The organism is Euzebya sp. (assembly GCF_964222135.1).
Taxonomy (GTDB): domain Bacteria; phylum Actinomycetota; class Nitriliruptoria; order Euzebyales; family Euzebyaceae; genus Euzebya.
In genome coordinates this window covers 1-57,671 of sequence record NZ_CAXQBR010000067.1, presented here as the reverse complement: position 1 = coordinate 57,671, position 57,671 = coordinate 1, and the positions used below count along the sequence as shown (strand labels likewise).

At 73.9% G+C, this 57,671-nt stretch carries 38 protein-coding genes (1 of these 38 running past the window's edge); 18 read left to right on the top strand and 20 right to left on the bottom strand.

Annotated elements, in window-relative coordinates:
- Both ACEQ2X_RS14620 and ACEQ2X_RS14615 read left to right on the top strand, forming a co-directional pair.
- Positions 1–824, top strand: the 3' portion of a protein-coding gene (locus ACEQ2X_RS14620; protein WP_372530568.1) for an LLM class flavin-dependent oxidoreductase. It extends 250 nt beyond the left edge of the window; 824 of the gene's 1,074 nt are visible here — the last part of the coding sequence; its start codon lies beyond the left edge, outside the window; its stop codon occupies positions 822–824.
- Between the two features lie 220 nt (positions 825–1,044).
- Positions 1,045–5,877, top strand: a complete 4,833-nt coding sequence (locus tag ACEQ2X_RS14615; protein WP_370326560.1) for a cell wall-binding repeat-containing protein — start codon at positions 1,045–1,047, stop codon at positions 5,875–5,877.
- 61 nt (positions 5,878–5,938) lie between these two features.
- Here the strand turns inward: ACEQ2X_RS14615 and ACEQ2X_RS14610 are convergent, their stop codons facing one another.
- The gene (locus tag ACEQ2X_RS14610; RefSeq protein ID WP_370326559.1) at positions 5,939–9,439 is read right to left on the bottom strand and encodes a cell wall-binding repeat-containing protein; all 3,501 of its coding nucleotides are present in this window, start codon (positions 9,437–9,439) and stop codon (positions 5,939–5,941) included.
- 210 nt (positions 9,440–9,649) lie between these two features.
- On the opposite strand from ACEQ2X_RS14610, the gene ACEQ2X_RS14605 reads away from it, so the two are divergent.
- The 4 genes from ACEQ2X_RS14605 to ACEQ2X_RS14590 all read left to right on the top strand — a co-directional run bounded on the left by ACEQ2X_RS14605 (position 9,650) and on the right by ACEQ2X_RS14590 (position 11,200).
- On the top strand, positions 9,650–10,105 hold the full coding sequence (locus ACEQ2X_RS14605; protein WP_370326558.1) for a hypothetical protein: 456 nt from the start codon (positions 9,650–9,652) through the stop codon (positions 10,103–10,105).
- Complete coding sequence (locus tag ACEQ2X_RS14600) at positions 10,102–10,446, top strand: UPF0175 family protein (RefSeq protein WP_370326557.1); 345 nt, start codon at positions 10,102–10,104, stop codon at positions 10,444–10,446. The genes ACEQ2X_RS14605 and ACEQ2X_RS14600 overlap by 4 nt, the downstream gene beginning before the upstream one ends.
- Before the next feature lie 77 nt (positions 10,447–10,523).
- Positions 10,524–10,769, top strand: a complete 246-nt coding sequence (locus ACEQ2X_RS14595; RefSeq protein WP_370326556.1) for a hypothetical protein — start codon at positions 10,524–10,526, stop codon at positions 10,767–10,769.
- The gene (locus tag ACEQ2X_RS14590; protein ID WP_370326555.1) at positions 10,766–11,200 is read left to right on the top strand and encodes a TA system VapC family ribonuclease toxin; all 435 of its coding nucleotides are present in this window, start codon (positions 10,766–10,768) and stop codon (positions 11,198–11,200) included. Before ACEQ2X_RS14595 ends, ACEQ2X_RS14590 begins: the two co-directional genes overlap by 4 nt.
- 34 nt (positions 11,201–11,234) lie before the next feature.
- Here the strand turns inward: ACEQ2X_RS14590 and ACEQ2X_RS14585 are convergent, their stop codons facing one another.
- Together ACEQ2X_RS14585 and ACEQ2X_RS14580 are read right to left on the bottom strand one after the other, a co-directional pair.
- The gene (locus ACEQ2X_RS14585; RefSeq protein ID WP_370326554.1) at positions 11,235–14,045 is read right to left on the bottom strand and encodes a cell wall-binding repeat-containing protein; all 2,811 of its coding nucleotides are present in this window, start codon (positions 14,043–14,045) and stop codon (positions 11,235–11,237) included.
- A 43-nt stretch (positions 14,046–14,088) separates the two neighbouring features.
- On the bottom strand, positions 14,089–15,441 hold the full coding sequence (locus ACEQ2X_RS14580) for a flavin monoamine oxidase family protein (protein WP_370326553.1): 1,353 nt from the start codon (positions 15,439–15,441) through the stop codon (positions 14,089–14,091).
- A 75-nt stretch (positions 15,442–15,516) separates the two neighbouring features.
- On the opposite strand from ACEQ2X_RS14580, the gene ACEQ2X_RS14575 reads away from it, so the two are divergent.
- A complete protein-coding gene (locus tag ACEQ2X_RS14575; RefSeq protein ID WP_370326552.1) occupies positions 15,517–17,355 on the top strand; it encodes a DUF6398 domain-containing protein in 1,839 nt (612 codons plus the stop codon).
- A 3-nt stretch (positions 17,356–17,358) separates the two neighbouring features.
- Here ACEQ2X_RS14575 and ACEQ2X_RS14570 read toward each other — a convergent pair whose 3' ends face one another.
- Genes ACEQ2X_RS14570 through ACEQ2X_RS14560 form a run of 3 tightly spaced genes read right to left on the bottom strand, consistent with a single transcriptional unit; the run spans position 17,359 to position 20,645 of the window.
- The gene (locus ACEQ2X_RS14570; protein ID WP_370326551.1) at positions 17,359–17,880 is read right to left on the bottom strand and encodes a Uma2 family endonuclease; all 522 of its coding nucleotides are present in this window, start codon (positions 17,878–17,880) and stop codon (positions 17,359–17,361) included.
- Between the two features lie 22 nt (positions 17,881–17,902).
- The gene (locus ACEQ2X_RS14565; protein WP_370326550.1) at positions 17,903–19,135 is read right to left on the bottom strand and encodes a DUF1501 domain-containing protein; all 1,233 of its coding nucleotides are present in this window, start codon (positions 19,133–19,135) and stop codon (positions 17,903–17,905) included.
- A 31-nt stretch (positions 19,136–19,166) separates the two neighbouring features.
- Positions 19,167–20,645 carry a DUF1800 domain-containing protein gene (locus tag ACEQ2X_RS14560; protein WP_370326549.1) on the bottom strand — a complete coding sequence of 493 codons (1,479 nt, stop codon included), beginning with the start codon at positions 20,643–20,645 and terminating at the stop codon, positions 19,167–19,169.
- An 87-nt stretch (positions 20,646–20,732) separates the two neighbouring features.
- Here ACEQ2X_RS14560 and ACEQ2X_RS14555 point away from each other — a divergent pair, with 87 nt between their 5' ends.
- Complete coding sequence (locus tag ACEQ2X_RS14555; protein WP_370326548.1) at positions 20,733–21,503, top strand: DUF3891 family protein; 771 nt, start codon at positions 20,733–20,735, stop codon at positions 21,501–21,503.
- 23 nt (positions 21,504–21,526) lie between these two features.
- Here the strand turns inward: ACEQ2X_RS14555 and ACEQ2X_RS14550 are convergent, their stop codons facing one another.
- From ACEQ2X_RS14550 to ACEQ2X_RS14535, 4 genes are read right to left on the bottom strand one after another with little or no spacing between them, the layout of a single operon-like run.
- Complete coding sequence (locus ACEQ2X_RS14550) at positions 21,527–22,249, bottom strand: GntR family transcriptional regulator (protein ID WP_370326547.1); 723 nt, start codon at positions 22,247–22,249, stop codon at positions 21,527–21,529.
- Positions 22,250–22,251: 2 nt separating this feature from the next.
- Positions 22,252–23,682, bottom strand: coding sequence for an aldehyde dehydrogenase family protein (locus ACEQ2X_RS14545; protein WP_370326546.1), 1,431 nt, complete (start codon positions 23,680–23,682; stop codon positions 22,252–22,254).
- A 29-nt stretch (positions 23,683–23,711) separates the two neighbouring features.
- Entirely contained in the window at positions 23,712–24,908 is a 1,197-nt protein-coding gene (locus ACEQ2X_RS14540) for an FAD-dependent monooxygenase (RefSeq protein ID WP_370326545.1), read from the bottom strand.
- Positions 24,905–25,423 (bottom strand): pyridoxamine 5'-phosphate oxidase family protein, encoded by a 519-nt coding sequence (locus tag ACEQ2X_RS14535; RefSeq protein WP_370326544.1) that lies wholly within the window; start codon positions 25,421–25,423, stop codon positions 24,905–24,907. The genes ACEQ2X_RS14540 and ACEQ2X_RS14535 overlap by 4 nt, the downstream gene beginning before the upstream one ends.
- Before the next feature lie 157 nt (positions 25,424–25,580).
- On the opposite strand from ACEQ2X_RS14535, the gene ACEQ2X_RS14530 reads away from it, so the two are divergent.
- From ACEQ2X_RS14530 to ACEQ2X_RS14515, 4 genes are all read left to right on the top strand, one after another.
- Entirely contained in the window at positions 25,581–26,831 is a 1,251-nt protein-coding gene (locus tag ACEQ2X_RS14530; protein WP_370326543.1) for a CaiB/BaiF CoA transferase family protein, read from the top strand.
- Positions 26,788–27,159 carry a cupin domain-containing protein gene (locus ACEQ2X_RS14525; protein WP_370326542.1) on the top strand — a complete coding sequence of 124 codons (372 nt, stop codon included), beginning with the start codon at positions 26,788–26,790 and terminating at the stop codon, positions 27,157–27,159. The genes ACEQ2X_RS14530 and ACEQ2X_RS14525 overlap by 44 nt, the downstream gene beginning before the upstream one ends.
- A gap of 2 nt (positions 27,160–27,161) precedes the next feature.
- Positions 27,162–28,736 (top strand): thiamine pyrophosphate-binding protein, encoded by a 1,575-nt coding sequence (locus tag ACEQ2X_RS14520; protein WP_370326541.1) that lies wholly within the window; start codon positions 27,162–27,164, stop codon positions 28,734–28,736.
- Between the two features lie 140 nt (positions 28,737–28,876).
- Positions 28,877–35,326, top strand: coding sequence for a cell wall-binding repeat-containing protein (locus ACEQ2X_RS14515; RefSeq protein ID WP_370326540.1), 6,450 nt, complete (start codon positions 28,877–28,879; stop codon positions 35,324–35,326).
- Positions 35,327–35,401: 75 nt separating this feature from the next.
- Here ACEQ2X_RS14515 and ACEQ2X_RS14510 read toward each other — a convergent pair whose 3' ends face one another.
- The 3 genes from ACEQ2X_RS14510 to ACEQ2X_RS14500 form a co-directional block, all read right to left on the bottom strand.
- Positions 35,402–35,938 carry a hypothetical protein gene (locus tag ACEQ2X_RS14510; RefSeq protein ID WP_370326539.1) on the bottom strand — a complete coding sequence of 179 codons (537 nt, stop codon included), beginning with the start codon at positions 35,936–35,938 and terminating at the stop codon, positions 35,402–35,404.
- Between the two features lie 74 nt (positions 35,939–36,012).
- Positions 36,013–36,258: a hypothetical protein gene (locus tag ACEQ2X_RS14505; RefSeq protein ID WP_370326538.1), complete on the bottom strand. Its 246-nt coding sequence runs from the start codon at positions 36,256–36,258 to the stop codon at positions 36,013–36,015.
- 244 nt (positions 36,259–36,502) lie between these two features.
- Positions 36,503–37,840 (bottom strand): cell wall-binding repeat-containing protein, encoded by a 1,338-nt coding sequence (locus ACEQ2X_RS14500; RefSeq protein ID WP_370326537.1) that lies wholly within the window; start codon positions 37,838–37,840, stop codon positions 36,503–36,505.
- Between the two features lie 312 nt (positions 37,841–38,152).
- Here ACEQ2X_RS14500 and ACEQ2X_RS14495 point away from each other — a divergent pair, with 312 nt between their 5' ends.
- On the top strand, positions 38,153–39,253 hold the full coding sequence (locus ACEQ2X_RS14495; protein ID WP_370326536.1) for an AI-2E family transporter: 1,101 nt from the start codon (positions 38,153–38,155) through the stop codon (positions 39,251–39,253).
- 22 nt (positions 39,254–39,275) lie between these two features.
- On the opposite strand, the gene ACEQ2X_RS14490 is transcribed toward ACEQ2X_RS14495, so the two are convergent.
- Entirely contained in the window at positions 39,276–39,908 is a 633-nt protein-coding gene (locus ACEQ2X_RS14490) for an HAD family hydrolase (protein ID WP_370326535.1), read from the bottom strand.
- Between the two features lie 95 nt (positions 39,909–40,003).
- Here ACEQ2X_RS14490 and ACEQ2X_RS14485 point away from each other — a divergent pair, with 95 nt between their 5' ends.
- The 3 genes from ACEQ2X_RS14485 (at position 40,004) to ACEQ2X_RS14475 (ending at position 42,245) form a co-directional block, all read left to right on the top strand.
- On the top strand, positions 40,004–40,420 hold the full coding sequence (locus ACEQ2X_RS14485; RefSeq protein WP_370326534.1) for a hypothetical protein: 417 nt from the start codon (positions 40,004–40,006) through the stop codon (positions 40,418–40,420).
- Complete coding sequence (locus ACEQ2X_RS14480; RefSeq protein WP_370326533.1) at positions 40,417–40,932, top strand: DUF421 domain-containing protein; 516 nt, start codon at positions 40,417–40,419, stop codon at positions 40,930–40,932. The genes ACEQ2X_RS14485 and ACEQ2X_RS14480 overlap by 4 nt, the downstream gene beginning before the upstream one ends.
- Positions 40,933–41,036: 104 nt before the next feature.
- On the top strand, positions 41,037–42,245 hold the full coding sequence (locus ACEQ2X_RS14475) for a S8 family serine peptidase (RefSeq protein ID WP_370326532.1): 1,209 nt from the start codon (positions 41,037–41,039) through the stop codon (positions 42,243–42,245).
- A 3-nt stretch (positions 42,246–42,248) separates the two neighbouring features.
- Here the strand turns inward: ACEQ2X_RS14475 and ACEQ2X_RS14470 are convergent, their stop codons facing one another.
- The 4 genes from ACEQ2X_RS14470 to cysD all read right to left on the bottom strand — a co-directional run bounded on the left by ACEQ2X_RS14470 (position 42,249) and on the right by cysD (position 49,028).
- Positions 42,249–43,631, bottom strand: coding sequence for a sugar transferase (locus ACEQ2X_RS14470; protein ID WP_370326531.1), 1,383 nt, complete (start codon positions 43,629–43,631; stop codon positions 42,249–42,251).
- Between the two features lie 356 nt (positions 43,632–43,987).
- Complete coding sequence (cysN, locus tag ACEQ2X_RS14465; RefSeq protein ID WP_370326530.1) at positions 43,988–45,913, bottom strand: sulfate adenylyltransferase subunit CysN; 1,926 nt, start codon at positions 45,911–45,913, stop codon at positions 43,988–43,990.
- Complete coding sequence (locus ACEQ2X_RS14460; protein ID WP_370326529.1) at positions 45,910–48,102, bottom strand: cell wall-binding repeat-containing protein; 2,193 nt, start codon at positions 48,100–48,102, stop codon at positions 45,910–45,912. Before ACEQ2X_RS14460 ends, cysN begins: the two co-directional genes overlap by 4 nt.
- Positions 48,103–48,104: 2 nt before the next feature.
- Positions 48,105–49,028 carry a sulfate adenylyltransferase subunit CysD gene (gene cysD / locus ACEQ2X_RS14455; RefSeq protein ID WP_370326528.1) on the bottom strand — a complete coding sequence of 308 codons (924 nt, stop codon included), beginning with the start codon at positions 49,026–49,028 and terminating at the stop codon, positions 48,105–48,107.
- A gap of 138 nt (positions 49,029–49,166) precedes the next feature.
- Between cysD and ACEQ2X_RS14450 the strand changes: the two genes are divergently transcribed.
- Together ACEQ2X_RS14450 and ACEQ2X_RS14445 are read left to right on the top strand one after the other, a co-directional pair.
- Positions 49,167–50,933 carry an SLC13 family permease gene (locus ACEQ2X_RS14450; protein WP_370326527.1) on the top strand — a complete coding sequence of 589 codons (1,767 nt, stop codon included), beginning with the start codon at positions 49,167–49,169 and terminating at the stop codon, positions 50,931–50,933.
- Between the two features lie 86 nt (positions 50,934–51,019).
- Complete coding sequence (locus ACEQ2X_RS14445) at positions 51,020–52,945, top strand: cell wall-binding repeat-containing protein (RefSeq protein ID WP_370326526.1); 1,926 nt, start codon at positions 51,020–51,022, stop codon at positions 52,943–52,945.
- A 506-nt stretch (positions 52,946–53,451) separates the two neighbouring features.
- On the opposite strand, the gene ACEQ2X_RS14440 is transcribed toward ACEQ2X_RS14445, so the two are convergent.
- Together ACEQ2X_RS14440 and ACEQ2X_RS14435 are read right to left on the bottom strand one after the other, a co-directional pair.
- Positions 53,452–55,938 carry an EAL domain-containing protein gene (locus ACEQ2X_RS14440; RefSeq protein WP_370326525.1) on the bottom strand — a complete coding sequence of 829 codons (2,487 nt, stop codon included), beginning with the start codon at positions 55,936–55,938 and terminating at the stop codon, positions 53,452–53,454.
- 27 nt (positions 55,939–55,965) lie between these two features.
- Positions 55,966–57,671, bottom strand: a 1,706-nt coding sequence (locus tag ACEQ2X_RS14435; RefSeq protein ID WP_370326524.1) for a S8 family serine peptidase, incomplete at its 5' end; no start/stop codon positions are given.

Sequence of the window (57,671 nt, the reverse complement as noted above, 5' to 3'; positions counted from 1 at the left end):
TCGACTCCATCTGGGTCAGCGAGCACCACTTCACCGACGACGGGTACCTCACCTCACCGCTCGTCGCGGCGGCAGCGATGGCCGGAGTCACCTCCCGCATCCGCATCGGGACCGGCGTGGTGCTCGCGCCGCTCCACCACCCCGTGCGCCTGGCCGAAGATGCGGCGACGGTCCAGCTGGTGTCGGGTGACCGGTTGCTGCTCGGCATGGCCATCGGCTACCGCCCGGAGGAGTTCCCGCCCTTCGGGGTCCGACGGCAGGATCGGGTGGGACGTCTCCACGCTGCCGTGGATGTCTGCCGCCGCCTCCACACGGGCCAGGAGGCGCGGGGGGCATGGTTCCGTCCGGTGCTGGACGTCCGCCCGCCGATGCTGCTGGGCGGCCATTCGCCGGCGGCCATCCGACGCGCGGTGTCGATCGGGGACGGCTACCTGACCGGTGGGGGAGACGTCGACCACGCGATCCGGCTGCTGGACGTCCTCGCCGTCGAACCCCACGACCGGGACGTGTTCCACGTCGGGATCCACCTGGCCGTGGTGCTCGAGGACGCCGGCGTGCCGACGGACGTGATCATGGCGGGCGCCGAGTACCAGCATCGGCGCTACACCGAGTGGATGGCACTGCCGGAGCGCCCGCCGGCGCTCGTCCGCGGCACCACCGATCAGGTCATCGAGTCGATCTCGCCGGTCGTCGACCGCCTGGGGTCCTACGCAAACGCCACCCTGCTGCTGCGCCTGATCGTGCCGGGTGTCCCCGCCGCAATGGCTGACCAGTTGGTCCACCACGCAGGTTCGACGCTGCTCCCGGCCATCAAGGGCCGCTGACCGCCGGCGACGACGCTGGGTGGCCCCTGGCCGGCGACGACCGGTCGGCGTCGCGTACGCCATCTGACCACCTCCGGTGGCCTGGGGGAGCCATTCACGGCCGTGCGCATGCTGGTCCGCTAATCCCGGGCGCCGCCGGGCCGATGGCTCCGAAGCCCTGATCGGATCGCCTGCCGGTCTTCTTCGTACCGTCGGCACGGATGCCGACAGGAGCCCTCCCTTGCCACGTCGCGCACCCGCAGCGCTGCTCTCGCTCGCGCTGCTGCTCACCCTGCTCAGCCTGCCCGCATCCGCCCAGACCGGGGGGTTGACGACGCTCACCAACGAGTCCTTCACCGGGACTGCGGTCCAGAACCCCGGGGACTGGACCGCCGGGGGATCGCCGAACCCGCCCTGCCTCACCGCCAGCAGCGACGCCGGGGCGAGTTCCATCGCCGCGTGCACCACCGGCACGGTGGACGTCGACGGCGCCGGGGCGCTGCGCCTGACCCGTGCGGTCAACAACGCCGCGGGCTACGTCCTCTACAACCACGCCCTGCCGACCAGCGGCGGTCTGGACATCACCTTCCAGCAGGCCCAGTACGGCGGCACCGGCGCGGACGGCATCAGCCTGTTCGTCGTCGACGGCGAGACCAAGTTGACCGCCCCGGGTGCGCTGGGCGGGTGGCTCGGCTACGGGGGCAGCCCGACCAGCCCGACCGACGGTGTGGCCAACGGCCTCTTCAACGTCGCGCTCGACGCCTGGGGCAACAACTCCAACCGCACCTTCGACGGCGGCAGCTGCGCGGTGCCGGCGCCGAACACGCGTGAGCTCGAGGGGCGCAACCACGTCGTGGTCCGCGGCCCAGGCAACGGCGAGGTCGGCTATTGCTTCCTCGACCACGCCCCCGCGCCGATCTACGCCGCTGCTCGCAACACCCGCTCGACTGCCGCGGTGACCGTCCGGATCCAGGTGGACCCCTCCACCGCTCCCCAGCGCGACATCCGCGTCTGGGTCGATGGGGACCTCGTCATCGAGACCCCGCAGCCGGCTCAGTACCGCGACGCCGACACCTTCAAGTTCGGCTTCGCCGCGTCCACCGGCGGGTCCAACAACGTCCATGAGGTCTGGGGCCTGGACGTCGAGAGCATCGTCGCCGTCGAGGCCCAGCCGTTCGTCACCGTCGAGACCGCCGACCGGCAGCCTCCGGTCGCCGGCGCGACCACCACGCTGATCCACCGCGCCGGCATCCGGGCCACCGGTGGGCCACAGGGCGCGCCGATCGTCGTGACCCACGACCTCCCCGTCGGCGTCACGCTCGCCGGGACGCCGTCTGCCGGAGCGAGCTGGAGCTGCCAGGGGACGACCGGCGACGCCACCGTCACGTGCACCACCACCCCCGACCCCGACAACCCCCTGCGGCCCGGCACCGAGCTGCCGGCCATCAGCATCCCGGTCGACCTGGACGGCTCCGTGCCCGTGGGGACCGACCTGGCCGACGGCCTGGTCATCGATGGCGACGGACCCCGCGGCGACGGCACCCCCGCCCTCTTCGCCCGCACCGTCGTCACCACCCGCGCCGACCTGGCGATCCACCAGGCCGCGCCCGCGTCGGTCCCGCTCTCGGGCATCGTCGACTACGGCCTGCAGGTCACCAACCACGGGCCCAGCACCGCCACCGACGTCGTCGTGACCGACGAGCTGCCGGCCGGTGTGACCGCCATCACCGCCCCGGGTTGCGACGTCACCGGCCAGGTCGTGACCTGCGCCGTGCCGAACCTGCCCGTCGGCGCCACCCATGACCTCGTGGCCTCCGCCACCGCCCCGGGCACGCCGGGGACCCTCCGGAACGCCGCCCGCGTCTCAGGGTCGGCGTTCGACCCCGTCCACGCCAACGACACCACCGCCGTCGCCGCCACCACCGTCGAGCCGCACGGCGACCTGGCCGTCACGATCGACGCCCCTGTCGTCGTGACCGCGACGCAGGACCTGGTCATCGACGTCACCGTGTCGAACGTGGGTGCGCAGACCGCTGTCGGCGGTCAGGTCGAGATCACCACCGGTGCGCTGGCGATCACCAGCGCCGGCGGGTGCACGCCGAGCGGCACCAGCGCCACGTGCCCGACCGGTGACCTGGCCGCCGGGCAGACCGCCACCTTCACCGTCGCCGCGTCCACACCCGACGCGACCACCCCCGCAGTCGTGCACGCGACCGCCAGCACGACCGGTGTAGACGTCGACGCCCGCAACGACCACGCACGCCGGGAGGTGCGGATCCAGCAGGCGCCCACCCTCACCGCGGTCGTGACCGCACCGGCCAGCGCGCCGCTGGGCGGCACGATCGACTACGAGATCGACGTGGAGAACGCGGGCACGGTCGTCGCCGAGGACGTCGTCATCAGCGACGACGTGCCCGCCGGTCTCAGCGACCCCACCACCACCTCCACGGGCTGCGCTGTCACCGGCGGCACTCATGTCGACTGCACCGTCGGCGACCTGGCCGCCGGCGCGGACGCCACTGCCGCGTGGACCGCCACCGCGCCCAGCACGCCCACGACGGTCGAGAACGACGCACAGGTCACCGCCGCCCTGGCCGGCTCCCAGCGGACCGCGCTGACCTCCACCGTCGTCAGCGCCCACGCCGACATGTCCGCAACCCTCGCCGCGCCCGGCGCGGTGTCGCTCGGCGCGGACGTCACCTACGTCGTCGGCGTCGAGAACCACGGCCCGAACACCGCGCCGCAGGCGTCGGTCGATCTGACCCTCCCCGCTGGGATGACCGACGTGGTCATCCCCACCGGGTGCACCCCGCATCTGGGCGCCATCCGCTGCGCCGTGGACGACCTCGTGGTCGGGGACGAGGCGACGTGGACGATCACCGCGGACGCCCCCTCCACCGAGGGTGATCTCACCGCCACCGCGGTCGCCGGCACCACCGCCGTCGACGTGGTGATCCACAACGACCCCAGCGCCCCGGCCACGACTGCGGTGCAGCGCCAGGCCGACCTCGCCGTCGCGGTCACGGGCCCTGCCCGCATGGCCCTCGACGGCAGCGCGATCTTCACCGCGACCGTCATCAACCACGGGCCGGACGACGCCACCACCACCGAGCTCCAAACCTCCGTCACCGGCGCGGCGGCCACGACCAGCAGCACCACCGGCTGCGCCGGCACGCCGCTGCGGTGCGACGTCGGCACCCTCGGTGTCGGCCAGACCGCCCAGGCCGTGCTGACCACGACCGCGCCGTCGACCCCGGGGTTCCTCGTCCACCAGGCCACCGCGTCGACGGCAGCGGTCGACCTGGTCGCCGATGACGACGTCGCCACGTGGACCTCCACGACCGGTGCCGTCGCCGACCTCGCCGTGAGCCTGACCGCACCCGCGGCCGTGGTCCGCGGCGGTCAGGTGGCGTTCACCGTCACCGTCCGGAACCTGGGTCCCCAGGACGCCGCTGACGTGGTGGTGTCCGGTCCGATCCCCGCCGGTCTCGCCGCCCCCACCGGCGCCGTGCCGTGCACGGTCGCAGGCGGGACGTTCACCTGTGCGGTGGGGACCGTCGCGGCCGGGGCGACCTGGACCGGCGGCCTGACCGCCACGGCGACGACGATCGGGACGCTGACCGCGTCCGCATCGGCGACCACCTCCATCCGGGATGCCGACGCGTCCAACGACACCAGCGGTCCCGTGACGACCGACGTCACCGCACCCCCGGTGGTCCCCGGACCTTCCGGAGGGCCGACGGCGCCACAGCCGTCCCCGACGCCGACGCCCGCACCTCCCGTGACGGCCCCGCCGGCGCCGCCGGGCGCCACCGATGAGGACTCCGACGTCTCCGAGGACGAGGACGACGACGCGACCGCCACGACCGGGCCCCTGCGCGGCACCGGCACCGGACGGGGTGGCGTCACCGTCGCCCACCTCCCCGACACCCCGACCTCGCCGGCCCCCGGCGCGGGGGAGGACGACTACTACGACGTGCGCACCAGCCCGGGCCACGGCTTCGACACCTTCGAGCTGCGCCTGGACGACCCCGACGCCACCGCCCTCTACTGGTGGGACGGCGAGGCGTGGCTCAAGCTCCAGGGCACGTCGGTCGACCCCGACACCGGCGAGCTGGTCGTGGTGATCACCGAGGACAGCAGGCCGTCCTTCGGAGATCTGGACGACCTCCAGCTCGCCGCGGGTGCGACCCCGGCCGATCGCATGGCCGGACAGACCCGGGTCGGCACCGCCGTCGCCGCCTCACGCGCGGCGTGGCCCGCGGAGGGCACCGCCGGTGCGGTGGTCCTGGCCCGCGACGACGTCTACGCCGACGCCCTCACGGGTGGTCCGTTGGCCGTCGCCGAATCCGCGCCCCTCCTGCTCACCGGCCGGACGGCGCTGTACCCGGAGATCGTCGAGGAGATCGGGCGGCTGCTGCCGGCCGGTGGCACCGTCTACCTGCTCGGCGGCACCGCGGCACTCGACGAGGGCGTCGCCACGGCCGTGGAGGCCCTCGGATACGTCGTCGTCCGCGTCGCCGGCACCGACCGCTACGCCACCGCGGTGGCGATCGCGGAGCACCTCGGGTCGCCGGAGGTCGTGTTCCAGGCCACCGGCACCGACTTCCCCGACGCGATGGCGGCGGGTCCCGCTGCCGCGGCCTCCGGCGGAGCGGTCCTGCTGACCGCCGGCGACCAGCAGTCCCCGGCCACGGCGGCGTACCTCGCCTCACACGGCGAGGCAACCCGCTACGCGGTCGGGGGCGCCGCGGCCGCGGCCGACCCGGGAGCCACACCGCTGGTCGGCGACGACCGCGTCGACACGGCGGCGCTCGTGGCCGAGGCGTTCTTCGACCAGCCCGGGCACGTGGGCGTGGCACCCGCGGGGGACTTCCCCGACGCGCTCGTCGCCGCCCCCGTCCTGGGCGCGCACGGCGACCCGCTGCTGCTCGTCAGCAGCGGCGACCTGCCCGCGCGCGTCCGCACCTACCTGACGGCCCGGTCGTGGACCATCGGCGGCGTCACCGTCTTCGGCGGCAGCGCTGCGCTGTCCGACGACGTGCTGACGACGCTGCAGCGCGCGTTGCCGTAGCGGCGGGTCGGACGGGCCCGGAACCGCTCCCGGGCCCGTCGGACTCGATCATGGCTCAGGGTCAGTCACGGACGATGTCGAGGGCTGCGGCGCACGCCGTCGCGTCCGCCACGCAGACCACGTCTGCGTCCGCCGTCACGGACCATCGCAGGAGGCGTTCGGTCGCCGATGGCAGGTCATCGCCGTTGGCGAGGACCACCGGGGCGTCCCACCGGGCTGACAGCGCCGCCGCGGTGAACCCGGCGGTCCAGGCGGAGGGCGACTGACCCTCGATCACGATGACCGCGTCCGCCTGCGAGCTGGGGGAGAACCCGCGCGCGGTGGCGATGGCGGTCGCGGTGTCGAACCGCGTGGCGCCCGCGATCCGCTCGACGCCCGCCACGGTGGCGGCGGCCGCCTGCTCGACGGCCCGCCCGAGCGCGCCCGTGCCGCCGATGATCCGAAGGGCGGTCAGCCCACCGAGGGCCTCTGCGGTCGTGGTGGACAACTGGTCCGACTGGCTCAGCAGGATCGGTGCGCCGTCGACCGCGGCCCAGGCCCCCAGGGCCAGCGCATCCGCGAACGCCTGCGTCGGATCGGTGGCGTCGGGCGAGGGGAACGCGCGGGCGACGAACCCCTCGCTCGAGCGTGACAGCCCCGCGATCTCCGCGGCGGTCTCGAGGCGCGTCGCCCCTGCGGTGCGGACGACGTCGAAGCCGGCATCGACCAGTGCGGTCGCGACGTCGGCGGCCACGGCGTCCTCCCCACCGAGGATCCGGACGGTCGTGACGTCCAGGCGTCGCAGCTCCGCTAGCACCGCGGGCTCCAGCGACGACGGGTCGGTCAGCAGCAGCGGCCGGTCGTCCTGGAGCGAACCGGAGGCCAGCGCGTCGGCGAACACCTGCTCACTGGCCAGGAGCGCCTCTGCCGGCCCGGCCTGGGCGAAGGCAGCGCCCGCGCTCGGGAACGCCAGCTCGCTGAAGGCGATGGAGGTCTCCGACCCGCCGCCCCCCGGATCACCGGCGTCCCCGTCGTCCAGGCGGAGGTTGATGAACAGCGGCTCCGGCTCGTCCGGTTCGTCGGGGTCCGGCGGCCCGTCGGGGTCCTCGGTCGGCGGTGTCCCTCCCCCTCCACCGATCGGGGCCGGCCGGAACGGCGTGACCGGGGCCGAGGGTGCGGACGCTGCGCCCTCGCCCTTCGCGTTCACCGCGGCGACGGTCACGGTGTGGGACGTGCCGTTGGTCAACCCCGTCATGGTGGCCGGGCTCGAGAGGGCGTCCACCTCCGCGACCACCCCCGTGCCGTCGTCGGCCCGCAGCACCCACCCGGTGATCGGCGCACCGCCGTCGTCGGCCGGCGGGGTCCAGGCCACCTGCGCACGTCCATCACCGGGGGTCGCCACCACCGCGGTGGGTGCGCCCGGGGCCGTGGCGGCCAGGGGCGTGGCCGGGCTGCTGTGGTCCGACGGCAGGACCTCACCGCTGGCAGTCAGCGCGGCCACCGTGACCGTGTGCGCTGCCGTCTCGTCCAGGTGGCGGACGTCCGCGGTGGTGACGTCGCCGACGTCGATGGTGTCGACGACCGCGCCGGCGACGTGGACGCGGATGCGGTAGCCCACGACCGGGCCGGGCTCCACCGGTGGCGGCGTCCACGCGACGGTCGCGCTCCCCGGCCCGGGGGTGGCGGTGACCCCGGTCGGTCGCAACGCGTCCAGCGCGGCGTGGGCGTCGACCAGCCCCGCACCGACCGAATGCGGACCACCGACCATCGGTGCCGCGGACATCCGCAGCAGATCAGCCACCTGCGCGGAGGACATGTCAGGTGCGGCGTCGCGGACCAGCGCCGCGACCGCGGCGGCGTGCGGGGCGGCTGCCGAGGTCCCGAAGAACCGGTAGCACCCCCCGCCGAGCGACCCGAAGTACGTCGTGCACGCCCCGTCGCTCGCCGTCAGGTCGGGCTTGACCAGCACGAGCGGAGTCGCCAGCGGTTCCGCGGGGACGCCGCCGTCGCGGACCGGTCCGAAGTGGTGGGTGACCGGCCCGCGGGAGCTGAACGCCTCTGCCTCGACGCCGTCGGCCACGTCGGTGGCGGCCACCGAGATCGTGTCCACCCCGCCGTTGTGCCCGACGATCGTCGGCCCCATGACGTCGGGTCCGCTGGTGCCGTCGTACTCGACGGCGACGATGCCGCTCCGGCCCATGTTGAGGTGGAGGCGTGGTTCTGCCCCGTCGCCGAAGCGGGCGACGACGATGAACATCGTCGCGCTGGCGGCGGTGGTGTTCTGGACCACGACCCGCTCGAAGGGCATCGTGGGGCTGCCGGCGAAGTTGTCCTGGATCGAGCGGCCGGCCAACGCGCCGAACTGGTCGAACACGAACAGGTCGAAGTCGGTCGCCAGACCGTCCCACGGCTCGGCCCACTGCAGGGTGAGGGACAGGCTCCGACCTGGTGCGACCGCGACCCCGAACGTGCTGTCACCGGCGACCGGGTCGGGGTTGAAGTCGTGGCAGGCGGTGTACGTGGCGGTGGTGAACGGGCAGGCCGCCGGACGGAGTGCCGGCGCCTCGTAGCTGCCCACCTCGCGCCCGTCGCTGAGCACCACGTTGCCGTTGCCGGCGGAGGACAGGTACACGGCGCCGTCGGCGACCACGTCGCTGACCGCCACGGCGATCGGGCCCTCCTGGAAGACCGGTTCGGCGAAGTAGGTCACGTCGTCGACGATCACGTCGGCACCCTCGGACCGCAGGGCACGGATGTGGTCGGCGAACTGCAGCTGGGTGCTGAACGCGGTGGCGAAGGCCAGGTCCGTGGCCGGTGCGAGGTCGTGGACGTGCTGGAGCATCGCCCGTCCCTCGTCGATCGTGCCGGTCGTCGGCCCCTCCGCCACGACGTCCACCGGTGCGGTGCGCCCGCACGGGTTGCCGGCCCCGGGCAGGTCGCCGCTGAGCACGTCGCGGGTCGCGTCGGTGAGCGCCAGCGCGGTGTCGAAGGAGTCGCTGAGCACCCCCACCTCGACGCCCCTGCCGTCGACCCCGAACGCGGTGCGGGCCGCGTCGGCGCGCAGCTGCTGGTCGGCCTCGCTGTCGATGCCGGTCGGGCACACGTCCTTGGGTTGAGCGGCCTGGTTGAGCTGGGGGGCCAGGGCCTCGCGCACGTGGGTGACGCCGTCGACGGCCGCCAGGTCCCGCAGGTCGGCGGGCGCGACCCAGGCCGACACGACCCCGAACCCCGCGGCCACGTGGGTGATCTCCGCGCCGGCGGCGAGGATCCCGTCCAGGGTGGCCGGGGACGTGTCGGTGACGCTGACCTCCACCACCAGCCGCCGACCGTCGGTGATCAGGTCGACGCCGGAGATGTCCGCCGTGGTGGTGACCCCGTCGGCGTTGAAGTTCGGCCGATCCTCACCGGCCGCGTACGCGGTCAGCACCTCGGTGAGGCCCGGCTCGGCGACGCGGTCGGGGACCTCGAACTGAGGCGGTTCGCCGGCGGGGGCGACCTGGGCCGCAGCCGGCATCGACGTCGACGCCGCCAGCACCACGAGCACCATCGCACCCCACACCGCTGCGGGACGTCTGACCGCCATGCACGCTCCTAGATGAACGCCGTCCACGACGGCCCGGTCCACTCGACGGCCGACATCCTCGTCCCGGACCCGCCGCGCGTGAATCCCTCCTCGGGCTAGTCACGGACGTGAGACGAGGCCAGGTCCGTCAGCCGATCATGCAGTACCACGCCTGCTGGTCGCCCCCGTCACCGAGCCGGGCGTGGACCGCTGGGACGTCTACCTGCCGTCATGCAGGTGGTCGTGGACTCCTCGACGCTGATCTCCCTCGCGTGGGCAGCCCAGCTGTCGCTCCTCGGCCGGCTGCCGATCGAGCCGGTCGTCATCCAGGCGGTCTACGACGAGGTCGTGGTCGCTGGCCGGGCGAGTGGGCATGCCGACGCGGTCGCGATCGAGCAGGCGCTGGTCGGGGTGGTGCCCCTCGCCGATCCCGACGGGGACTCGGTGGACGCCCGCGTGGTGGCGGCGGCCGCCGCGGTCGGCATCGTGGCCTGCAACGACGTGGTGATCGGACGGCGTGCTTCGAACCTCGGCGCGCGGTGGCTGCGGACGGCCGATCTGGTGGTCCTCGGTGTCCGGCTGGGGTCCTTCGACGCCGACGTGGGTCGTCGAGCGATCGCCGCGCTGGGATCCTCGGGTCGCATCACACCCGAGCTCGAGCGCGCGTACACCGAGGAGTTGGGATGAGTCGCAGCGTCCGGATCAACGCCACGATGGACGAGGAGCTGCTCCGGCGAATCGACGCGTTCGCCGCCGAGCGGCTGGAGGACCGCTCGACTGCGCTCCGCCAGCTCGCGGACTTCGCCCTGCGCGAGCTGCACCTGCGGGATGCCGTCGAGGCCTACCGGCAGGGACGGGTGTCGTTGCGCCAGTTCGCCACCAGCCTCGGGGTCGACGTCTGGAAGGCTCACGACCTGTTGCGCGCAGAGGGGGTGGCGGTGACCCAGGGCGTCCGGGACGAGTCCCGTGGCGCTCTGGACGAAGTGGTCGACGAGCTCACGAAGGAGGCTGACCGCACCGCGCGCTGAGCGGTCAGTGGGGTCACCGGGCAGTCTGGAGGCGGGCTGGACCCCATACATATGGGTCGCGAGATATGGTGGGCCATATGAAGACCACGGTCGAGATCGGGGACGCGCTGCTCGAGCGGGCGAAGGAGGTGGCGCACGACCACGGCGTGTCCCTGCGCCAACTCATCGAGGCCGGGTTGCGTCACGAGGTCGAGACCCGCTCGGCGCGGGGGGAGTTCCGCCTGCGCGATGCGAGCGTCGGGGGCAACGGGGTGCAGGCCGAGCTCGGGGATCAGGGCTGGCCCGGCGTGAGGGACGCCATCTACGAGGGCCGCGGCGCGTGATCGCGGTCGACACGAACGTGCTGGTCCACGCCCACCGGCGGGATGGCGAGCTCCACGAGCGGTGTGCTCGCGCGGTCCGCACCCTCGCCGAGGGCGTCGCGGCCTGGGCGCTCCCGTGGCCGGTGCTCCACGAGTTCCTCGCCGTCGTCACCCACCCGCGGATCTTCGATCCGCCGAGCCGACTCGACGAGGCTGTCGACCAGGTCGATGCATGGCTCGAGTCGCCCTCGGCGGTGGTGGTGGGCGAGACGCCCGAGCACTGGACCGCCCTCGTCGCGGTGCTGCAGGACGGCCAGGTCGCCGGACCCCGGATCCACGACGCCAGGATGACCGCGCTGTGCGTCAGCCAGGGCGTGCGGACCCTCTGGTCCTTCGATCGGGACTTCAGTCGCTGGACCGACCGCCTGGACGTGCGCCCACCACCTGAGTAGGACCCTGACGGCGTCGACCCGCACGGGGACGCGGTCACCCGCCGTCGTCCGGGACCGGGACGCCGAGCACCTCGGTGATCGTGCCCTCGGCGTGCAGCGACACCGCCGCGGTGCCGCCCACGACCGTCACCGTCCGGACCTCCGGGACGTGATGGCCGACGACCCGGACGGCGTCATCGACAGCACGGTGGCGTGCGTCGTCCGGGTCCTCGCCCGGGTCGGCGAGGAGCAGCACGCCGCGGGTCGCGCCCACCGCGGCGCTGGCGGCGAGCGCGTCGGGGAACGCGCCGGCAGTGGCCAGGTGCACCGTCACCGGGCTGGCCCCGTGGGCGATGGCCAGCTCGGCGACCTCCGCGGCGGTGGCGGTGGCCGTCTGCCCGCCGACGCGGACGACCGCCACCCCGGTCAGGTCCTCGAGCTCCGCGTCGATGGTCTCGTCGTCCGGGGAGGCCAGCCCCACCCGCACCACCGACCCGGTCGGGGCCAGCTCGGCGAGCGCCTCCGCGGTGACCGGCGGGACGCCGTCCGGACCGAGCAGCAGCAGCGGTGCGCCGGTCGCCGCCCCGTACGCCGAGCCGGCGACGGCGTCGGCCCACCCCTCGACCGCGACCCCCGAGCCTCCCGGTGCGACGACCACCCGCTCGAGGGGCGCCTCGACCTCCTCGGCATACCGCCCGGCGACGGCGGCCGCGGTGCCCGCCCGGTCGTCGCCGGCCAGCCGTTCGACCACCAGCCCCGCCGCGATGAGGTCGGCGCCGATCCGCTCGTCGAGCGCGGCCGTCCCACCGAGGAGCACCGCGGTCCGCGCACCGAGGCGGCTGATCTCCGCCGCGACCCGCGGGTCCAGGGTGGTGGGGGAGGTGAGGAGCACCGGGGCGTCCAGGACCGCTGCCAGCGGTCCGCCGGCCAGGGCATCGGGGAACCGGTCGGCGCGGGCGATCACGACGGTCTCCGCCGACGTGTGCACGGCCCCCGAGACCGCGACGGCCGTGGCGATCCGATCCTCACCGGCCACGCGCTGGACCGTCGCGGTGGTGCGGCGGGGAGGCCACATCACGGTGCCGTCGGCGCCGTCCAGGGCGGACACGTTGTCGCGGGGGATGGTGTGGTCGAACCGGACCTCGGCGATCAGGTCGCCGCCCACGCCGCCGTCGAGCTGCCCGGTCGGGGTCTGCACGCCCCCGACGGACCACAGGGACGGCCCCTCCCAGAGCACCTCGCCGTCGATCATCCGCACCGCGACCCCGCGCCCCGGCGGCTGCGGTGCCGCGGGGTCCAGCACGCGCTCGCCGACCGCGTCGAGCAGCCCGTCGCCGTCAAGGTCACCGACCGGGCGGAAGACCCCGTACTCATAGACGTCGCACCCCTCACGGCAGGGCTGGAAGTGGGAGGGGAGGGTGCTCACCACCGCACCGGTCCGGCCCGACCGGACGATCGAGTCCATGCGGACGTGCCCGCGGGCCTCCGCGGTCGGCTCCCCGACGGGTGTGCCCGCCGTCACCAGCACGTCGTGGCTGCCGTCCCCGTCCGCGTCGCCGGCGTCCGCGAGCCGGACGTCCCCGGCGCCATGGCCGTCGGGCAGGGCGGTGCCCTCGCCGAGCACCGACCCGGTCGCGCCGTCGACCCGGACGATCGACACCTCGCCGGCGGAGGGACCGGACGCCCGGACGAGCAGGTCGGCGCTCCCATCGTCCTCGAGCGGGGTGACGGCGATCACCCCGGGGTCGGAGGGGGCGTCACCGGGGCGGGTCCACCGCACCGCACCGTCCCGGCCGTCGACGGCGGTGATGGCGCTCGGGGTCGTGGGGTCCTGGCCGCGCGGGGAGGTGGTGATCAGCACGTCGGCAGTCCCGTCACCCGTGAGGTCGTCGCGGGCGTCGACCCTGGTGTGGTCGTGGCCGGTCGTGGTCGACCAGTGCGGCGACAGGTCGGGGAGGTCGCGCACCTCGAGGCGTCCCGGCGTCGGAAGGGGGGCGACGCACTCGTCGGGCTCCTCGCTGCGGGTGGTGCACACCGCGGTGGCGGTCCCGCCCCCGTCGAGGATCACCGCGAGCCCCTCACCGTCGCCGACGAGCTCGGTTCCGGCCAGGATCGACGGGCCCTCGGGCGCCGTGTGGGTGTGGACGACGGCGCCGGTGACGCCGTCGAGGACCTGGAGCTCGAGGGACCCGCTGGCCGTCGAGGTGACCGTGTCGGTGGTCGTCGGCCCCTCAACCTGCCGACGTCGGGACCAGCTGGTGGACTCCGTGCTCAGGGTGAGCAGCACATCGCGCCGGCCATCGCCCGTGACGTCCGGGAGCAGGTCGGGTTCGAGCACGCGGTTCACCTCGTGCCGCCGCACCCCGGTCGTACCCGGTCCGGCGGCGTCCTCCCCGACCGGAGGGCCCTCGAACAGGCTGCTCGCGTCGACGTCGCGCTGCCAGAGGACCGCACCCGTGTGGCCGTCGATCGCCCGGACGGAGGTGGTCCACGTGAGGGTGTGGCACCCCTCCCCGCAGGTCCCTGCGGTGCGGTCACCGCCGTCGGTCACGAGCAGGTCGCCCAGCCCGTCGCCGGTCAGGTCGCCCGCGGACTGGATGACCCCGCCGATCCCAGCGCCGGCCCACAGGACCTGCCCGTCGAGGCCGCGGGAGGCGACCAGGTGGCCGTCGACCGTGGTGCGGACCACGTCGTCGAGACCGTCCCCGGACAGGTCAGGTGAGATCACCGCCGCGCCCCGATCCGACCGCCCGCCCGAGGGAGGGACGGTCGTGGCCGGTCCGCCCTGATCCTGTGCGAGGCCCGGTGGGGCGCCGAGCGCCGCCACGGCGACCACGACCACCGCCACCACGAGCCGTCGCACCATCCCCTCCCCTCCACGTCCGGCTCCAGCATGCCGCAGAAGGAGGTCAGGGCGAGGGGAGGGTTCCGATGATCTCTGCCGCCGCGCGCTCGCCGGCGCGGACGGCACCCTCCATGTAGCCGTTCCAGACCGTGGCGGTCTCGGTGCCCGCCCAGTGGATCGGCCCGATCGGACGGCGCAGGGCGTGGCCGTGGTCGGTCCAGCCGCCGGGTGGCAGGTAGCCGGCGTAGCAGCCGCGGGTGAACTCCTCCTCCGCCCAGGCCTTGTCGACGTAGTCGATCGGGTCGGCTGCTCGCGGGCCGAACAGGCGGGTGAGGGCGGCGGTGACGACGGCGCGGCGCTCGGCCGGGCTGCGGCGGCCGTGGACCCTCGCCTGGCGGCCCTCGAGGAACCCGAGGAGCACGCCTGGGCGCCCGTCGGGCGGGGAGTTGTCGAACACCACCTTCACCGGCCCGTCGATGCTGGTGGCCTGGCCGCTGAGCCCGTCGTCGCGCCAGAACGGCTCGGGGTAGACGGCCATGCACTTGACGACGCTCCCCTGGGCGTAGCGCTGGGTCAGCCCGTCCCGGTCGCCGGGCAGTGCGGGTGCGTACACCAGCCGGCCGGCGAGGGTCGGGGGGATCGCGACGACGACCCGGCGGGCGCGGTGCGTGCCCCGGTCGGTCGTGACGGTCACCTCGTCGTCGGCGCGGTCGATCCGGCGGACAGGCTCGTCGAGGCGCACCCGGTCGCCGAGCCGATCGGCCAGGCGGACCGCGACCTGCTGGGAGCCGCCGACGAACCGGCGCTCCTGGGCGCCGCCGGCGGTGTCGGTGAGCAGCTCGAGCGACCCGGCGGAGGCGATGTAGGTGAGCAGGTGGAGGAAGCTCACGTCCGCGGGGTCGGCTGCCCACACGCCCTCGACGACGAGCTTGAGCAGCGCACGGCCGTCCCGGGTGGCGACGTTGCGGCGCAGCCAGGTCGCGACGGTCTGGGTGTCGTGCAGCCGCGCCCGCGGCGAGCGCCAGGGCGCGTCGACGTCGATCTGCTCGGCCAGCCGGTTCAGCCGCGCCATCGCGATCCCGACGTCGAGGACGGCCAGCGGGTTCGGGGTCCGCGGGATCGTCCCGCGGTAGCGCCGCAGCTGCCCGCGCGCCTCGAACAGGTGGGCGCCGGTGCCGTGGGTCTCGAACGTCGCGATCTCGAGCTCGTCGGCCAGCGCGGCCATCCGGGTCTGGGTGGGACCGATCCACTGGCCGCCCAGCTCGACGACCGCGCCGTCCCCGATGGGGTGGTCCAGGGTCCGCCCGCCGACGCGGTCCCGGGCCTCGAGGACCACGACATCGAGGCCGGCGGCGACCAGGGCACGGGCGGCAGCCACGCCCGACAGGCCGGCACCGATGACGATCACGTCGTGCACGAGCGCATCATCGCACCGCGCCGGTCACGGGAGCGTGGTGTGCACGACCACCGATCGTCCGCGACGATGCGGGCCATGGCGAAGAAGCGCGCAGGTAAGGACAAGTCCCGACGTGACAAGGCGAAGGCCCGCCGTCGCGCGGCGCAGCGCCCACGGCCTTCCCACCCCTCACCCGAGGGGATGCACGTCTTCGACGGCGGCATGGGGGACGAGCCGGACCTGTTCCTCCACGTGCGCGACGCGCTCGACGCCGGGCACCCGTCGGTGTTCCTCGAGATGGCCAGCGCGCTGATCCAGAGCCTGCGGCCGCGGGAGCGATCGCCGTGGGAGCCCGAGGACGGGCTCGACACCGCGGCCGACCCCCACGGCTGGCAGCTCGCGGACCTGATCGACTCGTTCATCCACACCCCGGTGGCTGAGACGACCGCCCTGCTGGCCGCGTTCGAGCAGCTGGGCGACGTCGACGAGGTCACCGCCCGCCGGGTCCGCCAGACCCTCCGTCGGCGCCCGCACCGGCTGCCCGCGTGGCTGGCCGGCTTGGGCGGTGCGGCGGTCGAGCGGGTCGTCGAGATGGGCGACGACCTCGGCGACGACGAGAACCTGATGCTCGGGCTCGTGGTGCCCGACGGTGACCCGACGACGCTGGTCGCGCTGATCGACCACACGATGGGGTCGGCGTTGAAGGACGCGTTCTGCGTGCCGCTGGCCCTCGATGACGCGGTCGCGGCGTTCCGCGACATCGCGGCCGGGGAGGCGACCCGCGACGTCCCGCCGCGCTTCACCGACATCGACCCCGCCGTCGGCCGGGCACGGCTGGAGGAGGGGTTGCGGATCGCCGACATGACCCTCGGCATGCCGCACACCGAGACCTGGCCGATGGTCCGCCCGCTGCTCGAGTGGGCGATCAGCCTGCTGCCCGCCGGAGGGGAGGTGCCCGAGCCGCGGGAGTGGTCGCAGGCCGAGGTCGCCGCGGTGGTCGACGGTGTGCTCGCCTCCTCCCACGTCGATGCGCTGCGGGACGACCCGGACACCGAGGCGCTGGTCGAGCTCCTCGTCGAGTACGCCGCCCACTACGCCGGCGATCCGCTGCGCTGGACGCCGGTGACCGTCGAGATCCTCCTGCTCGACTGGGTCCCCCGGAAGGTCATGGCCGACCGTGCCTACCTGGAGAAGGTGCCCGCCGTCGCCGAGGCCGTCGTCCGGTTCGCCCACTCCGAGCGCGGCCTGCCGGCCGCCGTCACCTCTCGGACCGTCACGTCGATCGGCACGTGCACCGCGGAGTTCCTCCAGGCCATCAGCGGCCCGCGCCGGATGGGCCCGATGGCGCTGCTCGAGCAGATGGGCGCGCTGGACCCGGACGAGGGGTGGACGGACCCCGACGAGGGCTGGGACGACTGGTCACCCGAGCAGTACCGGCGCGAGCGGTTGGAGGCCCAGGTCGGCGGCGCCGCCGCACTGGCGGCCCTCACCGACGAGCCCCTGCCGGACGAGCCCCTCGACGTCAGCGGGCTCGCGCCCGAGGACGCCGACCGTGCCCGCGCCGTCGCCGGCCTGACCGACGGCTGGTGCGACACCGCCTGGGACGTCGAGCTCCGCACCGCCTGCCGGAGGCTGATCACCGAGACCCAGCGGTCCAACCCCGCGACGCTGCGGCGCGGGCAGGTCCAGACGGCGGCGGCCGCCATCTGCTGGCTGATCGGCAACGCCAACGAGGCGTTCGCCCGCCACGACGTCCGGATCATGGACCTGCAGGCCCACCTCGGCGTCAAGGCCAGCCCGCGCGAGCGGGCGCTGACGATCCTCGACACCCTCGACATCCCGATCGACTACACCGGCTACCACCTGGACTCGCCCGCGTTCCTCACCAGCGCGCAACGCCGCTGGATCATCCGCCAGCGCGACGAGCTGGCGTGAGGCTCACCCTGCGGGCGGCCAGTCGATCGCGTCGTGCAGCGCCGTCGCGGGCAGCTGCAGCACCCGGCTCGCGTCGGCCTCCACGTAGCCGGTCTCGCCCCAGAGGAACCAGCGCACCGTACGGTCGCGGGGGTCGGTGATGAGCAGCTCGTCGACGTCGTGGCGGTGGTAGAAGTCGAGCTTCGCCCACGTCTCGTCGTTGGGTGACACGATCTCGACCACGACGGCGGCGGTCGGGACGAACGTCTCGTCCGGGAGCCCGCGGAGGTACGCCCTGTCCGGCACGCGGTAGTCGTCGGGACTCCCGATGTTCAACGGACCGCTGCCGGTCAGGCCCGCGGCCTTGGCGTAGGGCCGGAGCACGGCCGCCAGTTCGTCGTCGAGGTACCCGTGCGCCGGGTGAGGAGCTGGTGCCACGTGGTAGACGCCCTCCCACACCTCGTCGTGCAGGTCCTGCCCGCGCGCCCGCCGCTCGTCCAACCACCGCTGGAGGACGTCCGGGGGCCCGTTGAGCACCGTGCGCATGGGGTCATCGTAGTCGCGTCCCTCACGCGACCTGGCGGAACGTGAAGGTGTGCTGGGGGAAGACCTGGTCGAGGTAGCTGGCGGCGCCGTGCCGGCTGGCGACGACCTCGCCGACGATGTTGCGGTAGTCGGTGGTGACGGGGATGTCGCCGCGGTCCAGGGCGCCGTCGTCGAGGCCGCGCCAGTCGCCGTGGATGCCGCCGCGGACGCCCTGGCCGAGGACGATCATCAGGTTGCCGCGGCCGTGGTCGGTGCCGCCGCTCGCGTTCTGGGCGGCGCGGCGGCCGAACTCGCTCATGACCACGACGGTGGTGCGGGCCATCCAGCTGCCCAGGTCGTCGGCGAAGGCGCGGAGGCTGCCGGCGAGGTCGGCCAGTCGCTGGGCCTGGGGACCCGAGGAGATGTCGCCGGCGCCGGCGTGGATGTCCCAGCCGCCGGCGTCGACCGTCGCGGCGGACAACCCCACGTCGGCCTTGATCGTGCCGGCGATCTCGCGGAGGGAGGTGGCGAGGCCGCCCTTCGGGTAGGTCACGGCCGGTTCGCCCATGCCGTCGCGGATGCCGCGGACGCGGTCGATGGCGTCCAGTGCGGCCAGGCCGGGGCCGCTGAGCGTCTCGTCGGTCCCGCTGTACAGCGTGCGCATCGCCGTGCGGGTGCGGTCGCGGAGCCCGCCGAAGGTGGCGAGGTTGAACGACCCCATGTTCCGCATCGACAGGGCGCCCAGGTCGCCGCGGAGGGACGCGGGGGTCGCGTTGCCCCACGCCATCGCGTGGAGGGGGACGGCGGTGACGCCCGTGGCGGCGAGGTGCCGGGCGAGCCAGCCGGTGGTCTCGGCGACGCCATCGGTCGTGCCGGCCTCCATGGTGGCCTGCTGCTCGAAGTGGCTGCGGCTGTCGACGACCGATCCCGAGCTGTGGACCAGCGCGAGGTGGCCGTCACGGTAGAGGTCGTGGAGCGGGGCCATCGCCGGGTGCAGCCCGAACGTGGCGTCCAGCCGGATGATCTGGTCGGCGGGCACGCCGATCGTGGGCCGCAGGGTCGTGTACAGCGGGTCGCCGAAGGGGATCAGCGCCGACAGGCCGTCCATGCCGCCGCGGAGGAACACCACGACCAGCGTGCGGTCGGCCTGGCCGTCGGCGGCGAACGCGGCGGTCGGGGTCCACAGGCGCGTGGCGGCAGCGGCGACCACGCCGGCGCAGGCGGACTTGGCGAACGTCCGGCGGGTCATGGTCGCCGGGGCGGTGGCGGTGGGCATCGGGTCGGTCCTGTGGTGGGGGAGGGGTGGGTCAGCGCCGTTGCCCGGCGGGGGTCGACAGGGCCGCGGCCACCAGGGCGCGGAACGCGACGTCGTCGAGCTCACCGGCCGGCGCGGTCGCGGGCAGGGCGGTGACGGCGGCGTACGCGTCGCCCTCCGCCGTCGTCGGGGAACGGCCGATCACGTGCAGCGACAGCGCTGCGATGAGCTCGCCGACGGTCGCTGCCGATCCTGCCGGCGCCGATCCTGTCGGTGCGGTGATGCGTGCGCGGAACGCGGCGGCGTCGAAGGTGACCCCCTCGATCCGGTCGCTGACCAGGTCCAGGGCGGTGTTCCAGCGGACCAGCAGCCCGCCGCTGGTCGCCCAATGCGCGGCGACGTCGGGGTAGCCGTTCGGTGCCGCCCAGCCGAAGGGTGGCTGGCCCAGCCGGTTCATGAGGTTGTCGACCTTCGGCGCGGCCGGCGCGTCGGCCCCGCCCGCCAACGGGAGCGTGAGGGTGTCGCCGAGGATCCGCAGCATCCGGGCCAGCGCGCCGAAGGGCCGGTCGACCTTCCGGCCGCGGCTGGCGAGGAACGCGGCGTGGCGGGCCATGGTCCGGATGACCGCGGCGATGTGCCCGTCGCTCGTGAACCACGTGTCGACCATCGCGTCGACGAGGTCCCGCGGCGGCTGGTCGGCCACGAAGCGCCGCGCGAGCTTGGTGCACAGGTGCGTCGCGGTGGCGGGGTGGGCGGCCAGGAACGCGAGCAGGGTCTCGCCGTGACGGATCGAGTCGGGACCGGACATGGCGGGCATGACGAGGTCCATCACCTGGATCGGACCGGCGGTGTAGTGGTCCCGGTCCTTGTAGACGAACCCGAAGTGGGTGTCCTCGGCGTCGAGCTTCGAGCGGGACCAGCCGGTCAGAGCCCGGGCCGCCTGCACCACGTCGGCCTCGGTGTAGCCGCCGTCGACGCCGAGGGTGTGGAGCTCCATCAGCTCGCGTGCGTAGTTCTCGTTCGGGTGCGGCGCGCGGGACCGGTCGTTGTCGAGGTAGGCCAGCATCGCCACCGACCGGGCGGAGGCGAGCAGCAGGTCGGCGAACCGGCCGGTCGCGTGGGCCCGGGCGACGTCGCGGTCGGCCATCAGGATCGTCTTGTTGGTGATCCCGGACTCGAAGGTCACGTTGAAGTGGTCGTTCCAGAACTCGACCAGCACCTCGTGGAGGTGGCGGGGCGAGTGGACCGCCCGCAGCAGCGTCGCGAGCCGCTGCTCCCGCGCCATCTTCGGCACCATGTCCGGGTTCGCGCGCTGCGGACCGACCAGACCGAGGGTGCGGAACGACCCGAGCGTGCCGGTCAGCTGCGGGTCCTCGGGGATCGACCCCCAGTCCAGCTGGCGGTCCAACCAGGCGTAGGGCCCCGCCGCGGTGATGTCGTCGACCAGCTGCGGCGTCGCGCCGAAGCTGAACTTCTCCGCGAACAGGCGGGGAACGGCGTCCCCCCTCCCTCCCCGTACGTAGTGGTCCATCCCCGTCCCCGTGCGCCAGCGTGACGGGAGCTCATCGGCCGGGGCACGTGCGACCTGACCCCTGGGCGATCCGGCAGAGTGCCGGGCATGTTCTTCTGGACCCACGAGGGCAGGCTGCGGATGACCCCGCAGACCGAGCACATGAACCAGGCCGGCGACGTCGGCGCCGGCTGGGGCGGCCACGGGTTCGCCCCGCCCGTCTCCCGGGTCGCCGCGGTGATGGCCGCCCGGTACCACGACGAGGGCTGGCGGCGCTACGAGGTGGCGCCGGACTTCACCGCCGACGGCCGGCCGGCGGACTTCCTGACCGTCGACCGGCGCACGCACGCCCGGTTCTACGGCTACGGGGTGGACTTCCTCGAGCCGACCCACCCCCACGCGACGCTGCTGATCAGCATGCACGCGAGCGGCTTGTACCGGGGCCGGTACGGCGTCGACGGCGCGCGGGTCACCCCGGTCGAGGAGCTGGCTGACCACAGCCAGGCGTTCGTCACCGCTGAGGAGGCCCGCCAGCAGCGGTTGCGCGAGGAGCTGGGACTGACCGAGGCGGAGGTGTGGCACGACTACCGGCTGCTCCAGCTGTGGGACCGCATCTCGATCGTGGCGGTCTGGGGCCAGGACCACGCCCAGCTCGGTCCGGCGCCGATGGAGGACGGCCGGTTGGGCGACCCGATCACCGCCATGCGGGTGGACCCGGTCACGATCCGCCTCGACCCGTACCCCTTCGGGGAGGAGGAGGTCCACATCCCCGTCCGCATGTTCGAGCTGCCCGACCGCGCCTACGCCGGCCAGGACGACTGGGATGCCGAGCTCGCGGCCACCCGCGCCACCCACCTCGGCGTCCGGCTCGTGGGTTGACGTGGATCCCGCGCACCCGGCGCTCAGTCCCCCGCACCCCCCGCCTCGACCGCCGTCGCCTGCCGGACCGCCGCGCGCAGCAGCGCGGGGTCGTGGGTCGGGTCGATCGTGGCGATCAGCCGCAGGCCGGCGCGGGACAGGTGTCGGGCGAGCAGGGCGGTGGCGTGGGTGGTGTCACCGGCGCGGCACGCCGTGGCCAGCTCGGCGTGCTCGCCCGCGCCGGCCATCCAGCCGCCGTCCGCGTCTGACACGTAGGCCCGGCGGTACCGCTCGGCGTGGTCGCCCCACTGCTGGATCGACCGGGCCATCGCCCGGCCGGCGTGGGCGAACAGCATGGCGTGGAACTGCTGGTGCTGGCGGTCCCACGTCTCGAAGTCCTGGGGGTCCGCCGCCGCCACCACCGCAGCCATCCGGTCCATCTGATCGAGCTCGTCCCCGCTGAAGCGGGGCACGCTCACCGCCAGCGCCACCGACTCGTTCACCACGCGCAGCGCGTACGTGTGCTCGATGTCGTCGAGCGACAGCGGGGCCACGCGTGCGCGCTGGTTCACCTCCGAGGTGATCAACCCCTCGCGCTGCAGCAGCCGGAACGCCTCGCGCACCGGCCCGCGGCTGACGCCGTAGGCCTTCGCGACCGGTGCCTGCGCGAGCTCGGACCCGGCCGCCAGGTCACCGGTGAGGATCCGGTGGCGGAGGTGACCGTAGATCGCGTCCGTCGACGCGCGGCTGCCCGGGTCGACGATCACGCTCAGAGCCGCACCACGACCGACTTGGTCTGGGTGTAGGCGACCAGACCCTCGAGGCCCTTCTCCCGACCGTGCCCCGACCGCTTCACCCCGCCGAAGGGCAACTCCACCCCTCCACCCGCCCCGTAGGTGTTGACGAAGACCTGACCCGCCTGCACCGCCGCGGCCATCCGGTGCGCCCGGCCCACGTCACGGGTCCACACGGCCGCGATCAACCCGTAGTCGGTGCCGTTGGCCAGCGCGACGGCGTGGTCCTCGTCCTCGAACGCGGAGGTGGCGAGGACGGGCCCGAACACCTCCTCCCGCGCGATCTCCGCGGAGGGGTCGACGTCGTCGAGCAACGTGGGGGCGTAGAAGAACCCGCCCGCCTCCACCCCCTCGGGCACGCCGCCGCCGTGGACCAGGCGGCCCGCCCCGCCCTCGACCGCCGCGCCCACCATCCGCTGCACCCGATCGCGCTGCCCCGCGCTGATCAGCGGCCCGAGGTCGGGGTCGTCCGCGCCACGGCCGATCCGGACCGCCGCGAAGGTGCCCGCCAGCCGCTCGACCAGCTCGGCGTGCAGAGAGGACTGCACCAGCAGCCGCGAGCCGGCCGAGCAGGTCTGCCCAGCGTTCTGCAGGATCGCGTTGGTGATCATCGGCACCGCGGCGTCCAGGTCGGCGTCGGCGAACACGATGTTCGGGGACTTCCCGCCGAGCTCGAGCACGACGGGGATGTGCTGGGCAGCCGCGGCCACGGTGACCAGCCGACCGACCTCGCTCGAGCCGGTGAAGGAGAGGTGGTCGATCCCCGTGTGCGCCGCCAGGGCCGCGCCGGCGTCCTGACCGCGGCCCGGCACCACGTTCAGGACCCCGGCCGGCAACCCGGCCTCGTGCGCCAGCCGGGCCATCGCGAGCGGCCCGAGCGCCGCCTCCTCCGCCGGCTTCAGCACCGCGCAGTTGCCCGCCGCGATCGCCGGCGCGACCGTCCGGGCGCTGATCTGGAGGGGGTAGTTCCACGGCACGATGTGCCCGGTGACGCCGAAGGGCTCGCGGAGGGTGTAGGCGAGGTGGCCGGCGGAGGGGATCATCGTGTCGCCGTACAGGGTCTCGACCGCGCCGGCGTAGAACTCGAGGTACCGCGCGGCCACGTCGACGTCGGCGTAGGCCTGGCGCAGCGGCTTGCCGGTGTCCCGGCACTCGATCGCCGCGAGCGCGTCCCGCCGTGCCGCGATCAGGCCGGACAGTCGGCGGAGCACCCGTGCACGACCGGATGCGGGGGTACCCGCCCAGGCCGGCTGTGCCCGGCGGGCGGCGGTCACCGCGGCGTCGACCTGCGCCGCACCGCCGGCGGCGAGCTCGGCGAACGGTGCACCGGTGGCCGGGTCGACGACCTCGATCCACCCCTCACCCTCGGTGTCCTGGCCATCGATGATCGCGGGATGTCGGTCCACGGTGTGCTCCTCGGGTTCGATGGGGGCCGTCAGCCGCCGGGCTCGTACAGGCCGAAGACCAGCCGCGGGTCACCCGGGCGGAAGGTGCCGCTGAACTGCGAGCTGTCGCCGATCTCGCGGGTCCGCTCGAGCAGCGACCTGCCGAGGGCCAGCTGGCGCTCCTCCCAGACGGCCAGCGCGGTGGGCACGTCACCGTCGGCGGCGTCGAGCTCCTGAGCCAGGACGTAGCCGTCCTCGGCGGCCTTCGCGGTGCCGGCGGCGGCGTGCGGGCGGACGGCGAACGCCGCGTCGCCGACCAGGCAGGCCCGACCCTCGGCCATGCGCGGGACCGCGATGTCGACGACCGCCTGCACGAACGGCTCGGAGATGGACAGGACCACCTCGGCGATCGGCGGCGCCAGGTTCGCCGCGGCGTAGCGGTGCATCTCGTCGACCGCGTCGTCGCGCATCATCCCCGGTGGCACCGAGACGGTCCGCTCCTGCCCGTCCCGGTCGGTCAGCAGCGCCGGCAGCGCCTCGGCGGCGACGTTGCGGTACCAGACGATGTTCATCAGCCGCTGCCCCTCCGCCACCGCCCCGTCGAGACCGGGGATCGGGTAGACGAGGATGTGGCTGTGCGGCAGCAGCTGGTAGGTCAGCGCATCGTGCAACCGGTCGTAGGTCGCCGCCGACAGCGACGCCTCGGGGATCGTGCCGCGCCAGGCGATGTAGCCGGCGTAGGCAGGCGTGACGTCGGGCAGCAGCTGCTCCCGCGCCGTCGAGTTGACCCCGTCGGCGCACACCAGCAGATCCGCGGTGACCGGGTCGCCGTCCGCGAACCGCACCTCAACCGCGTCGTCGCCGCTGGCGAACGACGTCATCTCCGCGCCCAGGTGGTAGCGGTCGGCGTCGAACGCCTCGAGCAACGTCCGGTACACCGCGTTCCAGGAGGAGAACCGGTAGGGGTGCTGCTGGGCGTGCTGCACCGATCCGTCGTGGTGGAGGAACCGGATCCACGCCGTGGTCGAGCAGAACGTCGACGGTGACACCCCCGCCCGCTCGACGGGGTACCGGAGGGTCTGGTCGAGCACCGCGATGCCCGCCCCGCGGGCGTCGAGCGCGGACGAGGAGCGCTCGTAGACCGCCACGTCGCAGCCGAGGTCCCGCAGGTGCAGGGCGGTGGTCAGGCCGCCCAGGGATCCGCCGACCACCGCCACCCGCGGCATGGGGGGCCGCGGTCCGGTCACGGGCGCCCGAAGGTCGCGATCGAGTCGACCGACATCACGAACAGCACCCGGCGCTCGTCGAAGGAGGGATCGCGCAGCGCGTACTCGTCCCCGCCGGTGTACTTCTTGAAGATCTTGTTGAGCTGCGCGGTGACGCCGGGGCCCTCCTCCGGGTCGTCCTCGGAGATCTCCCGCTCCACGGTCGTCTTGATGGAGATCCAGTGGTAGGCGTTCTCGGGGTTCATCAGGAGGAACGTCGCCTGCGGCGTCGCCCTGAGCCAGTCGACCTTCTTGCGGTGGGTCGCCAGGTTGAGCAGGACGGTGTTGCCCTCGTAGTCGAACCACACCGGGGTCAGGTTCGGCCGGCCGGCGTCCCCCATGACCGCGACGGTGGCGGTGACCGGCTCGTCGAGCAGCTGCCTGTAGATCGGGTCCAGCTCGTCCAGGCTGCTCACCTGCTCGCGCTCGCCGATGGTGAACTGGCCGGGCTGGGTGCCCTCTGCCACGTCCTTGAACTTGGCCACCGTGATCGACATCCGGGGTCTCCTCCTCACCTGCCAGGCACACCAGGTGCTGACAGTCCATCCGGCTCCGACGGTCTGCACCGCCGGCGATCCCGCTTGAAGTGCCGCAGGTCGCCGGGATACCGTCACGCCTCGTGGCCGAACTGTCAACACTTCCGCGGAGCTGAGCGTGGCCAGGCCGCTGGCGGGGCTCCGCGTCGTCGATCTGACGCAGGTGCTGAGCGGCCCGTTCTGCACGATGCTGCTGGCAGACCTCGGCGCGGACGTGATCAAGGTCGAGCCCCCTGACGGCGACGTGGCCCGGCGGTGGGGGCCGTTCGTCGACGGTGGGGAGGCTGAAGGCTCCTACGGCGGGTACTTCGCCAGCACGAACCGGAACAAGCGCAGCGTGGTGCTCGACCTCAAGGCCGAGGAGGGGCGGGCCGCCCTGCTCGACCTCCTCGGCACCGCGGACGTGCTGGTCGAGAACTTCCGCGTGGGGGTCATGGAGCGGCTGGGACTCGCGTATGAGGACCTGCACGCCCGCTTCCCGCGGTTGGTGTACGCGAGCATCCGCGGGTTCGGCGATCCGCGCACGGGTGAGAGCCCGTACGTCGACCGGCCCGCCTTCGACATCATCGCCCAGGCCGTCGGCGGGCTGATCGGCATCACCGGCCTGGACGCCGACACCCCGGTCAAGGTCGGGCCCGGCGTCGGGGACACCTTCCCCGCGGCCCTGTCCGCGGTCGGGATCCTGGCCGCGGTGCGCCACGCCGAGGCGACGGGCGAGGGGCAGATGGTCGACGTCGGCATGTACGACGGCGTGCTGGCGCTGTGCGAGCGGATCGTCTACCAGCACGCCATCACCGGCCAGAGCCCGCGTCCGCAGGGCAACACCCACCCCCTCCTCTGCCCCTACGGCCTGGTGCGGACCGCCGACGGGTTCGTCGCCGTGGCCGCACCCTCCGACCACCACTGGCGCCTCCTCGCCGAGATCATGGGCGCCCCCGAGCTGGGCAGCGACGCGCGGTACGCCACGAACGCCGCCCGCCTGTCGCGTGCGGCCGAGGTGTACCGGCTGGTCGAGGGCTGGTCGGTCACGCGGACGACCGCGCAGGTGGTGGAGGCGCTGGCCGGGCGCATCCCGTGCGGACCGGTCAACTCCGCGGCGGACATCGCCGCAGATCCCCACGTCGCGGCCCGGCAGATGATCGTCGAGGTCGACCACCCGGGCGGCACCCCCGTCCGGGTGATCGGTTCGGCGATCAAGCTGACCGGCACCCCGGCGGAGACCTTCACCCGCGCCCCGCTGCTAGGCGAGCACACCGCCGAGGTCATGGCGGCCGTGACCGCGGCAGCCGGGGCGACCCGAGCCGACGAGGAAGAGGAGCAGCGCCGTGGCACCACGGATCATCACCGAGACGACGTTCGACCCCGATGACTACGCCGAGGAGCTCGAGGCGGCGCCGGGCAACCTGGACGTCGGCACCAAGCTGAACTTCGAGAACGAGGCGATCCGGGTCTGGGAGGTGAAGCTCGAGCCGGGGGAGCGCGGGCCGTTCCACGCCCACACCCGCCGGTACTTCTGGACCGTGGTCGACGGCGGCATCGGCCGGCAGCGGACCGCGGACGGGACGATGGTGGTGCGCGAGTACCACGAGGGGGACACCAACTACTCCGAGCACACCGCCGACGACCCGACGATCCACGACTTCGAGAACTACGGCGACACCGTGATGCGCTTCGTCACCGTCGAGCTGCTGGACTGACCGTGCAGCCGGCTGTCGCTCGGGGGCTGGTGGAGGGGCTGGCCGAGGCCGGCGTCACCCGCCTCTTCGGCGTGCCCGGCGGCGGGGTGAACCTGGACCTGATCGGCGCGGCCGCGGCCGTCGGGATCGACTTCACCCTGACCCACACCGAGGTGGCCGCCTGCATCGCGGCCGCCACCCACGGCCGGGTGACGGGGACCGCCGGCGTGGCGACCGTCACGCGCGGCCCAGGGGTGACCGCGGCGGCGAACGGGCTGGCCCAGGCGACCCTGGACCGCTTCCCGCTGGTGGTGATCAGCGACGCGATCGCCCAGGCGGACACATCTCGGGTCGCCCACCAGCGCCTCGACCAGGTCGCCGCCGCGCGCCCGCTCACCAAGTGGGCAGGCGTCGCGGGTAGGGCCGACCCGGCCCGGATGGGTTCGCGGGCGGCCCGCCTGGCCCAGGCCGGACCTGCGGGGGCGGTGTACCTGTCGGTCGACGCGTCGGTGCCCGGTGACGAGGTGCCGGACGTCAGCCCCACGCCCGTGGGCGACCCCGCGCTGCTGGCGCACGCGCGTCAGCTGGTGGCCGCCTCCCGGCGGCCGGTCGTCATCGTCGGGTTGGACGCGGTGGCGCACGCCGACGCGGTGCGGTCGGCCCTGGACGGGCTGGACTGCCCCGTCCTGGTGACGTACGAGGCGAAGGGCGTCGTCCCGGAGTCCTGGCCGACCTTCGCCGGGCTCTTCACCGGGGCGAGCATCGAACGGCCGCTGCTGGCGCGCGCCGACCTCATCGTCGGTGTGGGCCTCGACCCGGTCGAGCCCATGCCCGGGCCGTGGCGCTACGACGCCCCGGTGGTGCTGGTGGGCTCCTACCCGGTGGAGACCGCCTACGTCGGCGCGCCGGTCGAGGTGGTCGGCGACCACCGCCAGGTGCTCCCCCGCGTGCTGGACGCCGCACGTCCGGAGTGGCCGTCGGGGGAAGGGGGCGCGGTCCGCCGCGAGGACCTCGACCGGCTGCAGGTCGGACCGTCCGCCGACGGCACGCTGACCCCGCACCAGGTGGTGCGGACGGTGCAGGCCGCGGTGGGCGACGTCGTGCTCACCGTGGACGCCGGCGCGCACATGCTGGTGGCCATGCCCCTGTGGCAGGCGGAGGGGGCCGAGTCGGTGCTGATCTCGAACGGCCTGGCGACCATGGGCTTCAGCCTGCCCGCGGCGATCGGCGCGGCGCTCGCCCGGCCGGGGGAGCGCGTGATCTGCATGACCGGGGACGGCGGGTTGGGGATGGTGCTGGCGGAGCTCGAGACGCTCGCGCGCCTGGCCCTCGACGTGACGGTGGTGGTGTTCAACGACGCCGCGCTGAGCTTGATCGAGATCAAGCAGGGGGAGGGGCAGGGCGGCAGCACGGCGGTGCGGTACCACCCGACGGACTTCGCCGCGGTCGCCCAGGGCATGGGCGTGCCGGGGGTCGCAGTCCGGGACGTGGACGCGCTGCGACGTGCCGTGGCCGACCCCGCACCGGGCCCGCGGCTGGTCGATGCGCGCGTCGACCCGTCGGGCTACCGGCACGTGATCGCGGTCACGCGCGGCTGAAGGGGCGCGCGTCCCCTCCGCCCCGTGACATGAAAGGGGGTTGACAGTGACGTCACTGCCAGTGAGTCTGGCTCCGTCGGCGTGACGCCCCCGCAGTCAGGCACCACCGGCTGATCTGACTGCGGGTGACAGGAGCGGGAATGGGCACCACCGCGACGACGAACGTCGGGGGGTGGGTGCGCACCCCTCGGCGACTCCTGGCGGCTCTGGCCCTGGTCGGGGTTCCGCTGGCCATCGCCGTGCTGGTCGGGCAGCCGACGTCCGCCCAGCCGGCGGCCCCGCCGCCCAGCGAGCTCACGCTCGGGTGGGACGCCGCCCTGCCGACACAGCACCTGGACGACGCCGCCTTCGCCTTCCGCGCCAGCGGCCCGTGCGTCGCGCAGCCCGCGTTCTGGCAGTACCGGGCCAGCTGGGAGGACCCGCAGGCCGCCGCACGGACGCCGTACGACCACACCGACGACGACCAGCGCGAGGAGTTGGTGGACCTCGTCGCCGGCGCCAACGTCGAGTTCGGCCGTTTCCACGACCTCCCGGTGGGGTGTGATGCGGGCACGGACTGGACGCTCCCCGACGTCCCGCTCCGCGGGCTCGAGCGGACCCCCCAGTCGGTGACCGTCACCACCTTCCGCGACAGCGCCGCCGGCCACCCCGCCGTGCCGCTGATCCTGTCAGCACCGGCCGCCGGCCAGCAGGTCACCGACGTCACGTGGACGGTCACGCACCTTCCGACCCGTCAGCCGCCGAACCCCCCCGGGCTCCCGCCGTACGACACCGACATGGCCGAGATCAGCTTCACCACCCCGACCGCCGCGACCGGGACCGTCATCACCCTGACCGCGCCGAACGGGTTCCACTTCGGTCACGAGCTGCGGCGCTACGAGGTCGAGGGGAGCTCCCTCGGCCAGTTGCTCGACACCGACCTCGCGGTGGCGACCCCGCAACCGCACGTCGTCACGATCGCGCTGCCGGAGACGGCGACGGTCCCTGCGGGGGAGCGGATCACCGTGACCGTCGCCTTCGTCGGTCTGGCACCGGCCGCCAGCTACGCCAACACCGACTTCAGCGTCCGGACCGATCACCTGCCCGCGCCCGCGCACCCGGAGCGCGGTGTGACCGTCGGCGACGGCGCGGGCAGCCAGACCAGCGTCGGCGAGGTCCGGCTGACCACGTCGTCCCGCGAGGCCGGCCGCCCGGCGACGTGGAGCTACGGGTTCATGACCACCCACGAGCTCACGCCGCTCGTCGGTGAGATCACGATCACCGCGCCGGCGGGCACCCAGCTGCCGCCCGATCCGCGGGCGTACTCCCTGGCGGGCGTGGGGCTCAGCGTCATCAACCACACGAACACCCAGGTGACCCTCCAGGTCCTCAGCCACCTCCCGCCCCTCACGGCGGTCGACCTGCGGATCGACGGCGTCACGAACCCCCCGGCGGGGTCGTACGCCTTCGACGCGTTCAGCGTCCGGACGAACCGGGACAGCCGTCCTGCCCACCCCGATGCCGGGCAGACCTTCGCCGCCCCCGGCGCCAACGCGGTGAGCGAGGTCACCATCCGTCCCGACGACCCGACCGCGGGGGCGCGCACCGATTGGGAGGTGCGGTTCCGCACCAGCAGCATCGGTGGGCTCGCAGGCGGGTCGCACAGCGTCGACCTGGAGGCCCCGGTCGGCACGGTCCTGCCGGCCGACCCGTCGGCGTACACCTTCGGGGGCGCTCCCGCTCCCTCTGTCGTCCGCCACGAGCTTCACCGCGTCACGCTCATCGTCCCGACCACGGTCCAGGCGTCCCAGATCGCCCAGGTCGACATCGCCGGCGTCGTCAACCCCGGTCCGGAGCCGCTGCCGGTCACGCCCCTGGCGGTCGACAGCCCCGACGTCGAGGTGCCGGTCAGCTGCGGGCTCCGGTGGGACCCCCCGAGCCCGTGGCCGCAGTCGCCGCGCACCGACGGGGCCGTGCCGGTGCCCTTCTGGGACTCCACCCTCGCGAACCACGCCCACGGGTACGCCGGCAACCAGCTGCGCTGCATCGCCCAGCTCCAGGAGCTCGACGCCAGCGGGGCGTGGACCGACGTCGGGCCGGAGGTGGCGATGCGCACCACCGCGGGCAGCTCCGACATCGTCGAGGACGTGCTGCCGTTCGCCATGGCCGACGGCCAGTTCTCCGCGACCGTCCGGGTCGACTACGAGTTCTGGATGGCCCACGCAGGCACCCACCCGCTGGTGTCGACCAGCGCAGACCCCGATCCCGTCACCCCGGAGACCAGCCTCGATCGCTACCAGCCCCCGGGTCCGACGGCCTCGGTCACCGACGTCTGGGTGTGGCGGCAGTCCACCGAGCAGGACGGCGCCTGGCAGGTGTCGTTCACCACGAGCCCCGGCGGAGCACTCGCCCAGGGATCGGGCACCATCACGCTGGAGGGTCCACCGGGCTACACGTTCCCGCCGATCGGCGCCGGCGGGAACCTCCGGTACCAGGTGAACGGCGTGGACGTCACCGCAGGCGACCCACTCGGCGGTGGGCAGGTCGTCGAGCTGGTGACCCCCGTCGCCATCGCCGGCAACGAGCTGGTCGAGGTCGAGATCGAGATGTTCGAACCGCCCGACGGGGCCAACCGCGGCGCGTTCCTCTGGGACGAGCCGGTCCGCTGCGCCGGCATCCAACGGCAGGCCACCCCCGATCCGCAGACCACTCCGACCGGCGGCTGCGACATCGGCCGGGCCCTGTACACCGACAGCCACACGAGCCCGGTCACCCTCCTGCTGCAACCCTCTGCCCTGGTGCAGATGAGCGTGCTGCCCTACAAGATCATGTACCAGCCGCCGGGCGACGGGAGCTTCGCGTCGTTCGCGCTCACCCAGACCAGCTCGACCTCCACGGAGTTCGCGATCGGGCAGGGCCAGCAGCACGCCCAGGCGCAGAACGTCTACGCCTCCGTCGAGCACGAGGGCACCAGCGGTCTGTCCTTCGGACCGGTCGGCTTCCAGGCGTCCTTCGGCTACACCGACTTCTGGGACACCACCACCCGCTCGGTGCACGCCGAGGCGACCCAGGTCACCAACAGCGTGACCTACGAGCACGCGTTCACCAACGCCTGGGAGACCAGCCGCCTGGGCGCCTACGGGATCCAGGAGCTCGGCGACCCCGGCGCCCAACCCTGGGAGCACGACCAGTTCATCCTGCTCGTCAACCCCCAGTTCGCGGTGTGGAACCGCGGCGGGACGAGCGTCTACCAGATGATCGGCACGCAGGCGTCCGAGTGGGCGGTCAGCGCCCGCACGCTCCACCGGTGCGCCGACGGCGTGCCGCTGCCCGTGCCCGGCACGTACTACGACGACGTCGACGAGCAGATCATCCTCAGCCCGAGCGACTGCGACTCCCTCATCGGCCTCGACCCGTTCGCCCGGGCCGAGCGCAGCTCGGTCGATCCGCGCACCACCCTCGGCGACCTCGTCACCCCGCTGCAGGACATGGCCCAGGGCGTCCCGGGCGCCGGCACGAACGGCCAGCGGACCATCACGATCACCGAGACCGAGGCGCAGAGCCAGGCGACCGACCAGACCACCGCCTTCGAGAGCCAGCTCACCGAGATCGTCGGCAGCCAGTACGCCGTCAGCGCCGGGGCGAAGCTCGAGATCGAGGGCCTCTCCGGTGGCTACACCCTCACCGGCACCCTCAAGGGCAGCCAGACCGAGGAGCTGACCACGACGGTCAACTACCGCCAGAGCCGCACCACCGCCTCGTCGATCAGCCAGTCGGTCAGCGTCGAGCTGGGCGACTCGAAGAACCCGATGATCACGTCGCTGTGGCTCGACAGCCGCTGGGGCACCTTCGCTTTCCAGGTCCCCGCGCCCGACCTGGGGTCGCTCACCCCCGACACCGGTCGTCCCGGCACCCTCCTCGAGCTGACCGGGACCCACTTCTGGGCCGGTCCCGCCTGGGCGACGTTCTGCCCCGTCGACGGATCGCCGTGCGCCGACGGCCACGTCGTGGACCAGCTCAGCGACCAGCGCGTGTTCGTCGTCGCCCCCGACCTGCCACCCGGCACGGTCGCGGAGGTCCGCGCCCACGGGCCGGGCGGTCCGAGCGCCCCGCAGACGTTCACCTACGAGCCGGCCACCGGACCACCCCCCGGACCCGGTGGGGGAGGGGGCGGCGGCGGCCCCGTGGGTCCACCCCTCGACCCGGTCGGCGACATCGCGGTGACCCCCTTCAGCGGACCGGCCCACCAGACCCACGACGTGGTGCTGCAGGGCAGCGGCGTCGAGCAGGCCCTCGAGGTGCACGCCTGCACCTTCGACGGGTCGGCCTGCACCGCCCTGCCCGCCCCCGAGCCGGGTGGCGACGACGCCATCGAGGTCACGCTCCCCCCGATGGGACCGGGGACGATCCGGTTGGTCGTCGTCGGACCTGACGGCCACCAGCCGGTGGTCGACAGCCCGGTGTTCATCTACACCGCACCCGGCCCGACGATCACGTCGGTCACGCCGGCGACCGGCCCGGCAGCCGGTGGCGGGTCGGTCGTGATCGCCGGCACCGACCTCGGCGGCGCCACCAGGGTGCGCTTCGGCGACGTCGATGCGCCCTTCGCGGTGCTGTCCGACGGCACCATCCGCGCGTGCGCACCCGCGATCGTCACCGTCGCGCCGACCACCGTGGTGCCCGTGCAGGTCACGACCGGCGACGGCACCAGCCCACCCGGCGACGCCGCGCTGTTCACCTACACCGCTGAGGGCTCCGCAGGGACCTGCACGCTGCCGTCGACGTCCACCACGCCGCAGGTGACCGGCGTCGACCCGGCCTTCGGTCCGCTCGAGGGCGGGACCCCCATCCGCATCGAGGGCCGCGACTTCCAGGCGACCACCGAGCCGCACACGACCGCAGACGGGACCAGCGCCAGCCGGGTCGTGCCCCCGCCGGTCTACGTCGGCGGCGTCGCCGCGACCGACGTCAGGTTCATCAGCCCCGCCGTGCTCGAAGCCGTCGTCCCCGCGGGTGACGCCACCGGCACCGTGCCGGTCCGCGTCGGCGGGCCGGGCGGCCTGAGCCCCCTCGCCGCCGGTGCGACGTTCACCTACGTGGAGGACTCCGGGTGCCTCGGCTGTGACGACCCCCGCGACCCGTCGGCGCTGTCCCTCGACCTCGTGCGGCCGGACGTCATCGGTGACGGCAGCGACGACGTCGTGCAGATCGCCGCGGTGACCGACGACGACGGCCATCCCGTCGACGGCGTCGAGGTGACCTTCGGCGACGGCACCCGCGGCGTCGGCGGTGCGGTGTCGACCGACCGGTTCGGGCGGGCACGGACGGTCGCGGGGGTGACCGGCGAGGGAGCGCGGTCGCTCACCGCCACGGCTGTCGGGCTGTCGAGCACCGCAGAGGTGATCGGCTGGCCGGTCCCGGTCGTCACCGCTGTGACCCCGCTCACGCTGTCCGCCGACGGCGGGACGGTGGTGACGATCACCGGGCAGGACCTCGAGGGGGCGACGGCGGTGCAGATCGGCTCGGCCCGCGTGGCAGAGGGCGATCCGGGGTGGGGCGGGGTCGACGCGGCGGCGGACCCGCAGGTGCTGACCGTCACCGCGCCACCCGGCAGCGGGAGGGTCTCGCTGCGGGTCGCCAACCCCGCGGCGGCGTCCGCGCCGACCGCGGTGTCCTACGACGGGCAGCGCCTCGAGCCCTTCACCCCAGGGATCATCCGCATCGCCGGCGCCGACCGGTTCGCCACCGCGGCCGCGCTGTCGGCAGCCGCGTTCGACCCCGGCGTCGACGTCGCCTACGTGGCGACCGGCGAGGGCTTCGCCGACGCCCTCAGCGGCGGGGTCGCGGCGGCGCTGGACGATGCGCCGATGCTCCTGGTGGGACGGGACGCCCTGCCCCCTGCCACGGCGGCCGAGCTCGACCGCCTCGACCCGGGTCGGATCGTCGTGCTGGGCGGTCCGGCGGCGGTGTCCGACGCGGTCGTCGACGCGCTCGCCGTCCACACCTCGGGCGGCGTGACCCGCCTGTCCGGCTCCGACCGGTTCGCGACGTCGGCGGCCGTGTCCGCCGCGACGTTCCCGGCCGGGGCGGACACCGTGTACATCGCGACCGGGACCGACCACCCCGACGCGCTCGCGGGCGTGCCGGCTGCCGCGCAGGTCCCGGGCCCGGTGCTGCTGGTCGGCGGTGACGCCGTGCCCCCGGTCGTCGCCGAGGAGATCACGCGTCTCGACCCAGGTCGGATCGTGGTGCTGGGCGGTCCGGCGGCGGTGGGCGAGGACGTCGTCCGGCAGCTGGACGGCGTCGCGATGGTGGCGCGCCTCGCCGGCGCCGATCGTCACGCCACCGCCGGCCTCGTGGCTGCCCACGCCTTCCCGGAGGCCGTCGACACGGTGGTGATCGCGACCGGTCAGGCCTACCCCGACGCCCTCGCTGGTGGCGCGGTCGCCGGCGCGATGCCGGCCCCGCTGCTGCTGACCGGCACGTCGGCCCTGCCGGAGGTGACCGCCGCACAGCTCGAGCGGCTCGCGCCCGAGCGCATCATCATCCTCGGCGGCCCATCGGCGGTGGGCGGCGAGGTCGAGGCGGTCTTGGCGGCCCTGGTGGGGTAGACGGGTCACGGCGCCCGCTCATCGAACGGGTCCGAGCGACCGACCCCGCCGGCGACAGACCCCAGACCCCCGCGCTCAGCGCACGTGCCCGGCCGCGATCGCCGCGGCTCGCTCGCACACCGTGAGCACCTGGTGGGCCCGTTGGATCTCGGCGTCGAGGAAACGGTACTCGCGACGCAGGACCAGCACGCCGCCGACGACCTGCAGGCGCAGCACCCGGCGGTTGCGCTTGGTCGGCCACTCGTGCGGCTCGACCAGCTCGGCGGAGTCGGCGAACAGCAGCCCGCCGATCAGGGTGGGCAGGCCGTCCTCGGGGCTCATCGCACCGCTCAGCAGCGCGTCGATGCCCGTCGAAAGCCGGGCGACCGCATCGCCCGGGAGGCCGCGCGACGGGCCGGTGTGCACGATCGCGGTGTCCTCGAGGGCCTCGATGTGCTCGACCATCGTCGCGAGGTCCCGCGTCTGGACCCACAGGTCGTCGATCACCGTGTCAGGGGTGCGCTGCACGACCTCGACGGCCTGGATGTCCCCGCCGGACTCGCCGATCGCGCCCGCCAGCGTCGCGAGCCGGCCCGGGACGTCCGGGATCTCACAGCGCAGGAAGACCTCCATCTGCGCGCATCGTGCCACGGCCGGTCGCCGCTCCCGTTACGGCACGGCGACGATCCCCCTCACCCCGCAGACGCCTAGCGGTCCCGTGCAGCCCGCAGCGGGTGCACGACCTGATCGTCGTCGACCTCCGCTGCTCGGGCCTCCGCGTCCTCGTGCGCCCGGCGGAGGAGCGCGGTGACCTTCGCCTCGACGTGGTCGCGACCGTGCTCGAGCACCCCGTCGGACGCCGCGGTGGGCAGGACGTAGATCGTGCCGCGCTCGGCGACCGGACCGGTGCACCGCACCACGACGGTCAGCGCCTCCCCGGCCGGCACGGTCATCTCTGCGACGCTGCCGTCACTGGACGTGACGATCAATGCACCGTCGTCGCGTGGCGTGACACGGACCGTGATGTCCTCGGTCCCGCGTGGTCGTATGGTCGCCCGTGCCATTCCCTCTCCCCTCCGGCGGTCCGCTGGCCCGCCCGGCTGACTCGGCACCCGCAGTGTCCCCGCCACGGTGCGGCGCGTCAACGGGTGAGGGGGTGTGCGTGACGACGTGCGAACCGGGCGCTACGGATGGTCATCAGGCGGCCTGGTCTCGGGCGCTCGTGCACGCGGCGTCGGTGACCAGCGACAGGCAGGTGACCGTGACCCCGTCGGCTTCGGCGAGCCACCCGGCCGTCGGGGACGGCAGCACGTCGCCGTCGGCCAGCACGATCGGCGCGGCGGTCCGGGCGCTCAGCAGCGCAGCGGGGAACGCGTCCGCCCACGTCCCCGGCGCACGGCCGTCGACCAGGATCGCGGCATCCACGTCCGCGGCGCTCGGCGCTCCCCGTCCAGCGGCGACCGCGACCGCCGTCCCGGCGCGGTCCGCACCGCCGGCCCGGGTCACCGCGACGCCGAGGGCGGCGAGCTCGTCCTCGACCGCTGGGGCGATCGCGGAGGGACCGCCCACGACCACGACGTCCGCCACCGCTGACCGCTCCAGGTGTGCGACCACGGCGGCCGACAGGTGATCGGCGTCGGTCAGCAGCACGGCGGCACCTCGCGCGGCGGCCAACCCGCCGGCGGCGAGCGCGTCGGCGAAGGCCTGGGTGGGATCCGACGCCCCCGGGTCCGGGTGGGCGCGCACCAGGACCGCGGTGGTCGCCGCCGGGGTGAGGGCCTCGGCCAGGGCCGTGGCCGTCTCGACCCGCGATCGGCCCGCGACGCGCCGGGTCGCGTACCCGTCCGCGGCGAGGTCCGCCTCCACCTGCGCGGACAGTGCCGCGGTGCCGCCCAGCAGCAGCACCTCGGCGGGGGCGAGCCGGGCCAGCTCGTCGACCACCCGCGGGTCGAGGCCGTCCGGCCCGGTCAGCAGCAGCGGGGCGCCCAGCACGCCCTGCGCCCCGCCGCTCGCGAGGGAGTCGGCGAACACCGCCGTCGTGCCGAGCAGCACCGTCGCCGGCGGCTCGTCGGCGACCGGCACGCCGGGGAGGGTGCGGAGGCTCACCGCGATGGCGCGGTCCACGTCGTCCTGGCGCGGGACGTCGAAGCGGACGTCGGCGTACAGCTCGGCGGAGTCGGTCGCGCTCGCCGACACCCCGTCCGCGGTCTCGGTGACCAGGACGGACACGGTGACCTGCCCCTCCTCCTCCCACGTCCAGGTGGGGGTCGGGCCGGTCGCGTCGTCGGTCGCGCCGTCGCCGTCGAGGTCCCAGGCGAAGGACAGCTCTCCGCCGCGGCGGCCGGCCGACCCGGTCGCGTCCAGGCGGGCGGGCTCGCCGACGACCACGGCGTAGGGGCCGCCGGCGTCCGCCACGGGCGGCTCGGCGGGCTGGGCGCGCGCCGCGGGGACGACGAGCAGCACCAGCGCCACGACCAACCCGGCCACGACCCACCCGGCCACGACCCCGGTCCCACGACGTTGACGATCGCGCACGACCGCTGGACGGTACCAGGAGGGCCACCGCGGACCCCTCAGGCGTCACGGTCGCGTGAGGGGTCGCGGTGGTGCGGCGCTGGGTTCAGGCGTCGCGGCGGAGTGCCCAGTGGCTCGTGCGGGCCCCGGCGGCGGGGGGAAGCGGCCCGTGAGCACGTACCGCACGGTCTACCACGCTCCGTCGCCCGACCGTGACCCCGATCGACCCGACGTCACCGCTCTGTCAGGTCGCGGCGCTGTCAGGTGATGGCGCGGATCCTCACGCGATGTGGTGGCATCGTCGCACCGGTTGCCGGGAAGGGTCCGGCTCACATGTCCGCCCCGACCGACCCGGCGACGGTCGACCTGTCCCAGGTCGGCGAACGCGACCGCCCCACGGCGATGGCCCGGCTGGCCCGGCGCAGCTGGCAGTTCGTCGGCATCGCCCTCGCCGCCTGGATCGTCGCGTTCGTCGTGACGAAGATCAGCGTGGTCGTGATCGCCTGCGTGCTGTCGGTCCTGATCGCCGCCGCCTTCGAACCCCTCTTCCGCCGCCTGGTCGCCTTCGGCTGGCCCCGCACCGCCGCGGCGCTGACGGTCACGGTCGGCTGGATCCTCCTGGTCATCCTCGTGTTCGTCGTCATCGGCTGGCGCAGCATCGACCAGGTGCCCGAGATCGGCGGGCAGATCGGCGACGCCATCTCGCGCCTGCGCGACCAGTTCCCCGCCCTGCCGATCCCCGAGAACGGCGAGCTCGACGAGCTGCTCGCAGGCGGCGGGGGAGGGGCGGAGGAGTCCGGTTCCGGCATCGCCCCCGCCGGTGCGGTGTCCGGCCTGCGGATCGTGGGTGAGGCCATCGCCGGCGGGGTCCTCGCCGTCGTCCTGTCCTTCTTCCTCCTGCGGGACGGCGCGCAGATGTGGCGCTGGTTCGTCGAGCTCTTCCGGGCCGACGACGGGCCGCGCGTCGACGCGATGGGCCGGGCCGCCTACGCCACGACCGCACAGTACGTCCGGGGCCTGAGCGTGGTCGCCCTCGCCGACGCGGCGTTCAGCGCGATCGGGCTGTTCGCGCTCGGGGTGCCGCTGGCCTCGGCCCTGGTCGTCCTGACGTTCTTCGCCGCGTTCATCCCCACGATCGGCGCGTTCGTGGTCGGGGGCCTGGCGGTCGCCAGCGCCTTCGCCGCCGACGGGCTGACCATGGCGATCATCGTCCTGGTCCTGTACACGGTGATCCAGCAGATCGACGGGAACGTCCTGCAGCCCTGGGTCATGGGCCACCGCCTGCCGCTCCACCCGGCCGCGGTGCTGCTCGCCCTGTCGGTGGGCGGCTTCGTGGCCGGGGTGATGGGCGCCCTCCTCGCCGTCCCGATCGCCGGCGCGGCCGTGGCGGCGCTCAAGGTGTGGCGGCGAGGGGCCATCACGTCGGGGACCTGACCATCCCCCCGGGGAACCCCGATCAGAGGACCCCGATCAGCCCCGAGGGGTGGTCGACGAGCAGGTCGGCGTGGGCCTCGCGCAGGACCGCGTCGTCGAACCCGCCGGAGCGGACCGCCGCGAACCGCAGCCCGAGCGTCGCGGCGGCGTGGCCGTCCCACGGGGAGTCGCCGACCATCGTGACCAGCGGGCTCGCCGTGGTGCCCAACCCGCCGAGGGCGGCCTGCAGCGGGTCCGGTGCCGGCTTCGAGTCGTCCGTGGAGTCCCCGCCGGTCACGTGGACGTCGGGGTCGCCCAGCACCCCGAGCAGGATCTCCCGCTCGGCCGACCCGGCCGACGTCGCCACCACGAACGGGACGTCGCGGGCCGTGAGGTCCTCGAGCAGCCCGAGCGCACCCGGCGTCGGCTGCAGCACCTCCCCCGCCTCGACGAACCGGCTCCGGTGACCCTCCTCGAGCTGCTCGTGCAGGTCGTCGTCCGGCACCTCCCCCAGCAGGTGGTGGATCAGCCGGGTCGAGCCCATCCCGATCGCGGCGTGGATCGCCCGCGTCGGGACCGGCCGGCCGGCGTCGACGAACGCGTCGTGCCAGGTCGTCACGTGGAGGGGGACGCTGTCGACCAGCGTCCCGTCGAGGTCGAGGATGATGCTGCGCATGTGCGCATCTCTACCCGGCGGGCGCCGTTTGCCCCACCGGTCCCTCGGGGGAGGGGGCGTGAGACCGCCTGGACTGACCACAGGAGCGATGACCGATGAGCCTCTCCCGCCGCCCCGACGGGGTCGACGACGCGACCGTGGAGGCGCTGGGGACCCTCGGCGAGGCCCTCGAGTACGTCGAGCGCGCCCGCGGCCGCCTGTACGACTTCCACCAGCTGAGCGGCCGGGCCGACCTGCTGGTCGGTGAGGCGGCGGAGCAGCTCCGCGACGCCGGCCACGACGACGTGGCCGAGCGCCTCGAGACCGAGCTGGTCGGCCGCAACGTGATCACCGACCGCTGGACGTTCCAGATCGTCGAGGACTACGACGACGGCTACTGGACGACGGCGCGGGACCTCGAGCGCCAGGCCCGCGAGGCCCTCGCTGGCGGGGTCCGCCACATCTTCGAGGCGGAGATGAAGGCCGACCGGATCACCGACGGCCACCCCGACCACACGCCGGGGCCGGCATGAGCATCCCCGAGATCCTCGGCACCTCCTGGTCGACGATCGGCGCGGCGGTCATCGCCACCGTCGCCATCTACGTCGCCGTGATCGTCACCACCCGCCTGGCGGGCCTGCGGACCTTCGCCAAGATGTCGGCGTTCGACTTCGCCGCGACGATCGCGACGGGGTCGATCATCGCGTCGGCGGCGCTGACCACCGCGTCGCTGGCGGTCGGCCTGGTCGGTCTGGTCGTGCTGTTCACGGTGCAGGTCGCCATCGGCGTGATGCGCCGGAGCGACGCCCTCAAGAGCCTGATCGACAACCGGCCGATCCTGCTGGTCGAGGACGGCCAGCTGCTCGAGGGGAACATGCGCACCGCCCGGGTCCAGGCCGATGACATCCGAGCGAAGCTCCGCTCCCACGACATCGGGCGCCTGGCCGACGTCCGCTACGTCGTCCTCGAGACCTCCGGGGACATCTCGGTCATGTCGACCGCTGACGAGATCGACGACTTCGTGATGGAGGGCGTCCGGCGCTGAGGCCGCGCCGTTCCCAGGACGCGCTACCAGGAGGCACCCGCTCGCGCAAGTGGTTCAGGGCATTTCGCCCTAAAGACTAGGAGTGACATCTCGATACAGAGCGTGTGACCGCATCCACCCGCTCTCGTCCCCTCGCCCTCGTCGCCGCCCTGGCGGTGCTGCTGACCCTGGCCCCGACCGGGCAGGCATCCGCCCAGCAGGCGGACCCCGCCGAGCGCACCGTCAGCCTCGTCCAGCGCCCCGACGGGTCGCTCGAGGTCGTCACCGGCCCGTCCTTCGCGGCGGTCACCGGGACGGTGCTGGTCACCGAGGCCGACACCGTCCTCCACCCGGCCGGGCGGACGTACGAGTACACCTCGTCGGGCACCGTCACCGACGAGCTGCGTCCCGAGCAGTGGAACCTCGACGACCTCCAGGCCGAGCGGGTGTGGCAGGCCGTCACCGGTGAGGACCAGGTCATCGCGATCGTCGACACCGGCGTCGACGGGGATCACCCCGACCTCGAGGACCGGCTGGTCGAGGGCTGGTCAGCGACCGGTCGCGACGAGCTGGTCGACGACCAGGGCCACGGCACGCACGTCGCCGGGATCGCCGCCGCCAGCGTGGGCGACGACTACGGCGTCGCCGGTCTGGCGCCGGAGGCCGGCCTGATGAGCGTCCAGGTCACCGGTGAGGACGGCTCGGCGTACGCGTCGGACGTCTCCCGCGGCGTGATCTGGGCGGCTGACCACGGCGCGACGGTGATCAACATCTCCCTCGCCGGCCCCCGCGAGAGCCAGGTCCTGAACGCCGCCATCGACCACGCGGTCGACGCGGGCGTCGTGGTCGTCGTCGCCGCCGGGAACGCGCACGGCAACGGCAACCCGGTGATGTACCCGGCGAGCCACCCCCGCGTGCTGGCGGTCGGCGCGCTGCGGGACGCCGAGACCCGGTCGGCGTTCTCCTCCACCGGCGACTACGTCGACATCGCCGCGCCGGGATCGGCCATCATGTCGACCCGCCCGCGCGACGCCTGGGGCTACGCCTCGGGGACGAGCATGGCCGCCCCCCTGGTCGCGGGCGCCGCCGCGCTGTTGCGGTCCCACGACAGCTCACTCTCCGTCGACGAGGTTCACGCTCTGCTGATGGATTCAGCCCGTGACCTGGGCCGGAAGGGCCACGACGACGACTTCGGCGCCGGCGCCGTCGACGTCATCGCCGCCCTGACCGCGATGGGCGAGGACCTTACCGAGCCGGAGCCGGAGCCTGAACCTGAACCTCAGGCTGAGGTCCGCGTCCCCCGGCCGACCTACGGGCACTTCAGCCGGGGCTGACGATCAGGCGCCCGTGCCCCGCAGCATGGCCGGGATGGTCTGGGCGATGATGCGCAGGTCGGTGAGGGGGCTCCACCGGTCGATGTAGGAGAGGTCGAGGTCGACCCAGGACTCGAAGCTCGAGTCCTCGCGGCCGGACACCTGCCACAGGCCGGTGACGCCGGGCTTGACGCTCAGGCGGCGGCGGTGGCGGGGGTCGTAGAGGGTGACCTCGCGCGGCAGGGCGGGACGGGGGCCGACGAGGGACATGTCGCCGGTCAGGACGTTCCAGAACTGCGGGACCTCGTCGAGGCTCGTGCGGCGCAGGATCCGCCCGATGCGGGTGACGCGGGGGTCGTGGGTCGCCTTGAAGGTGACCGCGGAGCGCTCGTTCAGGTGAGCGACCTCGGCCAGGCGGTCCTCGGCGTCGACGCACATGGTGCGGAGCTTGAGGATGGGGAAGTGCCGGCCGTGCAGGCCGACGCGGGTCTGGCGGAAGAAGATCGGGCCGCCGTCGGTCAGCTTGATCGCCGCGGCCGCGAGGGCGAGGAGGGGGGCGAACGCCACCAGCCCGGCCAGGGCCCCGATGAAGTCGACGGCGCGCTTGACGCCCTTCTGGACGACGTCGTCGGGGGTGTGGACCAGGCTGAGGAGCGGGACGCCGCCGACGTGGTCCAGCCGGCTGCGGGTGCCGAGCTCCTCGACCATCCACATGGGCATGCGGACGGTCTTGCCCTGCTCCTCGGCGATCTGGGCGCAGTCGCGGATGCGGGCCCACTGCTCGAAGGGAAGGCAGATGACGACCTCGTCGACCACGCGGGTCGCGAGGATGCTCCGCAGGTCGTCGATGTTGCCCAGCCGGTGGCCGGGGTCGACGCCGGGGACGTCGTGGCCGACGTAGCCGATCGCGTCCATCCCAAGTTCGGGGTGGCTCCGGAGCGCGGACAGGAACCGCTCCCCGCCGATGCCGCCGCCGACCATCAGGACCCGCAGGTTGCCCTTGCCGGCGGCGCGGCGCTGGCGGAGCACCCGGTCGGCGGTCAGGCGGCTGGCGGCGATCCACGTGCCGACCGCGACGGCCAGGTTGGCCAGGTACATGCGGGAGATCTCGTGGAACTTGAAGACCACGACCAGGCTGAAGATCACCAGCAGCAGGGCGCCTGCGCCGGTGGCCGCGGCCTTGACGGCGTCGCCGAGGCCCCAACCGCCCACCAGGCGGTAGAGCTTCAGCTGACGCCACAGCACCGGGGTCGACACCACCAGCAGCGCCGAGGCCAGCGACGCCGAGCCCGACACCTGGGACTGCGCGAACGCGAGGGCATCACCGAAGAACACCAGGTTGAGGGCCACGACGATCACGCTGAGGACCACGAGGTCCAGTCCCGCCAGCACCAGCTTCGTCGCCATCACGCGGTCGCGGACCAGACCGAGCTCAGGGCTCGGGCCGACGGGTGCCAGACCCAACGCGAGATCGGTCAGGTCGATCTCGTCTCTCGCGGAACTGCGCGCCAGAGCATCCCCCACCTGCTGCTCTCCCCTCAGGAGTTGACTGCGGGACATGTGATCCGTCCCTCTCGGTGAACCGGTGGCCATTTAGACATCCGTGTACGCGTTGTGCAAGCCGCTTCATGTTTCGCGACGGTGAAAGTGTCGCGCGGACGCGGGTTCTCGCACAGCACCACTACGCACGGCGTACTGAGGATCACTGAGAGTGCTGTTCCGCCCTCAGGTCATCTGTTGGTGACCGAGGGTGGCGAGGTCGATCAGCGCGGCAGCACCCCGCGCTCGACGAGCAGGGTGATGACCTGCTCGGCGGCGTCGACCGCGGAGCGGCCGTGGTCGGTGACGACGACATCGGGGGCGAGGGGTTCCTCGTACGGGCTGGTCACGCCGGGGATGTCGATCTGCGCGCCCGCCTCGAGCCGGCTGTACAGCCCGCCGGGGTCCCGCTGGCGGCAGACGTCGAGGGGGGTGTCGACGAAGACCTCGATGAACTGCTCGGGGCCGATGAGGTCCCTCGCGCGGTCGCGGTCCTCGGCGTTCGGGGCGGTCATGACCGCGAGCGCGATGACGCCCTGGGTGTTGAGCAGCTTGGCGACCTCCGCGACGCGGCGGACGTTCTCCGACCGCTCGGGGGCGGTGAACCCGAGGTCGCGGCTGACGCCCTGCCGGACGTTCTGGCCGTCCAGGCGGACCACGGTCCGGCCGGCGTCGAAGAGCAGCCGCTCGAGCGCCGAGGCGATGTTGGCCTTCCCCGCCCCGGTCAGACCGGTCAGGAACACCGTCACCGGCTGCTGGTCGTACCGCCTGGCCCGCTCGGCGGTGGTCACCGCGGAGGTGCGGCCCGTCAGCGTCGCGGGGGCCTCGCGGTCCCAGTTCGAGGACGGCCCGGCGATCATCCCGCCGGCCACCGTGGCGTTGGTGAGCCGGTCGATGAGGATGAAGCTGCCCGTGGCCCGGTTGTCGGCGTAGGCGTCGAACAGCAGCTCGCGGTCGACCGCCAGCGCGCAGCGGGCGATGTCGTTCAGCCCCAACGTCTCGGGCGACGTGCGCTCGAGGGTGTCGATGTCGAGCCCGTAGCGGATCGTCTCGAGCCCCGCGTTCGAGATCCCCGCCGCCGATTGCAGCAGGTACTGGCGGCCGGCCTGGAGGGGCTGCTCGGCCATCCAGACCACGTCGGCGTCGATGCGGTGGGCGCGCTGCATCGGCCGCTGCCCCTCCACCACCAGCACGTCGCCGCGGGACACGTCGATCTCGTCGGCCAGCGTCACCGTGATCGCCTGACCCGGCTGGGCGGACTCGAGGTCGCCGTCGAAGGTCACGATCCGGGTGACGGTGGAGGCCACGCCGGAGGGGAGGGACACCACCCGGTCCCCGACGGCCAGGCGGCCCGACGCGAGCGTGCCGGCGAACCCGCGGAAGTCGAGGTTCGGGCGGGTCACCAGCTGCACCGGCAGGCGGACGGTCTCGTGGTCGACCGCGACGGTGACGTCGACGGTCTCGAGGTGCTCCATCAGCGGCGGGCCGTCGAACCACTCCATGTGGTCGCTCGCGTTGACGACGTTGTCGCCGGTCAGGGCCGACATCGGCAGGAAGTAGGGCTCGACCGGGGCCTCGAGGTGGCCGGCGAAGGCCTGGAAGTCCTTGACGATCTCGGCGTAGCGGTCCTCGGACCAGTCGACCAGGTCCATCTTGTTGATCGCCACCACCACGTGGGTGATGCCGAGCAGGGACGCGATCGTCGCGTGCCGCTTGGTCTGGGGCAGCACGCCGTGGCGGGCGTCGATGATCAGCACCGCCAGGTCAGCCGTCGACGCGCCGGTGACCATGTTGCGGGTGTACTGCTCGTGGCCCGGCGTGTCGGCGATGATGAACTTGCGCCGCGCGGTCGAGAAGTACCGGTACGCGACGTCGATCGTGATCCCCTGCTCCCGCTCGGCCTTCAGGCCGTCGGTGAGCAGCGCCAGGTCTGGTGCCCCGCCGGTGGTTCCCTGGGTCACCGAGTCCGCCTCGAGCGCGGCCAGCTGGTCCTCGTAGACCATGTGGGAGTCGTGCAGCAGCCGGCCGATCAGCGTCGACTTGCCGTCGTCGACCGACCCGCAGGTGAGGAAGCGCAGCAAATCCTTCCGCTCGTGCTCGGCGAGGTACGCCTCGATGTCGGTCGCGATCAGGTCGGAGGAGTGGCTCATCGGTCGGCGCTCCGCGTCGGGGCAGGCGGGGGAGGGGGCGGCGGGGGAGGGGTGGGGCCGATCTGGTCGGTCGGCAGGGCCGCGACGGGCACCGCCAGGCCGTCGGTGCCCTCGGGGACGGCGATCGTGAGCGGGGCGGCGGTCCCGCGCAGCTCGATCAGCCCGCCGGTGCCGAGGACGACCGGGGTGGGGAGCCGCGTCGAGAGGCCGAGGTCGATGACCTCGCCGACCTCGCCGGTGACATCGACCCCGCCGGCGGGGTTCAGGACCGCGAACTCACAGACCACCACCTCGTTGGCGGCGTCGGCGTCGGGGGACACGCCCACCACCGTCGTGCCCGACGGGTTCAGCGCCAGGCGGTCGAGGGGCGGACACGCCTCGTTGCGGGGGTCCTCGGCGCGGTGGACGGTCAGGGCCTCGGCGTCGACGGTCACGAACGTGGACCCGTCGCCGCTGCCGGCCAGCGCCACCACGTCGAGCAGCTGCACCGCGGAGGGCTGCAGCGACGTGGCGTGCAGGACGTCGACCTGGCCGCCGATCCGGCGCGCGACGACCCCGCCGTCCAGCCCGAACGCGGCCCCGTCGCCGGCGGCCACCTGCACGGCGGCGTCGCCAGCGGCCTCGGTCGCCACCCACCCGGTGACCTCGCCGACCGCGAGGTCGACGCGGACCAGCTCCGCCACCGTCGTCCCGTCGGCCTGCCGCGCGGGCGTGAGCGCCACGTACGCCGCTCCCCCGTCGGGGCTGACGGCGATGTCGCTGATCGTCCCGCGCCGGTCGATGTCGAGCGGGCGGGTCCAGCCGGTCTCGACGTCGACGAGCAGCAGGGTCAGGATCGCCGGTCCCGCGGCGTCGGTCGGGTCGGTCGTCTCCACCCCGATGACGACCTCGGAGGTCGCACCGCGGTAGGTCGGGTGGACCAGGTCCAGCAGGGCCTGCTCGCCCTCGCGCAGCCGGAGGACCTCGACCAGCCCGCCGGGGCGGTGGGCCACGATCCCCATCGGCCCGGTCAGCACCGTCCGGTTCGCCCGCGGGACGTCGACGTCGACGCCGAGGCGGTCCCACACCTCCACCGCCAGGCCGTCGTGCAGGTCCGCCGGCGCACCGGCGACGAGGCCGACGAGGTCCCCACCGCCGTCGCGATCGCCCGCCCCCTCCACGAGCGCGTCCAGCGCGTCGTCGGTGCCCGGCGGCAGGGTCGAGGTCTGGGTGTACAGCTGCGGCGTGCCGGCGGTGGCCGCGAGCGGACCGCCGGCGATGGCGTGGACCCAGGCGGTGTCGGTGAAGCCGTTGAGGACCATCACGCCCTCGACCGCCTCGGCGGGCCACAGCTCGGTGGCGATCGCGCCGGCGGTGGCGTCACGGCTGGGACCGGCGACCCGCAGGACGGTGCCGGCCCGCTCGTCGAGGCCGCGGGCCACCGCCTCGCTGATCGCCGCCTCGCCGCCGATCACGACGACCTCGTCGACGGCGTGGGCGGTGAGGTACTGCTCGACCTCGGGGTGCAGCAGCGTGGTCGGGGTGACCAGCAGCGGGGTGCCGGTGCGGGCGGCGTAGGCCCCGGCGGTCGCCGCGTCCGCCGGGTCGTCCCCGCGCGCGACGAGCACCCGGTCGACGGTGCCGCCGACGGGTCCGAGCCGGTCGGCGATCAGCCGCGCGGTGTGCTCGCGGCCGTCGCCGGCGATCCGCTGGGTGCAGTAGCCGAGGTCGGCGACGGCCTGCTCGACCGCGGGGCTGATCGCCGCGGTGCCACCGAGCAGGGCCACCTCGAACCCGCCGGGGACGTCGGCGTCGTCACAACCCCGCGGGGGGCCGACCGCCCGGGCGACCTCGGCCAGCACGCGGGGGTCCGCGGGGGCGTCGGGCCCGCCGGCGGTGTAGAGGATCGGCCGGGTCGCCCCCGCGAGCGCGGCCCCGGCGAGGGCGTCGGCGAACAGGTCGGACCGGGCGATCACGGCCCCCTCGGCCTGCCCGTCGGCGAACGCCTCGCCGCTCAACCGGATGGCGGCCCGGACCGGATCGGCGACGGCGCCGACCCGGCGTGAGCCCTGCCCCTCACCCTCCCCCTGGGTCGGGTCCTGGGCGGTCGCCGGCCACTGGACGGCCGCGAGGGCCACCAGCGCGCACAGCGCAGCGCCGATGAGCCGGACGGCGATCGGCGACGGGCGCGACCCGCGGGCGGTGCGCACGGCTAGAAGTACCCCTCGCGCTTCTTCTCCTCCATCGAGCCGGACTGGTCGTAGTCGATGACCCGTCCCTCCCGCTCCGAGCGGGTGGCGAGCAGCATCTCCTGGATGATGTCGGGCAGGGTGGTGGCGCGGGACTCGACCGCGCCCGACAGGGGGTAGCAGCCGAGGGTGCGGAAGCGGACCCAGCGCTCCTCCGGCTCCTCGCCCGGTTCGAACCGGAAGCGGTCGTCGTCGACCATGATGAGGGTGCCGTCGCGCTCGACGACGGGCCGGGGGGCGGAGTAGTACAGCGGCACGATCGGGATCTGCTCGAGGTGGATGTACTGCCAGATGTCGAGCTCGGTCCAGTTGGAGAGGGGGAAGACGCGGATCGACTCGCCCTTGTTGACCCGACCGTTGTAGAGGTGCCACAGCTCGGGTCGCTGGTTCTTCGGGTCCCAGCGGTGGTGGGCGTCGCGGAAGCTGAAGACGCGCTCCTTCGCGCGGGACTTCTCCTCGTCCCGCCTGGCCCCGCCGAACGCGGCGTCGAAGCGGCCGGCCGACAGGGCCTGCTTCAGCGCCTGGGTCTTCATGATGTCGGTGTAGCCCTTCGAGCCGTGGTCGAAGGGGTTGATGCCCTCGGCCTTGCCCTCGGGGTTGGTGTGGACGATGAGGTCCAGGCCGAGCTCGGCGGCGGTGCGGTCCCGGAACGTGATCATGTCCCGGAACTTCCAGGTGGTGTCGACGTGGAGGAGGGGGAAGGGCAGCTGGCCCGGGTGGAAGGCCTTGCGGGCCAGGTGCAGCATCACCGAGCTGTCCTTGCCGATGCTGTACATCATCACCGGCCGCTCGAACTGGGCGACGACCTCGCGCATGATGTGGATGCTCTCGGCCTCGAGCTGGGCGAGGTGGGTCATCGGGGTGGCGGTCGGTGCTGCGGTGCTCACGGGTCCCCTCTGCGTCGGTGTGCTCGCGCGCCGGCCGGATGGTAGCCGGCAGGGGTGCTTCTCCCTGTTCGCGAGTCCGTGCGATCGTGCCCGTCGTCAGAGGATGGCCGGTCGTCGGAACCGTGGGAAGGGGAGCAGGTGGGCCTGGAGGCCTGGATCACGCTCGTGGTGGTCCTCGCGGTGCTGGTCGCGCTGGTGCGGGACCTGGCGCCGGCGGCGATCGTGCTGCTGGGCGCGGTCGTCGGGTTGCTCGCCATGCGGGTGATCACGCCCGAGCAGGCCTTCAGCGGGTTCTCGAACCCCGCCCCGATCACCGTCGCGGCGCTGTACGTGCTCGCCGGGGCGGTGCAGCGGACCGGGGTGCTCACCTCGGTCGTCGGCCGGCTCCTCGGCGGGGCGGCGGGGCCGCGGGTGCTGCTCGCGAGGGTGGTCGCCCCGACGATCGCGGGGTCGGCGTTCCTCAACAACACCCCGATCGTGGCGATGATCGCCCCGGCGGTCGCGTCGTGGGCCGAGCAGCGCAGCCTGCCGGCGTCGCGGTTCCTGATGCCGGTCAGCTACGCGGCCATCCTCGGCGGGTGCATCACCGCGATCGGCACGTCGACGAACCTGGTCGTGTCGGGGCTGCTCGTGGCCGCGGGGGCCGAACCGCTCGGGCTGTTCGAGCTTGCCGCGGTCGGGCTGCCGATCGCGCTGGGGGGCGGGCTGCTGATCGTCGGGTTGGCCCCGCGGCTGCTGCCGGACCGGGGGGCGGCGATGGAGGACTTCGCCGAGCACGTCCGCGAGTTCACCGTGTCCATGGAGGTCGTCGACGGCGGCCCGATCGACGGGCGGACGATCGAGGAGGCGGGGCTGCGGGCGCTGCAGGGCGTGTACTGCGCGCAGGTGAGCCGCGACGGGCACGTCACCACCCCGGTCGCGCCGGACCACCTGCTCGAATCGGGTGACGAGCTGCTGTTCGTCGGCAAGGTCGACCGGATCCTCGACCTGCAGGGCAACACCGGCCTGCGGCCAGCGGAGGACCGCCAGCTCTCGCGGGTGGGGGAGCGGGGGGTGTTCTACGAGGCCGTGCTCGGCCCGGGGTCGTCGCTGATCGGCTCGACGCTCAAGACCGTCGGGTTCCGCCAGCGCCACGGGGCGGCGGTCATGGCGATCCACCGCGCCGGGCAGCGGATCGACGCGAAGCTGGGTGAGGTCGAGCTCCGCCCCGGCGACGCGCTGCTGCTGCTGGCCGACACCGGGTTCGGGGAGCGCTGGCAGACCACCGGCGACTTCATCCTGGTGGCCGGCACCGGGCAGGCCCGACCGGTCCAGGGGCGGCAGGCGAAGGTCGTCGGCGTGGTCACCCTGGCCCTGGTGCTGCTTGCCGGGCTGGGGATCGTGCCGATCCTGGAGGCGTCGCTGGTCGCGGCGCTCGCGCTGATCGGGCTGCGGGTGATGCGGGTGTCCGAGGCCCGCGCGGCGATCGACCTGCAGGTCCTGGTCGTGATCGCGTCGGCGTTCGGGTTGGGCGCGGCGATGGAGGAGTCCGGGCTGGCGGGGGCGCTCGCGGACCTGATGTTGGGCGTCACACAGCAGTGGGGGCAGCTCGGGGCGCTGGCCGGCGTGCTGGTCGTGACGATGGTCCTGACCGAGATGCTGACCAACAACGCCGCGGCGGTCCTGGCGTTCCCGCTGGCCGCCGCGGCGGCCGAGCAGGTCGGCGCCGACCTGCGCCCCTTCGCGATCGCGATCGCGCTGGGCGCGTCGCTGTCGTTCCTCTCACCGATCGGGTACCAGACCAACCTGATGGTCTACGCGCTCGGCGGGTACCGGTTCGGTGACTTCGCCCGGCTGGGGGCGCCGATCACCGCCCTGGTGGTGGTGGCCACCATGCTGCTGGTGCCCCAGGTCTGGCCGCTGTAGCCGGTCACGGCAGCCCTGGTCACCTGGGTGGCTGATATCGCGCTTCGTAGAGATCAAGCACGCACGGTAGTGGCCGACGAGGGTGCATGCGCAGTCGCGTCCTGGCCCTGACCGTCATCGCGTCCATGGCCATGGGGGTGGCCGGCACCGTGGTCCCTGACCCCGGTCCGGTGCCGGTCATCCACAGCGTCAGCTACGTCGCCGACGCCCCCATCGATCCGCGGTTCGCCCAGGCGGTCCCGCCGCCGGTCTGCATCGGGGACGGGACGTCCGGACGACGGGTGCAGCTGCTCTACGCCGCCGTCGACGGCCGTCCCGACCGGTTCGCCGAGCTCGAGACGACGCTGCAGGACCACGCCGCCGTGATGAGCGGGATCTACCAGGCCTCCGCCTCGGTCCACGGGGAGGGACGTCATGTCCGCCTGGTCCAGCGGGACGACTGCCGAGCCGACATCGCCCGGATCTCCCTGCCGGCCGGCGCCGTGATGGACTTCGTGGTCCTCGAGCGCCGGCTGCGCCAGGAGGGCTGGGACCGCCCGGACCGCAAGTACCTGGTGTTCATCGACGACGCGCGGAGCGATGCGGTCTGCGGCGAGGGCCAGTACTACCGCGACGACCGCCCGGGCGCGGTGAACGTGAACGACACGACGGAGATGCCGGGGTCCGTCGGGTACGTCGACACCAGGTGCTGGGACCCGACGCGGCAGCGCGGGCTCCCCCACGAGCTCGGCCACATGCTCGGTGCCGTCCAGCCGTCGGCCCCGCACCACGACGACGGGCACTGCGACGACGGTCCGGAGGTCATGTGCATGGCATCCCAGCCGTCGCCGCCGGAGACCTGCTCGCTGTTCCTGCTCGACTGCGGCGGCGACGACTACTTCAACCCCGACCCGCCCGAGGGCAGCTACCTGGCCGACCACTGGAACCTCGCGGACTCGGGCTACCTCGAACCCGGCGAGCCCGACGCGGAGCAGCCCGATGTCGGCGATCCGGGTGCGGGGTCCGGTTCGGGTGGGTCCGGGTCGGGGTCGGGGTCCGGGTCGGGGTCGGGGTCCGGTGCAGATCCGGGGACGGGCTCGGGTCCCGGAGGCACGGGACGTGTTGCGGTGCTGGCCGCCCCCGATCCGACGGCGGCGGCGATCGCGCTCTCCCGGATCGCGTGGCCCGAGGCGTCCCGCGCCCCGGTCGCGGTGCTCGCGCGCGACGACGCGTTCGCGGACTCCCTGGCCGGGTCCGCGTTGGCCGGGGAGGGGCCGCTCCTGCTCACGCCGCGCGACCGCCTGGACCCGGGGGTGGCCGTCGAGCTGCGCCGCACCCTCGGCCACGGCGGCATCGTCTACCTGCTGGGCGGCGAGGCGGCGCTGTCCGCCGACGTCGCCGAGGGCGTGCGCAGGATGGGCCTGACCCCGGTGCGCCTGTCGGGTGCCTCGCGGGTGGAGACCGCGGCCGCCGTCGCCCGCGAGGTCGCCATGCGCCGGGGGGAGGTGGACCAAGTCGTGGTCGTCCGCGCAGACGACTGGGCGGACTCGATCGCCGTCGCCGGCTGGGCGGGGCGCACCCGGACACCTGTCCTGCTCACCCCTTCGGACATCTTGCACCCCCAGGTGGCCGAGGTCCTCGCGCGTCTGGCACCCGAGGAGGTCATCGCCGTCGGCGGGACGTCCGCGGTCGACGAGGTCACCGTGGCCGCGGCGGCCTCGGCTGCGGGAGGTGCCTCGCGCCGCGTCGCCGGCGACAGCCGGGTGGGCACCGCCGTGGCCGTCGCCGGCGAGCTGTGGGACGCCGACGAGGTCACCCGCGGGCTCCTGATCGACGGGTACGCACAGGACGGGTGGGCCTGGGGCCTGTCCGCCGCGAGCGCCGCCGCCGCCGGCGAGCTGCCGCTCTTCATGGCCACCGCCGACGGGGTGCCGGACGACACGGTCCGCGCCGCCGGGTGCGCCGACCTGCTCCTGCTCGGACCGACCGTCAGCGGGTACGCCTCCGGCCCGCTCTCCGGCCGCACCTGCTGAGGGGGTCGGGGTCGCCTGACGAGTGGAAGCGGGGGCGGGGAGGACGTCGGGGACGGGACCAGCCGCGTGGTCGCCGTCGTGCGCCCGTGGGTCGATGGCGGGGGCCGGTGGTGCTGTGAACCTCCCGCGATGCGCCCGTGGGTCGATGGCGAGGGCCGGTGAGGGCTGTGAACCTCCCGCGATGCGCCCGTGGGTCGATGGCGGGGGCCGGTGGTGCGGTGAGCCTCTCGCGGTGCGCCCGTGGGGCGATGGCGGGGGCCGGTGGCGCTGTGAACCTCTCGCGGTGCGCCCGTGGGTCGATGGCGGGGGCCGGTGGTGCTGTGAGCCTCTCGCGGTGCGCCCGTGGGGCGATGGCGGGGGCCGGTGGTGCGGTGAACATCCCGCGATGCGCCCGTGGGTCGATGGCGGGGCCCCGTGGGGCTGTGAGCCTCCCGCGATGCGCCCGCGGGTCGATGGCGCTCCCCGTCCGGCCCGCCGCCGCGCACCTGCGACGCCGGTCAGCCCCCCTACGAGACCGACGCCGTCCGCTCGCTCACCGCGGCGACCGCGAGGTGGCGGGGGCGGACGTCGCGCAGCTCAGCCGCCACGCCCGACCAGGACTCCCGCCAGCCGCGCAGGTCCTCCTCCACCATCGGCCGGCCCATGAAGTACCCCTGGCCCAGCGCGCAGCCGGCGTCCCGCAGCCAGAGGTAGTCCTCGCGGTCCTCGATCCCCTCCGCCACGACGGTCAGGCCCAGCGCGGCGGCCAGGTCGATCACGGCCCTGAGGATCGTGCCACCACGCCGGCCGCGGCGGTTCTGCACGAGCGACCGGTCCACCTTCAGCACGTCGACCGGGATCCGGCCCAGGTGCGCGAGCGAGGAGTACCCCGTCCCGAAGTCGTCGATGGCGACGCTGATGCCGGCCGCCTCGAACTCCGCGAGCAGCGGGAGCGCCCGGCCGGCGTCGGTCAGCAGGGTCGTCTCGGTGATCTCGACGGCGAAGTGCTCGGCGGGGAGCCCCTCCTCGGCCAGGATCGCCTTGACGGCGTACGGGATGCTCGCGTCCGACAGGCTCTGGGGCGACAGGTTCACCGCCACCCCGGCGGCCAGCCCGTCCGCCAGCCAGCGCCGGCAGGCCCGGGCCGCCTGCCGGGCGACGTGCATGGTCAGCTCGCGGATCAGCCCACCCTGCTCGGCCAGCACGATGAACTCGTCCGGCGACACCGGGCCGAGGACCGGGTGGTGCCAGCGGGCCAGCGCCTCGAGGTGGTGGACCGCACCCGTCGCGGTGTCCACGATCGGCTGGTAGACGCAGGTGAGGTGCTCGCCGCGGATGGCCTCCCGCAGGTCCCCGGCCAGGCGGAACTGGCGGGCGGCGTGCTCGGCGTCCTCCACCGCGAACCGGGCCACCCCGCTCTGGTCCCGCTTCCCCCGGAACATCGCCACGTCGGCGGCGCGGATGAGCTCCTCGGTGTCGGTCCCGTCGGTGGGGTGGTGGGACAGGCCGATGCTCGGCAGCACCGACAGGTGCATCCCGCGGATGTTGGAGGGGGACTGGAAGTGCGCGCGGGTCGCCGTGGCGACCTCGAGGCCCCGCTCGATCGGCCCGGGCAACAGGCACACGAACTCGTCGCCCGCGAACCGGGTGATCATCGCGTCGGCCGGCATGGTCGCGACAAGGCGGGTGGCGAAGTCGACCAGCAGCTCGTCGCCGGAGCTGTGGCCGAGCGCGTCGTTGACGGTCTTGAACCCGTCGAGGTCGAGGAGCAGGAGGCTGTAGTGCTCGTCCGCCGTCACCGTCGCCAGGTGCTCGTCCAGCCACAGCCGGTTCGGCAGCTGGGTGAGGGGGTCGTGGCGCGCCTCCCACCCGGCCTGTCGCGCCTGGGCCCGGACCACGCCGGTCAGCCGGGCGTTGTGCACCATCGTCGCGAGCTGCCCCGCGAGCGTGGCGGCGACGCGCAGCTCGGGCAGGCCGAGGCTCGCCGCCTCACCCTCACCCTCGGCCACCAGCAGGCTGCCCGTCACCGGCGCATCCGGGGGGAGGGGCACGACCAGGCCGTCGCGCACGACCCCGCCGCAGTCCTCGGCGGACAGGACCCGCGGCTCGGACACCGGTGCCATGTCGGCGAACAGCGCCTCCGCCCGCCCGTCGGTGGCGAAGACGACCACCTCCCCGCCGGGCTCGGTGAGGCGCAAGCCGACGACCTCGGCCTCGAGCAGCGTCCCGACCTCGCGGAGCAGGGCGCGCACCGCCCCCTCCTCGTCGAGGGAGGGGTCGATGACGACGGCGCCGAGCTCGGCGACGCGCTGGAGCCCCTCGCGCTCGGCCAGCAGGTCGGTCTCGGCGCGGAACGCCAGCCAGATCGACAGGGCGATGAATAGTAGGGGGCCGACCAGCACCCACTCGTCCCCGGCGGTGTGGACGAAGACGAAGGTGAAGGCGGCCGACGACAGCGCGGGGGGCAGCCCGGCGCGGAGGGTCGCCAGGATGCGCGTCCAGCTCATCGGCTCGTCGCGGACGCGGGCGATGATGCTGTTGAGGGCGATCGCCGAGATCATGTCGGTGAAGGCGATCGCGCCCAAGACCGTGTAGACCCCGGCGGGGCTGATGCGGTCGTCGCCGGCGACCAGCAGGAGCAGCACCATCGCGGTGGCCGCCTGCCAGCTCCACATGGTCAGGTTGAAGAAGAGCTTCAGGCGCTCCTGGCGGCGGTCCAGGTACAGGCCGACGCCGGCGCCGATCAGGCGGGCGCCGACCAGGCCGACCGGGCCGAGGAACAGCAGCCCCGCGACCAGCGGGACCTCGGAGACCGTGAACCCCTCCGCCGTCGCGCCGCGGCGGATGCGGAGGGTCGTGAACTCGGCCGCCACGAACCCGCCGGTCACGAGCACCAACGCCCAACCCGGCCCCAGGACGGGGCCGGGCAGGGTCAGGCTCGCGCCCGTCGCGACGACCGTGCCGAGCGCCCAGAGGGCGGTCAGCCGTCGCGCGTGGCGGGTCAGGGCGTCCATGTCATGGCGTCAGGTCACGGCGTCAGGTCACCAGGGGTTGACCGACAGCCACCCCTCGGACAGGAACTGGTTGGTGTCGTCGTCCCAGCTGTGGCCGACCCAGGAGCGGCCGACCCAGGAGCGGCCGACCCAGGAGCGGCCCACCCAGGAGCGGCCCACCCAGGAGCGGCCCACCCACGACCGACCGACCCAGGAGCGACCCAGCAGGGCGTCGTCGGAGAAGCCCTCGCCGGTCCACTCGACGCCGTTCCAGACGCCGCCGTCCCACGAGCTGCCGGCCGCGGACTCAGCGGCCCAGGCCGCGACGTCGAAGGGCTGGCCGTGGACGTCGACCTCACCGGCCAGCGGGACGAACGACCCGCCGCGGCTGAAGTAGGGCGCCTGGTCGGCGACGCGCATCGTGTCGCGCGCCGCGTCGAGGGTGCCGGTCGCCTCGCCAGCGGCGTGGGACTGGAGGGGGCGGGACGTGCCGCGGGCCAGGGCGGCGGACGCCGCACCCAGGTCGATCCCGCCGGCGCCGGCCGCCGGGTCACCGCCGGCCAGCGGGCGGGCGGTCGCCACCAGCGCGGCCTTGATCTGGTCGGGGGTCGCGGAGGGGTGGGCCTGCAGCAGCCGGACCACCACGCCGGAGGCGACGGCCGCCGCCTGGGAGGTGCCGTGCCCGCTGAACCCGGCCGCACCGCGGCGGGCGGCGGGGTAGGCCTCGTCGAGGATGGAGCCGGGAACGCGGTAGGAGACGATGCCGGTCCCGGGGGCCAGCACGTCGACGCGGCGCGCGTCGGTGCCGCGGTTCGAGAACTCCGCCAGTGAGTCGTCCGCGGTGGCGGTCGTGCCCTGGGAGTCGCTCGCGCCGACCGCCAGCACCCAGGGGCTGAGGGCCGGGTTGCGGAGCGCGTCGCGGGACTCGCCGTCGTTGCCGGCGGAGACCACGACGACCACGCCGGCGCGCCAGGCGTTCTCGACGGCGAAGGCCAGCGGGTCGACGTCCCAGGCCTGCACGGCGTCGGTGCCGAAGGACAGGTTCAGCACCCGGATCCCGTAGTCGTCGGCGTGCTGGGCGACCCAGTCGACGGCGGCGATGACCTGGGAGACGTCGACGGCGCCGCTGTGGCTGCCGACCTTGACCGAGTAGAGGTCCGCGTCGGGGGCCAGGCCGACGAGCTCGACGCCGTCCGCCCCTGCGACCCCGCGGCCGCCGATGATGCCGGCGATGTGGGTGCCGTGGCCATAGCCGTCGACGTGGGTGAGGTTCGGGGCCTGGGAGTCGAAGGACAGGTCCGGGCCGTGGATCACGTGGTCGAGGCCGGGGACCTCGGCGACGCCGGTGTCGATGACCGCCACGCCGACCCGGCCGGCGGCGGCGAACCTGGTCTCGTCGACGACGCCGACGATCTCGGCCAGGGAGTCGAGGTCGGTGTCGGGCGACTCGCGGAGCCACTGCTCGCCCTCGCTCAGGCCGTCGGAGTCGTCGAGGACGACCGGTGCCTGGCGGGCGGCGTTGACGTTGCCGGCGCAGCGGGGGTTGCCGACACCGTTGCAGCCGGGGAGCTCACCGGTCTGTCCGGGGGCGTTGCCGCTGTTGCCGGGGGTGTCGCCGGTCTGTCCGGGGGCGTTGCCGTTGCCGTTGCCCTGGCCGTTGCCGTTGCCCTGGCCGTTGCCGTTGCCCTGGCCGTTGCCGTTGCCCTGGCCGTTGCCGTTGCCCTGGCCGGTGCCGTTGCCCTGGCCGTTGCCGT

Excerpts from the sequence above, each read along its gene's own strand:
- ACEQ2X_RS14565 (WP_370326550.1), bottom strand. The coding sequence starts at position 19,135 with ATGCCCACCGCCACCGCCCCGGCGACCATGACCCGCCGGACGTTCGCC.
- ACEQ2X_RS14595 (WP_370326556.1), top strand. The coding sequence starts at position 10,524 with ATGAAGACCACGGTCGAGATCGGGGACGCGCTGCTCGAGCGGGCGAAG.
- ACEQ2X_RS14560 (WP_370326549.1), bottom strand. The coding sequence starts at position 20,645 with ATGGACCACTACGTACGGGGAGGGAGGGGGGACGCCGTTCCCCGCCTG.
- ACEQ2X_RS14600 (WP_370326557.1), top strand. The coding sequence starts at position 10,102 with ATGAGTCGCAGCGTCCGGATCAACGCCACGATGGACGAGGAGCTGCTC.
- ACEQ2X_RS14585 (WP_370326554.1), bottom strand. The coding sequence starts at position 14,045 with ATGGTGCGACGGCTCGTGGTGGCGGTGGTCGTGGTCGCCGTGGCGGCG.
- ACEQ2X_RS14610 (WP_370326559.1), bottom strand. The coding sequence starts at position 9,439 with ATGGCGGTCAGACGTCCCGCAGCGGTGTGGGGTGCGATGGTGCTCGTG.
- ACEQ2X_RS14515 (WP_370326540.1), top strand. The coding sequence starts at position 28,877 with ATGGGCACCACCGCGACGACGAACGTCGGGGGGTGGGTGCGCACCCCT.
- ACEQ2X_RS14510 (WP_370326539.1), bottom strand. The coding sequence starts at position 35,938 with ATGGAGGTCTTCCTGCGCTGTGAGATCCCGGACGTCCCGGGCCGGCTC.
- ACEQ2X_RS14480 (WP_370326533.1), top strand. The coding sequence starts at position 40,417 with ATGAGCATCCCCGAGATCCTCGGCACCTCCTGGTCGACGATCGGCGCG.
- ACEQ2X_RS14555 (WP_370326548.1), top strand. The coding sequence starts at position 20,733 with ATGTTCTTCTGGACCCACGAGGGCAGGCTGCGGATGACCCCGCAGACC.
- ACEQ2X_RS14575 (WP_370326552.1), top strand. The coding sequence starts at position 15,517 with ATGGCGAAGAAGCGCGCAGGTAAGGACAAGTCCCGACGTGACAAGGCG.
- ACEQ2X_RS14605 (WP_370326558.1), top strand. The coding sequence starts at position 9,650 with ATGCAGGTGGTCGTGGACTCCTCGACGCTGATCTCCCTCGCGTGGGCA.
- ACEQ2X_RS14570 (WP_370326551.1), bottom strand. The coding sequence starts at position 17,880 with ATGCGCACGGTGCTCAACGGGCCCCCGGACGTCCTCCAGCGGTGGTTG.
- ACEQ2X_RS14470 (WP_370326531.1), bottom strand. The coding sequence starts at position 43,631 with ATGGCGACGAAGCTGGTGCTGGCGGGACTGGACCTCGTGGTCCTCAGC.
- ACEQ2X_RS14485 (WP_370326534.1), top strand. The coding sequence starts at position 40,004 with ATGAGCCTCTCCCGCCGCCCCGACGGGGTCGACGACGCGACCGTGGAG.
- ACEQ2X_RS14495 (WP_370326536.1), top strand. The coding sequence starts at position 38,153 with ATGTCCGCCCCGACCGACCCGGCGACGGTCGACCTGTCCCAGGTCGGC.
- ACEQ2X_RS14445 (WP_370326526.1), top strand. The coding sequence starts at position 51,020 with ATGCGCAGTCGCGTCCTGGCCCTGACCGTCATCGCGTCCATGGCCATG.
- ACEQ2X_RS14440 (WP_370326525.1), bottom strand. The coding sequence starts at position 55,938 with ATGGACGCCCTGACCCGCCACGCGCGACGGCTGACCGCCCTCTGGGCG.
- ACEQ2X_RS14505 (WP_370326538.1), bottom strand. The coding sequence starts at position 36,258 with ATGACCGTGCCGGCCGGGGAGGCGCTGACCGTCGTGGTGCGGTGCACC.
- ACEQ2X_RS14490 (WP_370326535.1), bottom strand. The coding sequence starts at position 39,908 with ATGCGCAGCATCATCCTCGACCTCGACGGGACGCTGGTCGACAGCGTC.
- ACEQ2X_RS14535 (WP_370326544.1), bottom strand. The coding sequence starts at position 25,423 with ATGTCGATCACGGTGGCCAAGTTCAAGGACGTGGCAGAGGGCACCCAG.
- cysN (WP_370326530.1), bottom strand. The coding sequence starts at position 45,913 with ATGAGCCACTCCTCCGACCTGATCGCGACCGACATCGAGGCGTACCTC.